This is a genomic window from Pseudomonas sp. A, assembly GCF_056270345.1.
This window is the reverse complement of record NZ_CM149873.1, coordinates 4,317,292-4,370,264: the sequence shown is the minus strand read 5'-3', so window position 1 is coordinate 4,370,264 and position 52,973 is coordinate 4,317,292. Positions and strand designations below refer to the sequence as shown.

56 protein-coding genes, 2 tRNA genes, 1 pseudogene and 1 riboswitch (2 of these 60 only partly in view) are annotated in these 52,973 nt (G+C 64.9%); of the genes and pseudogenes, 23 read left to right on the top strand and 36 right to left on the bottom strand.

What is annotated here, in order from left to right; translation table 11 throughout:
• The 4 genes from AC0MAZ_RS19410 to AC0MAZ_RS19395 form a co-directional block, all read right to left on the bottom strand.
• A protein-coding gene (locus tag AC0MAZ_RS19410) for a GGDEF domain-containing protein (RefSeq protein WP_232855617.1) crosses the window boundary here: on the bottom strand, positions 1-973 show its 5' portion. 446 nt of this gene lie to the left of the window's left edge; only the first 973 of its 1,419 coding nucleotides appear in the window; it begins with the start codon at positions 971-973; its stop codon lies off the left edge, out of view.
• Positions 974-1,088: 115 nt separating this feature from the next.
• A complete protein-coding gene (locus AC0MAZ_RS19405) occupies positions 1,089-2,918 on the bottom strand; it encodes an SLC13 family permease (protein ID WP_475858873.1) in 1,830 nt (609 codons plus the stop codon).
• Positions 2,919-3,161: 243 nt separating this feature from the next.
• The gene (locus AC0MAZ_RS19400; protein ID WP_203652278.1) at positions 3,162-3,542 is read right to left on the bottom strand and encodes a glycine zipper domain-containing protein; all 381 of its coding nucleotides are present in this window, start codon (positions 3,540-3,542) and stop codon (positions 3,162-3,164) included.
• Positions 3,543-3,616: 74 nt separating this feature from the next.
• Complete coding sequence (locus tag AC0MAZ_RS19395; protein ID WP_046855050.1) at positions 3,617-3,796, bottom strand: hypothetical protein; 180 nt, start codon at positions 3,794-3,796, stop codon at positions 3,617-3,619.
• 176 nt (positions 3,797-3,972) lie between these two features.
• On the opposite strand from AC0MAZ_RS19395, the gene AC0MAZ_RS19390 reads away from it, so the two are divergent.
• Positions 3,973-4,323: a hypothetical protein gene (locus tag AC0MAZ_RS19390; RefSeq protein WP_186733684.1), complete on the top strand. Its 351-nt coding sequence runs from the start codon at positions 3,973-3,975 to the stop codon at positions 4,321-4,323.
• Between the two features lie 195 nt (positions 4,324-4,518).
• Here AC0MAZ_RS19390 and AC0MAZ_RS19385 read toward each other — a convergent pair whose 3' ends face one another.
• Entirely contained in the window at positions 4,519-5,547 is a 1,029-nt protein-coding gene (locus AC0MAZ_RS19385) for a PAS domain-containing protein (protein WP_232855614.1), read from the bottom strand.
• Positions 5,548-5,683: 136 nt separating this feature from the next.
• On the opposite strand from AC0MAZ_RS19385, the gene AC0MAZ_RS19380 reads away from it, so the two are divergent.
• The gene (locus AC0MAZ_RS19380) at positions 5,684-6,505 is read left to right on the top strand and encodes a class I SAM-dependent methyltransferase (protein ID WP_475858872.1); all 822 of its coding nucleotides are present in this window, start codon (positions 5,684-5,686) and stop codon (positions 6,503-6,505) included.
• A 158-nt stretch (positions 6,506-6,663) separates the two neighbouring features.
• Here AC0MAZ_RS19380 and AC0MAZ_RS19375 read toward each other — a convergent pair whose 3' ends face one another.
• The 4 genes from AC0MAZ_RS19375 to AC0MAZ_RS19360 all read right to left on the bottom strand — a co-directional run bounded on the left by AC0MAZ_RS19375 (position 6,664) and on the right by AC0MAZ_RS19360 (position 9,809).
• Positions 6,664-7,431 (bottom strand): SDR family oxidoreductase, encoded by a 768-nt coding sequence (locus AC0MAZ_RS19375; RefSeq protein WP_046856224.1) that lies wholly within the window; start codon positions 7,429-7,431, stop codon positions 6,664-6,666.
• Between the two features lie 27 nt (positions 7,432-7,458).
• Positions 7,459-8,526, bottom strand: coding sequence for a phosphotransferase family protein (locus AC0MAZ_RS19370; protein WP_475858871.1), 1,068 nt, complete (start codon positions 8,524-8,526; stop codon positions 7,459-7,461).
• A 197-nt stretch (positions 8,527-8,723) separates the two neighbouring features.
• Entirely contained in the window at positions 8,724-9,041 is a 318-nt protein-coding gene (locus tag AC0MAZ_RS19365) for an SCP2 sterol-binding domain-containing protein (protein ID WP_203652286.1), read from the bottom strand.
• Positions 9,042-9,095: 54 nt separating this feature from the next.
• Positions 9,096-9,809: a histidine phosphatase family protein gene (locus tag AC0MAZ_RS19360; RefSeq protein ID WP_475858870.1), complete on the bottom strand. Its 714-nt coding sequence runs from the start codon at positions 9,807-9,809 to the stop codon at positions 9,096-9,098.
• Positions 9,810-10,008: 199 nt separating this feature from the next.
• Between AC0MAZ_RS19360 and sohB the strand changes: the two genes are divergently transcribed.
• The 5 genes and pseudogenes from sohB to AC0MAZ_RS19335 all read left to right on the top strand — a co-directional run bounded on the left by sohB (position 10,009) and on the right by AC0MAZ_RS19335 (position 13,495).
• Complete coding sequence (gene sohB / locus AC0MAZ_RS19355; RefSeq protein WP_475858869.1) at positions 10,009-11,025, top strand: protease SohB; 1,017 nt, start codon at positions 10,009-10,011, stop codon at positions 11,023-11,025.
• A 144-nt stretch (positions 11,026-11,169) separates the two neighbouring features.
• Positions 11,170-11,243, top strand: a tRNA-Cys gene (locus AC0MAZ_RS19350).
• A gap of 428 nt (positions 11,244-11,671) precedes the next feature.
• Positions 11,672-12,634, top strand: a complete 963-nt coding sequence (locus AC0MAZ_RS19345) for a DUF6242 domain-containing protein (protein WP_475858868.1) — start codon at positions 11,672-11,674, stop codon at positions 12,632-12,634.
• Between the two features lie 227 nt (positions 12,635-12,861).
• A pseudogene (locus AC0MAZ_RS19340) lies at positions 12,862-13,148 on the top strand (hypothetical protein); the annotation flags it as partial.
• Positions 13,145-13,495 (top strand): hypothetical protein, encoded by a 351-nt coding sequence (locus AC0MAZ_RS19335; protein ID WP_475858867.1) that lies wholly within the window; start codon positions 13,145-13,147, stop codon positions 13,493-13,495. The pseudogene AC0MAZ_RS19340 and the gene AC0MAZ_RS19335, both read left to right, overlap by 4 nt.
• A gap of 217 nt (positions 13,496-13,712) precedes the next feature.
• On the opposite strand, the gene AC0MAZ_RS19330 is transcribed toward AC0MAZ_RS19335, so the two are convergent.
• Positions 13,713-13,919 (bottom strand): DUF6434 domain-containing protein, encoded by a 207-nt coding sequence (locus AC0MAZ_RS19330; protein WP_475858866.1) that lies wholly within the window; start codon positions 13,917-13,919, stop codon positions 13,713-13,715.
• 91 nt (positions 13,920-14,010) lie between these two features.
• The gene (locus tag AC0MAZ_RS19325) at positions 14,011-14,904 is read right to left on the bottom strand and encodes a LysR family transcriptional regulator (protein WP_475858865.1); all 894 of its coding nucleotides are present in this window, start codon (positions 14,902-14,904) and stop codon (positions 14,011-14,013) included.
• Between the two features lie 112 nt (positions 14,905-15,016).
• Here AC0MAZ_RS19325 and AC0MAZ_RS19320 point away from each other — a divergent pair, with 112 nt between their 5' ends.
• On the top strand, positions 15,017-15,667 hold the full coding sequence (locus AC0MAZ_RS19320) for a DsbA family protein (protein WP_203652292.1): 651 nt from the start codon (positions 15,017-15,019) through the stop codon (positions 15,665-15,667).
• Positions 15,664-16,056 carry a nuclear transport factor 2 family protein gene (locus AC0MAZ_RS19315; protein ID WP_203652293.1) on the top strand — a complete coding sequence of 131 codons (393 nt, stop codon included), beginning with the start codon at positions 15,664-15,666 and terminating at the stop codon, positions 16,054-16,056. Before AC0MAZ_RS19320 ends, AC0MAZ_RS19315 begins: the two co-directional genes overlap by 4 nt.
• Before the next feature lie 56 nt (positions 16,057-16,112).
• Here the strand turns inward: AC0MAZ_RS19315 and AC0MAZ_RS19310 are convergent, their stop codons facing one another.
• Positions 16,113-16,832, bottom strand: a complete 720-nt coding sequence (locus tag AC0MAZ_RS19310; protein ID WP_244670986.1) for an META and DUF4377 domain-containing protein — start codon at positions 16,830-16,832, stop codon at positions 16,113-16,115.
• Between the two features lie 335 nt (positions 16,833-17,167).
• A complete protein-coding gene (locus AC0MAZ_RS19305; protein ID WP_475858864.1) occupies positions 17,168-17,524 on the bottom strand; it encodes a hypothetical protein in 357 nt (118 codons plus the stop codon).
• Positions 17,525-17,696: 172 nt separating this feature from the next.
• On the opposite strand from AC0MAZ_RS19305, the gene AC0MAZ_RS19300 reads away from it, so the two are divergent.
• Positions 17,697-18,134 carry an anti-virulence regulator CigR family protein gene (locus AC0MAZ_RS19300; protein ID WP_046856214.1) on the top strand — a complete coding sequence of 146 codons (438 nt, stop codon included), beginning with the start codon at positions 17,697-17,699 and terminating at the stop codon, positions 18,132-18,134.
• Between the two features lie 298 nt (positions 18,135-18,432).
• Here the strand turns inward: AC0MAZ_RS19300 and AC0MAZ_RS19295 are convergent, their stop codons facing one another.
• Complete coding sequence (locus tag AC0MAZ_RS19295) at positions 18,433-19,107, bottom strand: polysaccharide lyase family 7 protein (protein WP_254464165.1); 675 nt, start codon at positions 19,105-19,107, stop codon at positions 18,433-18,435.
• Between the two features lie 240 nt (positions 19,108-19,347).
• Here AC0MAZ_RS19295 and AC0MAZ_RS19290 point away from each other — a divergent pair, with 240 nt between their 5' ends.
• Positions 19,348-19,536, top strand: coding sequence for a hypothetical protein (locus AC0MAZ_RS19290; protein ID WP_050706261.1), 189 nt, complete (start codon positions 19,348-19,350; stop codon positions 19,534-19,536).
• Positions 19,537-19,553: 17 nt separating this feature from the next.
• On the opposite strand, the gene AC0MAZ_RS19285 is transcribed toward AC0MAZ_RS19290, so the two are convergent.
• From AC0MAZ_RS19285 to AC0MAZ_RS19275, 3 genes are all read right to left on the bottom strand, one after another.
• Positions 19,554-19,967 carry a DoxX family protein gene (locus AC0MAZ_RS19285; protein WP_028692439.1) on the bottom strand — a complete coding sequence of 138 codons (414 nt, stop codon included), beginning with the start codon at positions 19,965-19,967 and terminating at the stop codon, positions 19,554-19,556.
• Positions 19,968-20,072: 105 nt separating this feature from the next.
• Positions 20,073-20,157, bottom strand: a tRNA-Leu gene (locus AC0MAZ_RS19280).
• Between the two features lie 93 nt (positions 20,158-20,250).
• Complete coding sequence (locus AC0MAZ_RS19275; RefSeq protein WP_203652297.1) at positions 20,251-20,463, bottom strand: hypothetical protein; 213 nt, start codon at positions 20,461-20,463, stop codon at positions 20,251-20,253.
• Positions 20,464-20,565: 102 nt separating this feature from the next.
• On the opposite strand from AC0MAZ_RS19275, the gene AC0MAZ_RS19270 reads away from it, so the two are divergent.
• From AC0MAZ_RS19270 to AC0MAZ_RS19255, 4 genes are all read left to right on the top strand, one after another.
• Entirely contained in the window at positions 20,566-20,850 is a 285-nt protein-coding gene (locus AC0MAZ_RS19270) for a hypothetical protein (protein WP_203652298.1), read from the top strand.
• 80 nt (positions 20,851-20,930) lie between these two features.
• Positions 20,931-22,091, top strand: coding sequence for a two-component system sensor histidine kinase NtrB (locus AC0MAZ_RS19265; RefSeq protein WP_475858863.1), 1,161 nt, complete (start codon positions 20,931-20,933; stop codon positions 22,089-22,091).
• A 6-nt stretch (positions 22,092-22,097) separates the two neighbouring features.
• On the top strand, positions 22,098-23,543 hold the full coding sequence (locus AC0MAZ_RS19260) for an ATPase domain-containing protein (protein WP_475858862.1): 1,446 nt from the start codon (positions 22,098-22,100) through the stop codon (positions 23,541-23,543).
• Between the two features lie 4 nt (positions 23,544-23,547).
• Positions 23,548-23,907 carry a response regulator gene (locus AC0MAZ_RS19255; RefSeq protein ID WP_475858861.1) on the top strand — a complete coding sequence of 120 codons (360 nt, stop codon included), beginning with the start codon at positions 23,548-23,550 and terminating at the stop codon, positions 23,905-23,907.
• A 75-nt stretch (positions 23,908-23,982) separates the two neighbouring features.
• Here AC0MAZ_RS19255 and csrA read toward each other — a convergent pair whose 3' ends face one another.
• The 8 genes from csrA to AC0MAZ_RS19215 form a co-directional block, all read right to left on the bottom strand.
• Positions 23,983-24,177 (bottom strand): carbon storage regulator CsrA, encoded by a 195-nt coding sequence (gene csrA / locus AC0MAZ_RS19250; RefSeq protein WP_023628788.1) that lies wholly within the window; start codon positions 24,175-24,177, stop codon positions 23,983-23,985.
• Positions 24,178-24,429: 252 nt separating this feature from the next.
• A complete protein-coding gene (locus AC0MAZ_RS19245) occupies positions 24,430-25,452 on the bottom strand; it encodes a DNA topoisomerase IB (protein WP_475858860.1) in 1,023 nt (340 codons plus the stop codon).
• A gap of 58 nt (positions 25,453-25,510) precedes the next feature.
• Positions 25,511-26,602, bottom strand: coding sequence for a molybdenum ABC transporter ATP-binding protein (modC, locus tag AC0MAZ_RS19240; protein WP_475858859.1), 1,092 nt, complete (start codon positions 26,600-26,602; stop codon positions 25,511-25,513).
• Between the two features lies 1 nt (position 26,603).
• Entirely contained in the window at positions 26,604-27,284 is a 681-nt protein-coding gene (gene modB / locus AC0MAZ_RS19235; RefSeq protein WP_475858858.1) for a molybdate ABC transporter permease subunit, read from the bottom strand.
• Entirely contained in the window at positions 27,284-28,042 is a 759-nt protein-coding gene (gene modA, locus AC0MAZ_RS19230; RefSeq protein ID WP_234560710.1) for a molybdate ABC transporter substrate-binding protein, read from the bottom strand. Before modA ends, modB begins: the two co-directional genes overlap by 1 nt.
• A 103-nt stretch (positions 28,043-28,145) precedes the next feature.
• Positions 28,146-29,210 carry an NAD(P)H-dependent flavin oxidoreductase gene (locus AC0MAZ_RS19225; RefSeq protein WP_475858857.1) on the bottom strand — a complete coding sequence of 355 codons (1,065 nt, stop codon included), beginning with the start codon at positions 29,208-29,210 and terminating at the stop codon, positions 28,146-28,148.
• A gap of 34 nt (positions 29,211-29,244) precedes the next feature.
• Positions 29,245-29,415 carry a hypothetical protein gene (locus tag AC0MAZ_RS19220; protein WP_203652307.1) on the bottom strand — a complete coding sequence of 57 codons (171 nt, stop codon included), beginning with the start codon at positions 29,413-29,415 and terminating at the stop codon, positions 29,245-29,247.
• Positions 29,416-29,430: 15 nt separating this feature from the next.
• A complete protein-coding gene (locus tag AC0MAZ_RS19215; protein WP_050706249.1) occupies positions 29,431-29,733 on the bottom strand; it encodes a DUF1883 domain-containing protein in 303 nt (100 codons plus the stop codon).
• A 164-nt stretch (positions 29,734-29,897) separates the two neighbouring features.
• On the opposite strand from AC0MAZ_RS19215, the gene AC0MAZ_RS19210 reads away from it, so the two are divergent.
• The 7 genes from AC0MAZ_RS19210 to ahpF all read left to right on the top strand — a co-directional run bounded on the left by AC0MAZ_RS19210 (position 29,898) and on the right by ahpF (position 37,145).
• Positions 29,898-30,257, top strand: coding sequence for a hypothetical protein (locus AC0MAZ_RS19210; protein ID WP_050706248.1), 360 nt, complete (start codon positions 29,898-29,900; stop codon positions 30,255-30,257).
• A 145-nt stretch (positions 30,258-30,402) separates the two neighbouring features.
• Positions 30,403-31,053, top strand: a complete 651-nt coding sequence (locus tag AC0MAZ_RS19205; protein ID WP_203652308.1) for a c-type cytochrome — start codon at positions 30,403-30,405, stop codon at positions 31,051-31,053.
• Entirely contained in the window at positions 31,050-31,964 is a 915-nt protein-coding gene (locus tag AC0MAZ_RS19200; RefSeq protein WP_203652309.1) for a c-type cytochrome, read from the top strand. The genes AC0MAZ_RS19205 and AC0MAZ_RS19200 overlap by 4 nt, the downstream gene beginning before the upstream one ends.
• A gap of 232 nt (positions 31,965-32,196) precedes the next feature.
• Entirely contained in the window at positions 32,197-33,036 is an 840-nt protein-coding gene (galU, locus tag AC0MAZ_RS19195; RefSeq protein WP_010223914.1) for a UTP--glucose-1-phosphate uridylyltransferase GalU, read from the top strand.
• 94 nt (positions 33,037-33,130) lie between these two features.
• Positions 33,131-34,486, top strand: coding sequence for a glutathione-disulfide reductase (gorA, locus tag AC0MAZ_RS19190; RefSeq protein WP_203652310.1), 1,356 nt, complete (start codon positions 33,131-33,133; stop codon positions 34,484-34,486).
• A gap of 250 nt (positions 34,487-34,736) precedes the next feature.
• The gene (gene ahpC, locus AC0MAZ_RS19185) at positions 34,737-35,300 is read left to right on the top strand and encodes an alkyl hydroperoxide reductase subunit C (RefSeq protein ID WP_008090543.1); all 564 of its coding nucleotides are present in this window, start codon (positions 34,737-34,739) and stop codon (positions 35,298-35,300) included.
• A 282-nt stretch (positions 35,301-35,582) separates the two neighbouring features.
• Positions 35,583-37,145 (top strand): alkyl hydroperoxide reductase subunit F, encoded by a 1,563-nt coding sequence (ahpF, locus tag AC0MAZ_RS19180; RefSeq protein ID WP_475858856.1) that lies wholly within the window; start codon positions 35,583-35,585, stop codon positions 37,143-37,145.
• 105 nt (positions 37,146-37,250) lie between these two features.
• On the opposite strand, the gene AC0MAZ_RS19175 is transcribed toward ahpF, so the two are convergent.
• The 11 genes from AC0MAZ_RS19175 to AC0MAZ_RS19125 form a co-directional block, all read right to left on the bottom strand.
• Positions 37,251-38,432, bottom strand: coding sequence for an MFS transporter (locus AC0MAZ_RS19175; protein ID WP_234560706.1), 1,182 nt, complete (start codon positions 38,430-38,432; stop codon positions 37,251-37,253).
• A gap of 58 nt (positions 38,433-38,490) precedes the next feature.
• Positions 38,491-39,294, bottom strand: a complete 804-nt coding sequence (dkgB, locus tag AC0MAZ_RS19170; protein ID WP_254464158.1) for a 2,5-didehydrogluconate reductase DkgB — start codon at positions 39,292-39,294, stop codon at positions 38,491-38,493.
• Positions 39,295-39,564: 270 nt separating this feature from the next.
• The gene (locus tag AC0MAZ_RS19165) at positions 39,565-40,770 is read right to left on the bottom strand and encodes an NAD(P)/FAD-dependent oxidoreductase (RefSeq protein WP_232855595.1); all 1,206 of its coding nucleotides are present in this window, start codon (positions 40,768-40,770) and stop codon (positions 39,565-39,567) included.
• Positions 40,771-40,901: 131 nt separating this feature from the next.
• Positions 40,902-41,957 carry a GlxA family transcriptional regulator gene (locus AC0MAZ_RS19160; protein WP_475858855.1) on the bottom strand — a complete coding sequence of 352 codons (1,056 nt, stop codon included), beginning with the start codon at positions 41,955-41,957 and terminating at the stop codon, positions 40,902-40,904.
• Between the two features lie 234 nt (positions 41,958-42,191).
• Positions 42,192-44,318: a TonB-dependent receptor gene (locus AC0MAZ_RS19155; protein WP_475858854.1), complete on the bottom strand. Its 2,127-nt coding sequence runs from the start codon at positions 44,316-44,318 to the stop codon at positions 42,192-42,194.
• Between the two features lie 107 nt (positions 44,319-44,425).
• A riboswitch (cobalamin riboswitch) is annotated at positions 44,426-44,630 on the bottom strand.
• A gap of 173 nt (positions 44,631-44,803) precedes the next feature.
• Positions 44,804-45,373, bottom strand: coding sequence for a GNAT family N-acetyltransferase (locus AC0MAZ_RS19150; protein ID WP_203652316.1), 570 nt, complete (start codon positions 45,371-45,373; stop codon positions 44,804-44,806).
• Between the two features lie 78 nt (positions 45,374-45,451).
• Entirely contained in the window at positions 45,452-45,796 is a 345-nt protein-coding gene (locus AC0MAZ_RS19145) for a carboxymuconolactone decarboxylase family protein (RefSeq protein WP_198742706.1), read from the bottom strand.
• Positions 45,797-45,908: 112 nt separating this feature from the next.
• Positions 45,909-46,682, bottom strand: coding sequence for a hypothetical protein (locus AC0MAZ_RS19140; protein ID WP_234560703.1), 774 nt, complete (start codon positions 46,680-46,682; stop codon positions 45,909-45,911).
• 64 nt (positions 46,683-46,746) lie between these two features.
• Positions 46,747-48,024 (bottom strand): bifunctional O-acetylhomoserine aminocarboxypropyltransferase/cysteine synthase, encoded by a 1,278-nt coding sequence (locus tag AC0MAZ_RS19135; RefSeq protein WP_254464156.1) that lies wholly within the window; start codon positions 48,022-48,024, stop codon positions 46,747-46,749.
• A gap of 75 nt (positions 48,025-48,099) precedes the next feature.
• Positions 48,100-49,065 carry an SCO family protein gene (locus AC0MAZ_RS19130; RefSeq protein ID WP_232855590.1) on the bottom strand — a complete coding sequence of 322 codons (966 nt, stop codon included), beginning with the start codon at positions 49,063-49,065 and terminating at the stop codon, positions 48,100-48,102.
• Between the two features lie 144 nt (positions 49,066-49,209).
• On the bottom strand, positions 49,210-52,605 hold the full coding sequence (locus tag AC0MAZ_RS19125; protein WP_475858853.1) for an Ig-like domain-containing protein: 3,396 nt from the start codon (positions 52,603-52,605) through the stop codon (positions 49,210-49,212).
• A gap of 244 nt (positions 52,606-52,849) precedes the next feature.
• Between AC0MAZ_RS19125 and AC0MAZ_RS19120 the strand changes: the two genes are divergently transcribed.
• Positions 52,850-52,973 carry the beginning of a sulfite exporter TauE/SafE family protein gene (locus AC0MAZ_RS19120; RefSeq protein ID WP_186734299.1) on the top strand. It continues 623 nt past the right edge of the window, so only the first 124 of its 747 coding nucleotides appear in the window; the start codon lies at positions 52,850-52,852; the stop codon falls past the right edge of the window.

Sequence of the window (52,973 nt, the reverse complement as noted above, 5' to 3'; positions counted from 1 at the left end):
GGGCGTGGGCGCGGCGGATGAAGGCGCTACGGGACAGCGTGCCAGTGAGGTGGTCGATGGTCGCCTGATGCGCCAGGCGCGCCATCAGGCTGCGGTTGGCGCTGCTGACACAGGCCAGCACCAGCGGGCCGAGCACCAGCATGGCGATGCCCAGGCGCGCCGACATCAGGGTGGTGACCCCCGATTCGCTCTGCGGGATGCTGAAGTGCATGAGGTTCTGCGCCACGGCGACGATCAGCGTGCTGCCGGCGGTGAGCGCCAGCAGCGCCACCAGGAATGGCGAGTAGCTGAGCGCGCACCACAGCAGCGCGGCGATCGGGAAGGCGATGGCCCCGGGGCCGCCGAAGACGATGCTGACCGCCAGCGAGGCGAGCAGCACCAGCAGCGGCGCCAGGCGGATCGGCTGGCTGGCGCTGCCGTGGCCGCTCAGGGCGCGTGGCGAGGGGGCGGTGAGCAGCACGGGCAGGACCAGCACGCTGGTGGAGAACTGCTCGCTGAACCAGGCAAGCCAGGTGGCGCGCAGCGATTGTTCGAACCAGGGCGTGGCCATCACGCAGGCCAGGCTGGCGGCGACCACGGCGCCGACCGCGCAGGCGCCGAACAGGTACAGGGTGCCGTGGGGCGTGCGCAGGCGTCGGTGCACGCGTGGCAGGCGGGCCATCAGGTACCAGATGCTGACGATGGCGCCGAGGTTGCACAGGTTGAACCACAAGGCTGGCTTCCAGGCGCTGCCGCAGGCCAGGTCGGCGCCCACCATGGCCAGGTAGATCAGGGCGAAGCCGGAGGGGGTGGCCTGGCGCGGATTGCGCAGCAGCACCCCGGCGAGCACCGCGTTCACCGGCCAGAACAGCGACAGCGATTCGATGGGGCGGGCGAGGATGCCGGCCAGGGTCAAGGCCAGGGTCAGGCCGAACAGGCTCAGCAGGGGCAGCAGGCGCGACGGGGCTGGTGACACCATGGGTTCGACCGGCAAGCGAAGACGAAATCCAGGAAAACGGCCGTAGGCACCTGGGACGATAGTCTGAGAGTGTCTTTCAAGTCGCCAATTGATGTCAATTCGCCGCAAATCGCCTGGATCGTGCCGCCGACTACAAGCCGAACACCCACGGCACCATCAGCACGGTGACCAGCATCACCAGCAGGGTGAAGGGCACCCCGATTTTGACGAAGTCAGCGAAGCGATACTGGCCGGGGCCCAGCACCAGGGTGTTGACCGGCGACGACACCGGCGTCATGAACGCCGCCGACGCCGCCAGGGCCACGGTCATGGCGAATGGGTAGGGCGACATGCCGAGTTGCTGAGCGGTGCTGACCGCCACCGGGGCCATCAGCACCGCCGTCGCGGTGTTGGAGATGAACAGGCCGATCAGCGCGGTAAGGGCGAACAGACAGGCGAGGATCACACTCGGCCCGGCGCCGCCGAGGGTGTTGACCAAGGCGCCGACGGCCAGGTCGATGCCGCCGGTCTTCTGCAGGGCCAGGGCGAAGGGCAGCATGCCGACGATCAGCACCAGGCTTTGCCAGTGGATGGCGCGGTAGGCGCTGTTCATGTCGATGCAACGGCCGGCGCCCATCAGCAGGCAGCCGATCAAGGCGGCGATGACGTTGGGTACCAGGCCGCTGACCATCAACCCGACCATCACCGCCAGGCTGATCAGCGCGTAGGGCGCGCGGGCGCGGGCCGGGGCGACCTGGTCGATCTCCGCCGGCAGGCTCAACACCAGGAAGTCGCGGGGCTTGCCCTGCAACTGACGCACCGCTTTCCAGGGGCCGACCACCAGCAAGGTGTCGCCCAGGCGCAGCTTTTCTTCCACCAACTGCCCTTCGATCGCCTGCTGGTCGCGGCGCAGGCCGACCACGTTGAGGTCGTAGCGGGTGCGGAAGGTCAGCTCGAGGAGGGTCTTGCCGATCAGTTGCGAGCCAGGAGGCAGCGAGATTTCGGCCATGCCCACTTCCTGGGACTGGTCGATGAAATAGGCCGCCTTGAAGTGCAGGGGTTCGAGCAGCATCGACTGGCACAGGCTGCGCAGGTCGTCGCGATTGGCGAACAGGTCCAGCAGCAGCACGTCGTCCTGTTGCAGCAGGGTGCCGGAGTCGGCGGGGATCACCCGGGTGGTGAACTTGTGCTGGCGTTCGATGCCGATCACGTTGGCGCCGTGGCGGGTGCGCAGCTCCAGCTCGCCCAGGGTGTGGCCGATCAGCGGCGAATGGGGGCGGATGCGCAGGCGCCGCTCGCGGCCGCTGAGCTTGTAGTCCAGCACCAGATCGAGCAGGGTGCGGCGGCTCTCGACGCGACCGTCCTTGCGCACCTCGCCGTTGAGCCAGTGGCGGGTCAGCAGCATGTAGCCGATGCCCAGCACCAGTACCACCAGGCCGAAGGGGGTGAAGCTGAAAAAGCCGAAGCCGCTTTCACCGTGGCGCACCAGCTCGCTGTGCACCACCACGTTCGGCGGGGTCGCCACCAGGCTGAGCATGCCGCTGATCAGGCCGGCAAAGCTCAGCGGCATCATCAGCCGGCTGGGCGAGAGCTGCAGGCGCGCGGCGATGCTCAGCACCACCGGGATGAAGATCGCCACCACGCCGGTGGAGCTCATCACCGAGCCCAGGCCCGCCACCGCCACCATCAGCAGCACCAGCAGGCGCGCCTCGCTGTTGCCGGCGCGTTCGCTCATCCATTCGCCGATGCGATAGGCGATACCGGTGCGCACCAGCCCTTCACCGATCACGAACAGCGCGGCGATCAGCACCACGTTGGGGTCGCTGAAACCGGCCAGGGCCTGCTCGACGGTGAGAATGCCGGACAGCGGCAGCGCGAGGATCACCAGCAGGGCGACCACGTCCATGCGCGGGCGGTTGATGATGAACAGGACGACGACGACGGCCAGCAGGCCTAGGACCCAGAGCAGCTCATGGTTCATGGGGAGGGGATGTTCCTTCACACAGGGGCACGAAAGGCGATGGCCCTAGTGTGGCAGCTTGACGCGAATGCGTCGTTGACGTGCTGCAGTGTTTTGCCGGGGATTACCCAACCCTGTGGGAGCGGGTTTACCCGCGAACACCAGCAAAGCTGGTGCCAGGCACCGCGGTGCTTGTTTCGCGGGTAAACCCGCTCCCACAGGGGGCGTGAAGCCGCTCGTAGGGCTGGGCGATCGCCTGCAGGATCAGTGGCGATGCTTGTGCTTGCGGTTGTTGTCGCCCATGTGGTTGCCGATCGCGCCGCCCGCCGCGCCGCCCAGGCCCGCGCCGACGGTCGAGCCGGTGGAGCCGCCGAGCTTGCCGCCGATCAGCGAGCCGCCGGCCGAACCCAGGCCACCGCCGATGGCGGCTTCGGCACGGTTGCCCTTGCGTGCGCCCACCGCGCTGCCGGCCGCGCCGCCCAGGCCCGCGCCGATGGCCGCGCCGGTGCTGCCGCCGATCTGTTTGCCGACGACGTTGCCCAGGGCACCGCCCAGGCCGCCGCCGATGGCAGCGGTGCCGTCACCGGCGAAGGCGCCCTGGCAGAGCAGCAGGCCGAGGGCGAGGGAAGGCAGAGTCAGACGCATGTTGTGAACCTCAGGGGAATCATCAGGGGGAGGGTGCCGCGTGGTTGGCGGCGAGTCTGGGTTTGAAAGACGCTTCAGCGGTAGTAGCGGTCACGGTACTGGCGGTCGTCATCGTCACGGTCGTGGCGATGGTGATGACGGTGGCCGCGGTCACGGTCGCGCCAGCCGTCGTCATCGTCGTGGTAGTGGTTGCTGTAGCAGCCACCGAGCAGCAGCAGGGTGGCGACCATCGAAAGGCTTGCAAGGCGTTTCATCACGTTATAGGTCCTTGATCCGCAACGGTTTACGCGGTACCTCCTGTGACCTGTGGCGATCGATTTGGTTCTTTGCCGCGCAAACTTTTATCGCGGCGGCGATGAGCGGTAGCGGCGATTCCCCGGCCGGCCCGGCAGTGCTAGAGTCTGCTTCTTTTTTGTCCCGAGGATGGAACATGCGAGCAATTCTGCCGATCACCGTGGCGCTGCTGCTGGCGGGCTGTGCATCGTCGACCATGGAAGCGGCGCGCAACGGCTCGCCCACCGCACGCCTGGATTCGCACAAGACGCCCGATCTGGTCGCCCAGTGCATCCAGTTCAGCTGGCAGGAAGAGAACACCTTCGGGGTCGATGCCAGCGGCTACCTGGAGGCGCGCAAGCAGGGTGGGTTCACGGTGTATACCCGGGAGGCGGAGTCGTTCGTCGATGTCTACGCCCAGGCGGGAGGCACGCGGGTGGACTATTACGCGCAGAAGAATGACGGCGTGGCGTTGCAGCGCCGGGCGGCGGCGGCCACCTGTCTATAACTTGAAGCCAGGCCAGTGCAGGACTAGAACAGGCAAATCGACACCCTGTGGGAGCAACTGTCTTGCTCAATTTTTGGAGTCTGGCGCGATACCTGTGGGAGCTGGCTTGCCCGCGAACACCGGCGTAGCCGGTGCCAAGCACCGCGTCGGATTCTTCGCGGGTAAACCCGCTCCCACAGGGGGGCGCTGTGATGCTTACCCTGCCGCGCGCTCGGCAGTGATGTCCTCGAACACGCTGATCAGATGCTCCGGCTGCCCGTCGGCGCGACGTTCGAGTGAGGTGCGCGCCCGTACCCAGATATAGCGCCCGTCCTTGTGGCGCACGCGCTTCTGCACCTCGTAACGCTCGATCTCGCCGGCCAGCATGCGCTGCAGCAACGCCAGGTTGCCCGGCAGGTCGTCGGGGTGGGTGATCTGCTGGAAGGTCGTGCCGTACAGTTCGTCCTCGCGGTAGCCCAGCAGCTCGCAGAAGCTGCCGTTGACCCGCTGCCAACTGCCATCCGGGTCGATATAGGCCAGCGCGCCCCAGGCCAGTTCGAAGATGGTGCGAAAACGCGCCTCGCTCTGGCGCAGCTCTTCTTCGGCGACCTTGCGCTCGGTGTTGTCCATGCTGATGCCGACCATCTTCACCGGGCGCCCGACGCTGTCACGCAGCACCGTGGCGCGCGAGGCGATCCAGCGCTGGCCGCCATCGGGGCGAGTGATGCGAAAATCGCATTCGCAGCCGGTGCCGTCGGCCACCGCCTGGGCATACATGCCCTGCATGTGGCGGGCGTCATCGGCGTGGATGTGTTCCCAGAAGTCCTCGTTGCGGCGCAGCGGCCAGCCATACACCGCCTCGACGTTGGGCGAGTAGGTCACCTCGTCGGTGACCAGGTTCCATTCCCAGGTGACGATGCGCGCGCCTTCCTGGGCCAGCTTCATGCGCGTCTCGCTTTCCATGATCTCGGCGGTGTAGCGGCGGCGCACGTCGGTCATTGGCAGCTCGACCACCTCGGCCTGCTGCACGTTGTGCAGGGCCTCCTCGCCGTAGCGCAGCCAGATCCAGTTGACCTTGAGCAGGTCGGCCAGGCGGCGCAGGTTGTCGTAGTCGATCTCGCCGCCGCGGGTCCACTTGTGCACCGCCGTGCGCGAGATCCCCAGCGCCGTGCCCACGGCCTGCAGGGTCAGCTTGTGGTGTTCGAGCAGTTCCTTGAGGCGAAAGGCGAAGCTGTTTTCGGTCATGGGCGCTGGATCCTTGGGCGGGCACGAAGCGGGCAGTATACCCGAGCCGTCAACTTCTGGTTGACGGGGTGGTTGCCGGGTTGGCGAGGGCCGGTTAACGTGGCGCCTGACTCACTCAGGACAGGGAAGCACCGCTATGAGCCGATCACTGGAACTCAATCGCGCCAGCTGGGACGAGCGCGCACCCTTGCACGCTGCCTCCGGGGACTACGAGGTCGAGCGCTTCGTCGCCGAGCCCGGGCACCTGTCCGAGGTGGTGCGCTTCGACCTGCCACGCCTGGGCGATATCCACGGCCTGCGCGCGGTGCACCTGCAATGCCATATCGGCACCGACACCCTGTCGCTGGCGCGCCTGGGCGCCGAGGTCTGCGGCCTGGATTTCTCCGCGGCGTCCCTGGTCCAGGCACGCCAGCTGGCCGAGCGCTGTGGGGCGGGCATCGCCTATGTCGAATCGGACGTCTATCAGGCTGCGCAGGTATTGCCGGCGGCGGCTTTCGATCTGGTCTACACCGGCATCGGCGCGCTGTGCTGGCTGCCGAGCATCGAGCGCTGGGCGCAGACCGTGGCGGCGTTGCTCAAGCCGGGCGGGCGGCTGTTCCTGCGCGATGGCCACCCGATGCTGATGGCCGTGAACGAGGACCATGAGGATCGTCTGCAACTGGAGTACCCGTACTTCGAGCGCGAGGCGCCGACGGTGTGGCACAGCGACGAGACGTATGTTGAAACCGACCAGGCACTGACCCAGACTGAAACCCATGAGTGGAACCATGGCTTGGGCGAGGTGATTACCGCGCTGCTGAACAACGGCCTGCGCATCACCGGCCTGGAGGAGCACCAGAGCATCCCCTGGGAAGCGCTTCCGGGCCAGATGACGCTGGGCGATGACGGCGAGTGGCGCCTGAACGAGGCGCCGTGGCGGTTGCCGCTGAGCTATACGTTGCAGGCGGTGAAGGGATAGATGCGCGGGTTACGCCATCCCTGTAGGAGCGGCCTTGTGTCGCGAAAGGGCTGCAAAGCAGCCCCGCGATCTTTGCATCAGCGCTGAAATCCTGGGGCTGCTTTGCAGCCCTTTCGCGACACAAGGCCGCTCCTACAGGGGGCGTGCATGAATCCGGATCAGGACAGGAACCCACCATCGACATTGAGCGCGGTGCCGGTGGTATAGCTGGAGGCATCGCTGGCCAGGTACAGCACCGCGCCGGCCATCTCGCTCGGGTCGGCCACGCGCTTGAGCGGGATCTGTTGCAGCGCGGCGTTGCGGATGCTGTCGTTCTTCACCAGCGCCGAGGCGAACTTGGTGTCGGTCAGCCCCGGCAGCAGGGCGTTGCAGCGGATGCCGAACTGCGCGCACTCCTTGGCGAAGACCTTGGTCATGTTGATCACCGCCGCCTTGGTCACCGAGTAGATGCCCTGGAACAGCCCGGGCGAGACACCATTGATCGAGGCCACGTTGATGATGCTGCCGCCGCCGTGCTCGCGCATCAGCTTGCCGGCCTCCACCGACATGAAGAAGTAGCCGCGGATGTTGACGTCGACGGTCTTCTGGAACGCCCCCAGGTCGGTGTCCAGGACATTGCAGAACTGCGGGTTGGTGGCGGCGTTGTTGACCAGGATATCGAGACGGCCGAACTGCTCGCGGATGCCGGCGAACACCTGCTGGATCTGCTCCATCTCGCCGATGTGGCAGGCCACCGCGGTGGCCTTGCCGCCGGCGGCGACGATCGCTTCGGCCACCTGCTGGCAGCCGTCGAGCTTGCGGCTGGAGACGATCACATGGGCGCCCTGCTGGGCCAGCAGGTGGGCGATGGCTTCGCCGATGCCGCGGCTGGCGCCGGAAACGAAGGCGATCTTGCCGTCGAGGTCGAACAGGTGGGTCTTGGACATGCGCGTATTCCTTGTTGTCTGCCGAAGTTACAGGCTGGATTTGCCGATCAGTTGCAGGCTCATCTGCTCCAGCAGCCGGTTCATGTGGATGAACTGGGCGAAGCGCTTGTCCTGGGTCTGGCCGTGGAAGAAGCGGTAGTAGATCTGCTGGACGATGCCGGCCAGGCGGAACAGGCCGTAGCAATAATAGAAGTCGAAGTTGTCGATACGGATGCCGGCGCGCTCGGCGTAGTAGTCGACGAACTGCTGGCGGCTGAGCATGCCGGGGGCGTTGCTTGGCTGGCGGCGCATCAGTTGCACCGGTGCCGGGTCGCCGGCCTCGATCCAGTAGGCCAGGCTGTTGCCCAGGTCCATCAGCGGGTCGCCGATGGTGGCCATCTCCCAGTCCAGCACGCCGATGATGCGCATCGGGTTGGCGCTGTCGAGGATGACGTTGTCGAAGCGGTAATCGTTGTGCACGATGCCCGGGCGCGGATGGTCGGCGGGCATCTTCTCGCGCAGCCAGGCGATCACCTGCTCCCAGCGCGGCGCGTCGGGGGTCAGGGCTTTTTCGTAGCGGCTGGCCCAGCCTTCGACCTGGCGCTGCACATAGCCTTCCGGCTTGCCCAGGTCGGCCAGGCCGCAGGCCTGGTAGTCCACCTGGTGCAGCTCGACCAGGCGGTCGATGAAACTCTTGCACAGGGCTTCGGTGCGGCCGGCGTCCAGGTCCAGTTCGGCGGGAATGTCCGAACGCAGGATGATGCCGTTGACCCGTTCCATTACATAGAATTCGCCGCCGATCAGCGACTCGTCAGTGCAGTGCACGTAGGCCTTGGGGCAATAGGGGAAGCCAGCGTTGAGCTGGTTGAGGATGCGAAACTCACGGCCCATGTCGTGGGCCGACTTGGCCTTGTGGCCGAATGGCGGGCGGCGCAGCACGAACTCCCGGTCCGGATAGCTGACCAGGTAGGTCAGGTTGGAGGCGCCGCCGGGGAACTGGCTGATGCTCGGTGTGCCCGCGAGGCCGGGAATGTGATCCTTGAGGTACGGATCGATGACGGCCGCGTCGAGTTCTTCGCCGGGGCGTACCTGGGTGGACTGGTCGGTGAGCGTCATGCGATTTCCTTATGATCAGTAGCAAGGACCATTGGCTAATCTAATTTCCTGTCAAAGCTGGTACAAGCGTGCCAGACGTTTATTGGCCTGGGTGTTGCCGGGCGATCAATGGCCCTGATGGGCGGGCCTTGCAGCGGGCGAAAAAAAACCGAAGCCCGTCAGGCTTCGGTTTTTTCATTGGCGATTCGCCGCGCCGATCAGGACGGGAACAGCTCGCTGAGCTTCATCGACAGCATCATGTCGCCTTCGACGCGCAGCTTGCCGCCCATGAAGGCCTGCATGCCGTCGGTGTCACCGCTGACGATGCCCTTGAGGGTTTCGCTGTCCATCACCAGGGTGCAGTTGGCATCGGCGTTCTCGCCTTCCTGGATCTCGCAGGTGCCGTCCTTGACCAGCAGGGCGTAGTGCTTGTCTTCGTCGGTGATGTTGAAGCCGAACACCAGGTCCAGGCCGGCGGCAGCGGATGGGTTGAATTTTGCCTTCATCGCCTCGACGGCTTTAGCTACATCGCTCATGGTGTATTCCTTGTTAAGTGATATTCGCGTCCGCAAGGACACAACAGACCGGGCTCATCGGTAGGTGACGAGCTCCGGCAACCGCAACAGCCGCACATGGGCTTGGCTGTTGAAGGAAGCCAGGGTGACGTCGCGGCCACGGAACTTCAGGTGGCTGAGCGACGTGTTGATGATCTGCCAATTCAGGCTGAACGCCTGAGCCGGCGTAATTGCGCTTACCAGGTGGAGCAGGGCGGCGATGGTGCCGCCGGAGGTGAACAGGGCGATGTTGTCGCCGTTGGCGGCGCTGTCGAGCAGGCGCCGCAGGCCATCGCCGACCCGGCCGGTGAAGGCCTGCCAGGTTTCCAGGTGTTCGTCGTGGGCGTGGTCGCCGTCGTGCCAGCGCTGCACCATCAGGGCGAACAGGCGCTGGAACTCGCTGCGGTGCTGGGCGCCGTTGCGCAGCACATGCAGGGCCTCGGGTTCTTCGGGCAGCAGGGCAGGGAGCAGGGCGCGGATCACGCCGTCGGCGTCGAACTCATTGAAGGCGGCGTCGGTCTCTATGGCCGGGGCTGCTTCGCCATGGGCCTGCAGCGCGTCGAGGGCCAGGCGGGCGGTGTCCTGCTGGCGACGCAGGGTGCCGGCCACGCAACGGTCCAGGCGCAGGCCCAATTGGGCGAAGTGTTCGCCCAGTGCCTGGCTCTGACGCTCGCCGACCGGCGAGAGCACGTCGTAGTCGGCGGCACCAAAGGAGGCTTGGCCATGTCGGATCAGGTAGAGATTGCCCACGTTGAAGTCCGGCCCGGTTGGAGGTTGCTGCGAGGTTAGGTTGCCCCAGGCGGGCTGTCAACGAAAAAACATACAAGCGTTTGAAAAGGTCGTTTGAACTGTGTTGCCAGCATTTTCACCGGCTGGCAGCGGCCCTGGCGCCCCGGTATGCTTGCATCCAGTTCGCGCCGTTGCGGCGCTGGTTTATCAAGGAGTCAATGTGGAGTTTCTTGCCGAATACGCAAGCTTTCTCGCCAAAACCGCCACCCTGGTGATCGCCATCCTGGTGGTGCTGTCGGCCATCGCCGGCCTGCGTGGCAAAGGGCGGCGCAAGCCGGGCGGGCAATTGCAGGTTACCCGTCTCAACGAGTTCTACAAGGAGCTGCGCGAGCGCCTTGAGTCGGGCCTGCTCGACAAGGCCCAGCTCAAGGCCCTGCGCAAGCAGCAGGCCAAGGCGGAAAAACAGCAGAAGAAAAAGCCCGAGGACAAGCGCCGGGTGTTCGTCCTCGACTTCGACGGCGACATCAAGGCCTCGGCTACCGAGAGCCTGCGCAACGAGATCACCGCATTGCTGACCCTGGCCACCCCGCGTGACGAGGTGGTGCTGCGTCTGGAGAGCGGCGGCGGTATGGTGCACAGCTACGGCCTGGCGGCTTCGCAACTGGCGCGCATCCGCGAGGCCGGTATCCCGCTGACCATCTGCATCGACAAGGTCGCCGCCAGCGGCGGCTACATGATGGCCTGCATCGGCGAGAAGATCGTCAGTGCGCCGTTCGCGGTGCTGGGCTCGATCGGCGTGGTGGCGCAGATGCCCAACGTCAACCGCCTGCTGAAAAAGCACGACATCGATTTCGAGGTTCTGACCGCCGGCGAATACAAGCGCACCCTGACCGTGTTCGGCGAGAACACCGACAAGGGCCGGGAGAAGTTCCAGGAAGACCTGGACATCACCCACCAGTTGTTCAAGGACTTCGTCGCCCGCTACCGCCCGCAGCTTCATATAGACGAGGTGGCCACTGGCGAAGTCTGGCTGGGCATCGCCGCGCTCAATCGCCAGTTGGTCGACGAACTGGGCACCAGCGACGAGTACCTGAGCCGCAGTGCCCGTGAGGCCAATGTGTTCCACCTGCGCTTCGCCGAGCGCAAGAGCCTGCAGGAGCGTATCGGCGTGGCCGCCAGCGGGGCGGTGGAGAACACCCTGGTCGGCTTGTGGAGCAAACTCAGCCGTCTGCGCTAACACCTTGAACCCCTTGAAGATTTTTTTCTCCAAGGGGGTTGCAAGGTGCGTCGAATGCCGACATAATGGCGTCCATCGAAACGCAGCTGACTTGAAAAAGACCAGCGGTTTCAAGGAGATAGCGAAAGCTGACTCCGACTTTGAGGCCGAGTAGCAAAGTGGTTATGCTCCGGATTGCAAATCCGTCTACGCCGGTTCGATTCCGACCTCGGCCTCCACCATTCGAAACCCCGCAGATCTAGGTCTGCGGGGTTTTTCTTTGCGCGCAGAAAATGCCAAGAGTTCCGAAACAAAAGGCATGGAGTTCCGAAACTTCAGCCCTTCGAGGGCTTGGCGATCGCACCGACTCGACGGTAAACGCGCTCGGTGATTCCCTCTTTCCGGTACACCGGAGCATGTCGATCAGCGAATCCACTCAAGCGCGGTGGATGCGTCGAAGTTCACTGAATAAAAACCTCAAAATACTGGTTGAATATACAGTATTCGTGTGGCATAATTTCCTACATCAGCGACAGCTCTGAGGTTGGTGAAACCTCATCACCCCTGATCTTCGCCAGAGGACCTCGAGTCTCGAACCATCGCCCATGAGCGCCATACGCCCAATACAGAGGCCTGAACTTAAATCAGCTCAGTAACGGAGTTTAAAATGGATAACGCAAACTCGGCGTCTCAAACCCTGCAAGATCTTTGGACTCAAGTACAACCGGTGGAGAACACCGGCATGCTTAGGCGCGTGGTTTTTGCGCAAGGCAAGTTTTATGCGGCTGGTGGCAACGGTCTTCCCACAACCACTCAGGTTGTCACTGGAGACGCAACTGGTAAAGCGTGGACCAAGCTCAAGGGCGCCGTCACCTCTGATAGCGGAAAGGTCCTCAACGAGCTGTACTGGAACGGTCTTGGGACAACGCTTCAAGGCCTTTCTCAATCCGGCAATGTGGTCCACGGCAGCATTGCACGCCCTTTAAATGATTGGACAGACCTTACGGCAGCTGCTCGCGCGTATGTAGACTTGCATGGCATTGTGTATTATCAGCCAATTTACGGCGACATCGCGACCTGGATACTGGTTGGGTCTAACGGTAAAGTCTTTTCCCGTTATGAGGATTGGTCAGGCACGGTGGAGCGCACTACGACCTTCACTTCTAGCGAGACTGTGCACTGCGTCAACGTCATTGGCGTTTTTGTGTTGATTGCGGGATCGAATGGGAAGCTGCTTAGCGCTGTGAAGATGCCAACGGGTAATCCGCAATCATTCGCGACCAGAACCAGCACCTTCGGCACTAGCACCATCCTTTCCATGAAGCTTTGCAACGGGAAAATGTTTATCGTTGGTGCGGATGGCAAGATGGCATATTCATCCGATGGGCTTAGCTGGACTGCTGTTGAAGATACCAGTTTCGGTGGAACCATCATCCGCGACATTGCTTACGGTAATGGCAAGTATGTAGCTGTCGGCGACGGCGGCAAGACAGCCGTTTCCGAGGATGGGATCGGCTGGGTTCAGCAAGCCAACACTTTCGCAGGAACCGATATCCGGAGCGTCGCCTACGGCAACGGCAATTTTGTAGCTGTTGGTGCAGCCGGCAAGATTGCTTACTGGACTCCATGATCTTCTATCTCCTTGCGTAATAGAGCCCAGCCGTCGCGCTGGGCTTTTTCATTTGTGATTCAGGCTCGCCACACAGCCAGGGTGGCCCTTCGGGGGATGCGCTGGACGCGCAGCGAGACTGGTTCAGTTGGGTGCCAGCGCTGCAAGCCCATTGGCGGACAGGCGGGGAGAGACCCGCATCGAATTCAGTGGCTCCATGAGGGCCTATTCAGACCCTCGGAGTACTTATGGACCCTGCCGGCATCGGCACCGTGCGCCGTCTGAATGAGATGCTCGACTCCGAGCGCGAGGCCGCAAGCATGCCGAGACCCGCGCCGAACAATTCGCCAAGGAGCGCGAGTTGGCCGCAACTGTCGGCAGGCTGGAGGGCAAGATCGAGGCCCTGACAAGCCAAGTCGGATTGCTCACTGATCAACGCAGTATGGACGAGTGCAGATGCATTTCGTACAGAGCCTGGTGTGCCTGCTCCTGGTTGGTGTATAGATTGCTGACACCCACAAGGAGGAACGCATGAGGATTTTTATTGGGCTGGTTTTTGCGCTGGCCTTGGCTGGCTGTGCAACGATGGACGAAAAGCGTGCAGATGGGCCCTCGCGTCACCTTGTAAGCCAAAAGGATCCTGCCACGGTTGCCGAATGTACGCTTTATGCCTGGCAGAGCCAGAAGTGGGGGGGAGCCATTCATGAGGTCTATCTTCAGCCGCTGCGTGGCGGTGGTAAGACCGTGGTTAGTGCAGGCGAAGCAGAGTTTGCCGACTTCCTGCCTAGCGCAGTGGGTACGGATATCAAGGTCTACTTCATGACGACGATCTTCGAATCACGTCGTGACAGAAGGGCCGATGCCATCAGAGGGTGTCTCTGATTGCCACCTCTGTAGAGGGGGCATAGAAGCACTGATCGATATTGCAGCACCGTAAGTTTTTGCCGCCCGTTCTTCAGTGATGCTGTAACGGGCCCCGGCAGAACGAACTACCGGGCTGCATGGATCCCAACTACGTGCTCTTGCCCGAAGTATCCTGCTCGACCATCAGGTCCAGCACATATTCGAAGAGCAACGTAGGACAGGGAGCTGCTTAGAATCAGTCATGTGTACGCAGCCACTCATCCGCAACTTCCCCCATGGTGGCAGGCGCTCCGCTCTTGATCCAGGCCATGAAGGCGCGGTCGAACTTGAAGGCCTCGCCACATTCACCGACCAGGAACCGCCGGACCTTCTGTGTGTTCCGGTAGTGCCGGTCCAGTGGGGTGGCGCGGGTGATCGGTCCAGCATGCCAGTCGAAGCTCATCTTCATTCCCTTGGATGGCTGTGATCCCAGGAGCGTAGCATTGTCGGCGGCTGCGCGGGCGTGCCCTGACCTGATGGTCTGTGCCGTCTCATTAAGCCAGGCGGCTTGCCAGCAGCTCGATGAATGCACGCACCTTGACCGGTCGAAAGCGAGCCGTCGGGAAGACCGCATGGATCTCGCCTCGGGGCAGCGACCATTGCGGCAGGACCTCGATCAGCCGGCCTGCTTGCAGGTCTGGTTCCGCCACATAGTCCGGAAGGACCGATAGCCCGGCCCCGAGCAGCGTGGCTTCGCGCACTGCCAAGGTGGCGTTGAGCGACAGGCTGGCTCTCATCTCCACCGTTTCGCGCTGCATCGCGTCCTTGGCAAATACCCACCGGGTCGGCTCTCGCAGCGCCAGGTTCGCCACGATCGGCAACTTGGCCAGCTCCGCCGGGGCCTGCAGTTTGTCCACTCGCGCTTGCCATTGAGGGCCGGCCACCAACCGTTGTGCAAACTCGCCGATTCGCCGGGCCTGCAGATGTTGCTCGGTAATCCAGCCAACGCGAATGGAAAGGTCCAGATCGTTGGCGCCCAGATCCAGGGTCTGGTCGCTGAAGTGTGCCTCGACCTTGCACTGCGGATATCGCTGCGAGAATGCGGTGATGGCCGGCACCACGACACCGATGCCGTAATCGAAAGGGGCGGTCAGGCGTAGGGTGCCCGTCGGCTCGCTGGCCGCTTCGGACAATTCCTCGAAAGCCTCTTCAGCTTCTTTGAGGATCAATGCACAGCGGTGATAGAACTGTTGGCCCGCCTCGGTGGTGCGGACTTTGCGCGTGCTGCGAACCAGCAGTGTGGTACGACAGTCGCTTTCCAGCCGCGCTACCTGTTGGCTGACCACGGCCTTGGTGATGCCGAGGCGCTCTGCTGCTGCGGTGAAGGAGCCGGTTTCGACCACTGCGGTGAAGTACGCAAGCCTGTTCAGGCTGGAAGCGCCGGTCATTGATATATCCTTTAATGTATGTTTGTAGCATACAGTGTGTTTATTTCGTATGCGTTTAAATGTCAATTCGCTCGCTATAAGATTCGAGGCATTCCATTCAAGGCGTTTCACCATGAACAAGACCCTGGTTTACCTCTTCGACCCACTGTGCGGCTGGTGCTACGGTGCAGGAGGACCGCTGCCTCGGGTTCTCGAATCCACGGGCCTCGCGTTGCGCCTGATACCGACGGGGCTGTTTTCCGGCAGCGGTGCTCGCGCCATGGATGATGACTTTGCGGCCTACGCCTGGAGCAACGACCAACGCATCGAGCGGCTGACCGGGCAGGTCTTCAGTGAGCGCTATCGTGACCAGGTACTCGCCGACCGCCTTCAGGCGTTCGACAGTGGTCCGTCTACCCTGGCGCTCAGCGCAGTGAACCTGACTGCGCCTGAGCGCGAGTTCGAAGCGCTCAAGGCGATTCAGGCGGCGCGCTATGTCGATGGCCTGGATGTGACTCGACTGGAGACGTTGACAGCTGTGCTGGCGAACCTGGGCTTGAATGCCGCCGCCGAGCGGCTGGCGCGCCCGGATTCGGCCTTGCTGCAGGCCAACGACGATCGTGTGGGGCAGGGGCGTGCCTTGCTGGGTCGCGTGGGCGGCCGAGGCGTCCCGACATTTGTCCTGCAAGAGGCGGAAGATGCCCTGCAGTTGTTACCTGCCAGCGCTATCTTTTCAGATCTTCAGGCCTTCATTCGCGAGCTGAACGTGGGGGTAAAGCCATGAGCAAGAGCAACCTGGACATCATCCGAGCCTCGTACGAAGGCTCAGCCGAACAGAATGGCCAGAATCTGCTGGCGGCGCTGGCAGCGGACGTGACCTGGACCGAGGCGGCCGGCTTCCCTTATGCCGGTACCTATGTCGGCCCGCAGGCGATCATGGAGGGTGTGTTCCATCGCCTGGCCACCGAATGGGATGGCTACCAGGCCAAGGTGCATACCTATGTGGCCGAGGACGACCGAGTTGCCGCCTTTGGCGTTTACTCGGGGACCTATCGCAAGACCGGGAAGGCGATGACGGCTACCTTTGCCCACCTGTACCGGCTGAACAACGGCAAGATCGTCAGCATGGAGCAATACGTCGACAGTGCGCAGGTCAACGCGGCGCTCACCTGAGGTCGCCGTCGGTTCCAGGCGCAGGCCGCTGCAGGGCGGCCTGCGCCGACTGGCAATTACTTGCCCGAAGCGTCCTGCTCGACCACCAGGTCCAGTACATAGACCTGCGACGGGGCGTCGGCCGGCGGGTTCTTCCATTCGTATTGCTTCACGCGCAGCACGGTGCGCACGCCGTCACGGTGCTCGAAGCCCTCGATGGACTGGTACAGCGGGTGCCAGTTGTCCTGGGTCGCCAACTGCAGGCCGGCGTCGTCATAGCGACGCTCGCGCACTTGCAGGCACTGGTAGTTGGGGATCAGTGGATGGCTGCACTTGACGGTCTTGGCGGCCACTTCCAGGAACTTGATCTCGCCCTTGCTGCCGTAGCGGGTCTCCGGGGTGGCTTCACCCTGGAACTTCAGCACAGAGCCGTCCTGGGTGGTCAGTTGCAGCATCGGCTCCCCGGCATCGTCGGATAGGGTGGTACGCAGGTCGCCCTTGAACAGGCGCCCGACCTGGGCGTCCAGTTCCATCAGGGGCTTGTCGCAGGCCTTCAGGGTCGAGGCCAGTGATTGCACCTTCAGTACGCCGTCCTGGTAGGAATAGCCGCCGAACTGGTTGTTGCAGCCGCCGCTGATGTTCAGCTTGCGTTCGGCGAAGTTCAACCGCAGTTTGCCCTCGATGCCTGGGGCCATGGCGGTGATGGGCTTGCCCGACGCATCGTTGGCCGCTACCAGGTTCCAGTAGTAGGCCGAGAGGTTGGGCTGGGTGGCGCTGGATGCGGCAGTGGCGGGCATGGAAGGCGTCCCTTCATGGGAGGTGGAAGCCGGGGCACATGCCTGGAGCAGGGCGGCGCAGACGGCAACGAGGAGAATGTTCTGTTTCATGGTTCGCTCTTTCAGCCTTGAAAAATGAGGGCGGCATCCTCGACAGGTGGGATGCGCGCGCCGGTAAACCGGGATATCGAGGCCGTTTCAGGATCGCTTCGCGATGTGGACCTTGCCACGTCTGTGAGCGCTATCGGACGGCCTCGGCAGTAACCGATGGCAATGGGACAGCATCGATCCCATTGAGTTTCATCGACGGGGTGGCCTGTAAGTGTTGCCAGATTTTGCAGCACAGCCAGCGCCCTCTAGACCTGCGGACCTTTGCAGGGGTATCCACTCATTTTCGCGACCTGCAGCGCCCGCTCGCTGGTCAAGGGCTTGAGTGCTCCCGCGGCGTAGCCGTTCTTGATGTAAAGAAAATAGTTGCCCTTCAGATCGTGGAAGATCCGGTACACATCGGCAGCTCTATGGGGGGTTGGCAGCGTGACGTTGTCGACCACCAGTTCATAGCCGTCGATACCCAGGTTACCCAGCCTGGTCGTGAAGTCTGCTTCGAAGGCTGCGCGCCAGCGATTGCGCTCGAAGGTGCATGCCCAGAAGAGGGCGATCAGTAGCAATAGCCCCGCGCACAGGAAGGCTATGTCGGTGAGCAGTTTCAGCATGTCGTTCCTTTGACCTGTGGTCCTTCAATACCGGCTGGATGCCACTTTACCAAGTCGCAACGGTAATACGCGCGCCCGCCGTGGTACCGATATGCGCAGGGTCATGGCAAAGCTCCATGTCGTTGCCATGGGCTAGGATTGCACAGACCCCAATCTTCAGAGGCAAGCAGCGATGAGCAAACGCCGCACAGTCATTGCCACACTGACATCGATCGCACTGGTACTGGCGCCCTGCATATCCTTCGCCGACCCGGGTAATGGCAAGGGGCACGGCAAGGGGCAATCCCAGCAGAACCATGGCAACCAAGGGGCGGGCAAGCACGATGGCGGTCATGGCGGTCCCGTGATCGACCGGGGCGATGTGCTCGGTATCCTGGGTGGGCACCGCGACTACTGGAGCCCGGGGCCTGCATTGCCTCCCGGCATCCAGAAGAACCTGGCGCGTGGCAAGCCGTTGCCCCCAGGCATCGCCAAGAAGCTCGATGGCCGGTTGCTGGGCCAGCTGCCGCGTTATGACGGTTATGAATGGATGCAGGCGGGTGTCGACCTGATTCTGGTGGCAGTCGCCACGGGGGTGATCTACGAAGTACTCAACGGCGCTTTCGACTAGCGCGCAGGCAAAGAAAAGGCCCGCTGGGGAGGGCGGGCCAAGTGTTTCACGGATGAGTCATCACCTTGGCACGGCAGACGTGAAAATGTTGTCAATTGGCGCAGCTTTCGTGCAAGCGGGGAAGCACAAAAAAGAAAACCCGCCAATCAGGCGGGTTGAACAGAACGTATCGAAGCCAGGTCAGTCTGCCTGGGCGTTTGTCAGAATTTCGTGAAGGCCATCCGGGTAATCGTGCAGTAAACGTTACTGAGTTTTTCATAAGTCCGGCGAACGTTCCCCGGCAACGGCTCCCGAGCCTCTAACGGTGCAGCAGCTCCAGCTGGCTGATCACGCAGACAGACGCATCCGTGGACGGGGTGTCATCGCTGAAGTCCACCTGGTTGTAGACACCGCCATGGAAGTTGAAGGTGTGGTCCCGCCAGCCCGAGGTCATCTGCAGCAGGCCGGAGTCGCCGCTGCGGCCGTTGCAGGCAGCGGTCACCGTCGCGACCCTGGCCGCAGTGACTTCGAGGGTGATGTCGAAGGGCGTGCCCAGGGGTACATCGACGAGGAGGGTGCTGTTGGTCGGCGTCGCCTGGTTGAAGTCCCGGCGAAAGCCGAGGGTGATCTTGCCCTTGTTCCAGAACACCTTGATCGCCGGGCTGTCGTCGTCTTTCACATGCAGCTGCGCGATCACCACCTTCTGTGCCGAGTTGACCTGCTCCAGCACCATGCGCTGGTGGCTGAAATGTCGGCTGGCGCTGCTCATGGCCCAATAGGTGGCCTCCTTCCACTCGCAGCGGGTTCGATGGGTACTCTTGCTCGATGCGCCCTTGGTCGGGGCGGTCATGCGCACTGCGCCACTGCTCAGCCGGCTCACAACCTGGGGCAGGCTGGCGAGGGCCTGGGCGCCGGTGACCTCCAGGGCCACAGGGTTGGTAGCGGATTTGGGCACCGGGGTGGTAATGATCAGTTGGTCGATGTTCACGGCCATGGGGAAAGCTCCTTGGTGAAAAAGATCCTGCACCCATGCGAGCGCTGAAATGACGGGCGGTTCAGTGGTGCGGGGGAGGGCCGGGCAAAAAAAGCCCGCCAGGGCGGCGGGCAAAGAACGTTTTTGAAGGGAGAGCCTGCACCATGCGCCTTGTCGGTTAAGCCGGGGTTAAGCGCCGCGAGGATTGACCGCCCGCGTCGATGCGCCTATACAGGCGTGCCGTTGTTACCGGAGCCTGCGATGCACGACGAAGACGATCTGCCCGAACCCGAGCACGACCATCTGCTCGACCCTGAATTCCACGAAGACTTCGACCCCGAGGCGGACGCCTACGGGGCGCTGGACGAAGTCGAGGAGGACGAAGAGTCACTCGACGACTTCGATGATGAAGATGACCATCCGGCCTGGCACGACGACTGCGATGATTGAAATCACCGCAGTCGCGTTCAGCGACGGTCGAGGGAGAAGCGCCCGGCGCCGGTGAGGGCCAGCAGCAGCAACCCGCCGACAATGGCGAGGTTCTTCAGGAACTGGGTCATGTTGGCGCTGCGCTCGGGCTCGACCATGTTCCAGAACGGGTGCCCGAGCAGCGCGGTGCCCAGCACGAACAGGGCGAACAGCAGGGCCAGCGGGCGAGTGTAGAAGCCCAGGATCAGCAGGATGCCGACCAGCAGCTCCATGATCACGGCAACGGCCGCCGCCAGCATGGGCGCGGGCGCGCCGAGAGAGGTCATGTAGCCGACCGTGCCTTCGAAACCGCTCAGTTTGCTCCAGCCAGAGAGCACGAACAGGATCATCAGCAGGATGCGGGCGAGCAGCAGGATGACGTCGCGTTGACCGTCGAGCAAGCTATAGCGCATGGCGGCGCTCCAGTGGACAGTGACAGGTTCCACTCTAGCAGCTGCGCGGCGGTTTTCCGGCGGGCATGAAAAAGGCGCCGCAAGGGCGCCTCGATCGACAGAAGATGGTGCGAGTGGCGGGACTCGAACCCGCAAGGCTCACGCCGACAGATTTTAAGTCTGCTGTGTATACCAATTCCACCACACTCGCACGATTGACCGGCATGCTTCATAGCAGCAGGGCCAAGGCAATCAGGCGCGCTTTATAACCCATTGTTATAGGAGCGTCAACCGGCCACAGGGTTCAGGGCCTGATGCTACGGGCGATTTCACGCATCTCGCAGGCCGAGTGGTGCAGGTCATCGACATGCCCGTCCATGGCCTGGGCATCGGCCTGGTGGATCGAATGGCGCAGGAACCGCGCATGGCCGTCCAGGGCCTGGCACAGTTGGTCGAGTTCGCCGGCGCTGCGCACCAGGTCGTCCTGCAGCCCTTGCATGCGAAGGTTCGAAGTCATGTCGCTTCCTTGTGAAATCGGGGCGCGGCCACTATAGGTCAATTGACAGGATGCCGCCATTACGCCACTGTCCAGGCATTGGATCCAACGGGTTGTATCGCCATGTCATCGCGTTCCCCCGACCCAGAGGCAATCCGGCGTGTGCGCCCGAAGCTGTTCTGGCGTCTGCTGTTCCTGCTTGTCTGCCTGCTGGCGGCATTCTTGTACGCCGGTTTCATGAGCCTGGGCGGCTACCTGCTGATGCTCGGGCTCGATCAGGAGCACCCAGAACCACAGCGCGTGCTGGCATTGGGCGGCGGGGCGTCGATCCTGCTGCTGGGGTTGTGGCTGTTGAAGGTGGCGATGCCGCGCCGGCTGGTGCCGACGGTGGTGGAGCGCGAGCACTGACGATCGTCGCCTGAAGGGCTGTGTCGGCGGGACTTTTGACTACGCTCAATATGTCCTTTCGCGGTGCTTGTGGAGCTTGCATGGTGTCGACAGACCGCCCCACCCATTCGGTGATGCACGAAGCGCGCTACGAGCAGTTGGTCCAGGCAGTGGTGGACTACGCCATCTACATGCTCGATCCGACCGGCCATGTGGTGTCGTGGAACGCGGGTGCGCAGCGGATCAAGGGTTATCGCGCCGACGAGGTGATCGGCCGGCATTTCTCGTTGTTCTTTACTGACCAGGACCGTGCCGAAGGCCGTCCGCAACAGCTGCTGCACCAGGCCTTGGAAGAGGGCAAGGTGCAGGACGAGGGCTGGCGCGTGCGCAAGGACGGTACGCAGTTCTGGGCGCTGGCGGCGCTGGATGTGATCCGTGACGAAACTGGCGAGGTCATCGGCCTGGCCAAGGTCACCCGCGACATCACCGACCGCCGCGAGTCCGCCCTGCAACTGGACGCCATGCGTGCGCAGCTGTTCCAGGCGCAGAAGCTCGAGGCCCTGGGGCAGTTGACCGGCGGCCTGGCCCATGACTTCAACAATCTGCTGACCATCATCCTCAGCTCTGCCCGGCTGGCCTCTGGCAGCCAGGACCCGGCACGGGTACGACGCCTGCTCGAGCATATTCTTGATGCCGGCGAGCGCGGTACCCAACTGACCCAGCAACTGCTCAGTTTTGCCCGGCATCGGCAACTGAGCATCACCCGCATCGCCCCGGCCCAGATGGTCGACACCACCTGCGGGCTGGCGGAGCACGCGCTGCCCAGGGACATCGAACTGCTGCCGCAGGTGCAGCCGGACCTGCCGCTGATCGAGGTGGACGCCGGGCAGTTGCAGATGGTCCTGCTCAACCTGGTGTTCAACGCCCGCGACGCCATCGCGGCGACCGGGCAAATCCACCTGGCAGTCGAAAGGGTTCGCCTGGCCGGCGAGGTGGAGGGGCTGCATGGGCACTTCGTGCGCTTCGATGTGCGCGATGACGGGCAGGGCATCGACCCTCAGGTGTTGCCGCGCATCTTCGAGCCGTTCTTCACCACCAAGGCCTTCGGCAAGGGCACCGGCCTTGGGCTGAGCCAGGCCTATGGTTTCGCCCGCCAGAGTGAGGGCGCGATCAGCGTGTCCAGCCGCCCTGGCGAAGGCACCTGCATGAGCCTGTACCTGCCCGCCCGAACGGGCGACGATACGCCTGCGAGCGAGGGATAGACGACCATGGTCGAGCAACTCAAGCGACTGGCCACCGGCATCGAAGGGCTCGATGCGCTGCTCAAGGGCGGGCTGGTGGTCGGTGCCTCCTACATCGTCCAGGGGCACCCGGGCTCGGGCAAGACCATCCTCGCCAACCAGCTGGCCTGCAACCATGTGCGCGACGGTGGCCGGGTGCTGGTGGCGACCCTGCTCAGCGAGTCCCATGAGCGCCTGTTCCAGTACCTGTCGACGCTGAGTTTCTTCGACCCGGCGCTGGTCGGTGACAGCATCCAGTTCGTCAGCGCCTTCGACACCCTGGAGCAGGATGGCCTGGATGCGGTGGTCAGGCTGTTGCGCCAGGAGATTGCCCGGCAGCAGGCCACCTTGCTGGTCGTCGATGGCCTGCTCAACGCCCGCTCGCGGGCGGAAACCAGCCTGGACACCAAGAAGTTCGTCTCCGAGCTGCAGGGGCATGCGGCGTTCGCCGGTTGCACGGTGCTGTTGCTGACCAGTGCCCGGCTGGAGGAGGGCAGCCCCGAGCACACCATGGTCGATGGCGTGATCGAGCTGGGCGAGCACTTGGTCGGCAGTACCGCGGTGCGGCATGTCCAGCTGCGCAAGACCCGCGGCAGCAGCGCGCTATCCGGGCGCCACGAATGCCAGATCGATGAGTCGGGGTTGCAGGTCTATCCGCGCCTCGAAGCGCTCTACAGCCGGCCCAGCCAGCAGGATGCGCAAACCCTGGCGCGGGTCGCCACCGGGGTCGCCGACCTGGACGGCATGCTCGGTGGCGGGCTGGCCGAGGCCTCGGTGAGCCTGCTGATGGGACCATCCGGTGTGGGCAAGACGGCCTTGGGCATCGCGTTTCTCGCCGCTTCGACGAAGGCCGCGCCGGGCCTGCATTTCAGTTTCTACGAGACGCCGGCGCGGCTGCGCTTGAAGGCGTCCGCACTGGGCTTTGAGCTGCCGGCGCTGGAGCGCGAGGGGGCGGTGCAACTGAGCTGGCAGCCGACCACCGAAGGCCTGCTGGACCAGCTCGGCGCCCGTCTGCTGGCGCAGGTCGAGGCATTGGGTGCGCGGCGCGTGGTGATCGACAGCCTGGGCGCCTTTGGCCGCCTGGCGCTGGAGCCCGCCCGCCTGAACGCGTTCTTCCGCGCGCTGACCGGCGAGCTGCGCGCCCGCGGCGTCACGGTGCTGCTGACCTGGGAGATGCGCGACATCTTCGGTTCGGAAATCACCGCGCCGGCCCCGGACCTGTCGAGCATCGTCGACAACCTGATTCTCATGCGCTTCGCCGAGCTTGATGCACAACTGCACCGTGCCCTGTCGATCATCAAGGTGCGCGACAGCGACCACGATCCGGCCCTGCAGGCGTTGAGCCTGGGACCGAAGGGCATCAGCCTGGCGCGGGCGTTCGATGGCGCCAGCGGCGTGCTCAGTGGCTCGGCGACAACGCCAGGAGACCGCTGATGGGATGAACAGCATCCTGATCGTCGACGACGAGTACGTGATCGCCGATATCCTGGGGTTCGCCCTGGAGGACGAGGGCTATCTGGTGGAAAAGGCCAGCAATGGGCGCAAGGCCCTGGAGGCCCTGACAGAAAAGCGCGTGGACCTGGTGATCACCGACTACATGATGCCGGTGCTCAATGGCGAGGAATTGCTCAACGCAATTCGTGAAGAACTGCAGCTGGCGGACTTGCCGGTGATTCTCATGAGCGGCGCCCAGGCCAGCCAGGGTCTGGTCTGCCCCGGAAGGTTCGCGGCGGTGTTCGACAAGCCATTCGACATGGACCGAATGATCGCCACGGTGCGCGAGCTGCTCGGCACCTGAGGTTCGGGAGAGGCTCCCCGCATGGGCGGGCAATCGATCAGGCGCATCCGTGCGGCATGATGCGTTGGCTTGGGATTACTCGTCGTTGCTCTTTTCCGGCGCCGGGCTGCCGGCCTGGATCCGCTTGTAGATCTCTTCACGGTGCACCTGGACATCCTTCGGCGCATCGATACCGATCCTCACCTGCATCCCCTTGACGCCCAGAATGGTGACTTTGATGTCGTCGTCGATGACGATGCTTTCGCCAACCTTGCGTGTGAGTATCAGCATGTAGTTCTCCTTGGTGATGTAGAAAACCGCCGAGCCTGATGGTCTGCGGTGGGAGCCTGTCCCTCTTCCTTCTCATTAAAGACGCTTTCGGCGGATAGTAATTCCCCGACAGACAAATTCTGTTATCGATCTTTAGTTGCAGGTGCCAGTGGGGGTGCTACGCATTCCACTGGCCAAGGTGCTCGGTGGCAAGGATAGGGTGCTTGGCGCCATATGGGAAATTTCTCTGCTCGATGAACTAAATAGTGGGGCTCAATGATCGTTCTGGCCCTGCAGGGCCTGGAGGAAGCGCAGCAGCGACACTTCCTCGAGTTCCAGGCCCTTGCGCGCCCGTGCGCGGGGCAGCTCCGCCAGGCGTCCGAGCTGGAAGTGTTCGAGAACCGCGGGATGGATGTAGCAGCGCCGGCACACCGCAGGCGTGTTGCCCAGGCGCGCCGCCACCTGGCGGACGGTGTCGGCGACCTGGCGCCGCGCTTCGCTATCCGGCTCCCAGGCCAGTGGCCGCAGCAGGCTCAGGGCCAGGCTGCTGCCGGCCCAGGTGCGGTAGTCCTTGGCGGTGAAGTCGGCGCCGGTCAGTTGCTGGAGGAACTGGTTGATCTCGGTCGAGCCGATGCCATGGCGCTGGCCCTGGTCGTCCAGGTACTGGAACAAGGCCTGGCCGGGCAGCTCCATGCAGCGCTTGACCAGCCCGGCCAGACGCCGGTCGGTCAGGGTGACGTTGTGCTCGACCCCGCGCTTGCCGCGGAACTGGAAGCGGATTCGGCTGCCCTCGACCTGCACATGGCGGGTATTGAGCGTGGTCAGCCCGTAGGAGCGGTTCTCACGCAGGTACTGGCGGTTGCCGATGCGGATCAGCGTGCTGTCGAGCAGGCTGATCACCAGCGCCATGACCTTCTCCCGGCCCAGCCCCGGGCAGGCAAGGTACCTGTCCAGTTGCTTGCGCAGCCTTGGCAGCGTTTCGGCGAAGGCCAGCATGCGTCCGTACTTGTGCTGGTCGCGCAGCTCGCGCCATTGCGCGTGGTAGCGGTACTGCTTGCGCCCCCGGGCATCCCGTCCGGTGGCCTGCAGGTGCCCCTGCGGGTCGGCGCAGATCCATACATCGGTGTAGGCCGGCGGGATCACCAGGGCGGCGATGCGCGCCAGGGTGTCGGTATCGCGTACCCGCTGGTTGCCGGCGTCGAAATACTGAAAACCATCGCGCCAGCGCCGCCGGGTCAGGCCGGGCTGGCTGTCATCGACGTAGTGCAGGGCGGCAGGCAGCGGGCAGTCGGACATGGGCGCGGTCCATCAAGGGCACTGTTGCTGCAATGGACAGCGTCCGTTGCTGCATTGCTCAACCCAGCAGCGCCACCGACTTGATCTGCGCCCACAGCATCTGGCCCGGCTGCACCGCGAGCTGGTCCGCCGAATAGCGGGTGATGCGCGCCAGCAGGGCGTTGCCGGCGGCATCCAGGCTGACCAGCACATGGGCCGGGTTGTCCGCCGGGCGGCACTCGCGGACCCGCACCGGCAGGCGGTTGAGGATGCTCGAGGCGCTGTCTGCGGTCAGTGCCAGGCTGACATCCCGGGCTTGTACCTTGAGGCGCAGGGTGCTGCCCATGTGCAGCCCGGGGTGGGCGATGCGCAAGCACTGGCCGTCACCGCCGGGCAGGCGCAGTTCGAACAGCTGGTAATGCGGGTCGTGGCCCACCACCACGCCTTCGAGCACCACGCCGGCATCTTCGCCCTGGGCCAGGGGCAGGTCGAGGCGCGCCAGGGTCTGGCCGATCGGCCCGCTGGCCACGGCCTTGCCCTGTTCGAGCAGGACCAGGTGGTCGGCCAGGCGCGCCACTTCGTCCTGGGCATGGCTGACGTAGATCAGCGGGATATCCAGTTCGTCGTGCAGGCGCTCCAGGTACGGCAGGATCTCGCGCTTGCGCGCGCTGTCGAGCGCGGCCAGCGGTTCGTCCATCAGCAACAGCCGTGGGCTGCTGAGCAGGGCCCGGGCGATGCCGACCCGCTGCGCCTCGCCACCGGACAGGGTCGCCGGCTTGCGCGCCAGCAGGTGGCCGATGCCCAGCAGCTGGCAGGCCTGTTCCTGGCTGATCTTGCGCGCCTCGGGGGCGATGCGGCGCCAGCCGAACTCGAGGTTGCCGCGCACCGACAGGTGCGGGAACAGGCTGGCTTCCTGGAACACGTAGCCGACCGGGCGCTGGTGCGGCGCGATGAAATGCCCGCGCGCGCTGTCTTCCCAGACCTCGCCATTGACCTCGATGTAGGCGCTGGCGGCACGCTCCAGGCCTGCCAGGCAGCGCAGGCACGAGGTCTTGCCCGAGCCGGAATGGCCGAATAGGGCGCTGATGCCGCGTCCGGGCAGGTTCAGGTCGACGTCCAGGGTGAAGTCGTCGCGCGCCAGTTTCAGGCGCGCCTGTATCGATGCACTCATGTCAGCTCCAGCCAGCCTTGCCACGGCGGCCGGCATAGAGCATCAGCAGCACCAGGAACGAGAATACCAGCATGGCCCCGGCCAGCCAGTGCGCCTGGCTGTATTCCATGGCCTCGACGTGATCGAAGATCTGCACCGAGACCACGCGGGTCTTGTCGGGAATATTGCCGCCGATCATCAGCACCACGCCGAACTCGCCCACGGTGTGGGCGAAGCCGAGGATGCTCGCGGTGACGAAGCCGGGGCGCGCCAGTGGCAGCACCACGTGGATGAAGGTGTCCCAGGGGCTGGCGCGCAGGGTGGCGGCCACCTCCAGCGGGCGCTGGCCGATGGCGCCGAAGGCATTCTGCAACGGCTGCACCACGAAGGGCATGGAGTACACCACCGAGCCGATCACCAGCCCGGTGAAGCTGAACACCACGCTGCCCAGGCCCATGGCCTGGGTGGCCTGGCCGATCCAGCCATGAGGGCCAAGGGCCAACAGCAGGTAGAAGCCGATCACCGTCGGTGGCAGCACCAGGGGCAGGGCCACCACCGCGCCGATCGGCCCGCGCAGCCAGGAGCGGGTGCGCGCCAGCCACCAGGCGATGGGCGTGCCCAGCACCAGGAGGATGGCGGTGGTCAGGCTGGCCAGCTTGACGGTCAGCCAGATCGCGCCCAGGTCACTGGCGTCGAGTGGCATCAGAGCTCATAGCCGTACGACTTGATCACCGCGGCGGCCTTCGGGCCCTTGAGGTAGTCGACCAGGGCCTTGGCGGCCGGGTTGTCCTTGCCTTTGTTGAGGATCACCGCGTCCTGGCGGATCGGGTCATGCAAGTCGGCGGGCACGATCCATGCGGAGCCTTCGCTGACCTTGCCGTCCTTGTAGATCTGCGACAGGGCGACGAAGCCCAGCTCGGCATTGCCGGTGGACACGAACTGGAAGGCCTGGGTGATGTTCTGGCCTTCGACGATCTTCGCCTTGGTGGCCTCGGTCAGCTTCAGCTTGTCCAGCACCTGGGTGGCGGCCAGGCCGTAGGGCGCGGCCTTGGGGTTGGCGATGGACAGGTGCTTGTATTCGTTCTTCTTCAGCACTTCGCCCTTGGCGTCTACGTAGCCCGGCTTGGCCGACCACAGCGCCAGGGTGCCGATGGCGTAGGTGAAGCGCGAGCCCGCGACGATCTCTTTTTCCTGTTCGAGCTTGGCAGGGGTGCTGTCGTCGGCGGCGAGGAACACTTCGAACGGTGCGCCGTTCTTGATCTGTGCGTAGAACTGGCCGGTGGCGCCGTAGGCGGCGACCAGCTTGTGGCCGGTGTCCTTTTCGAAGTCCTTGGCGATGGCCTGGATGGGCGCTGTGAAGTTGGCCGCTACAGCGACCTGGACTTCATCGGCCTGGGCGGCATTGACGGTGATCAGGGTGGCCAGGGCACTGAAGGCCAGGTGGGACAGGCGAATACGCATGCAAACGGCTCCTAGGGACGGCGGGTTATCGTTATGGCTTGAACTATATAGCGATACGCCATCCGTCGGGAAGAGGGTGTCCGAATATTTCCTGATCTATGGGTCAGCTTTTTGCTGTCTGCCCGGCAATGGCCCGAGTCAGGTCGCCCGCCGGCATATGCCGCCCGAGGCGCAGCGCCTGTCCCGACCACAGGTTGCTGAAGTCGGCGTTGCCCTGTGGATCGGTGATCGCCCGCAGTGGCATCAGCGCGCCGCCGGCCAGCGGGAAGCGTGGGGCGAGGGGACTCATCGGCCCCAGTTCGCGCATCAGGCGGTTGTTGATGCCGCGGGCCGGACGACCGGTGAACAGGTTGGTCAGGGCGGTATCGCTGGCGGACGCGCTGTCCAGGGCGTGGCGGTGCGCCGGGGACACCTTGGCCTCGGGGCAGAACAGGTAGGCGGTGCCCACCTGTACCGCCGAAGCGCCCAGGGCCAGGGCGGCGACCAGACCGCGATGATCGCCGACACCGCCCGCCGCGATCACCGGCAGCTTCACGGCATCGACCACCTGGGGCACCAGGGCGAAGGTGCCGATCTGGCTGGTGATGTCGCTGCCGAGGAACATGCCGCGATGGCCGCCGGCCTCGTAGCCCATGGCGATGATCGCGTCGCAGCCATGCTGCTCCAGCCACAGTGCTTCCTCCACCGTGGTGGCGCTGGACAGCACCTTGGCCCCGGTCGCCTTGACTCGCCGCAGCAGCTCCGGCGTCGGCAGGCCGAAGTGGAAGCTGATCACCTCTGGGCGCAGTTCCTCCACCAGCCGGCAGCTCTGTTCGTCGAAGGGCGCACGATTGGACACCGGCGTTGGCGCCTCGAAGTCCGCGCCGACTTCCTCGTAATAGGGCTTGAGCGCCTGCTTCCAGCGGGCGTCGCGCTCGGGGTCGGGCGCCGGCGGCTGGTGACAGAAGAAGTTCAGGTTGAGCGGGCCCTGGCAGGCGGCACGAAAGGCCTCGATCTCGCTGCGCACCTGTTCGGCGCTGAGCATGGCGCAGGGCAAGGCGCCCAGGCCACCGGCGTTGCCCACGGCAATGGCCATGGCCGAACCGCTGGCGCCGGCCATGGGCGCCTGGAGAATGGGCAACTCGATACCCAGCAGGTCGAGGATGCGGCGGTCTTGCCAGGGGCTCATGGGCGACTCCTTGAGTGCGGGGCGTGCGGCGTGGTTACAGGGCCTTGCTGACCTGAATGTCGCTGATCTTGTCGGCGTCGTCGCCGTGGATCTTGCGCAGGGCTTGCTGCGCCTGCTCGAGGGAGGCATCGGGCATCAGGGCGAAGTCCCAGCGGCGTTCACCGTCGAGCTTGTACTTGATCACGTACTTGATGGTCTGGGTCATGCGGCTATCCGAGTGTTATCCGAGTTTCGACGACGAGCGACGGATGATCTTGATCTTGTGGCTGAGGGCCGGCTTGCGCGTCACCGAGATCGGGCGAGTGGTCACGGTATCGATGGTGATGTTCCAGAAACCGGTGCTGGGCACGGTGATCTTCGCCGGGAAGCGCTCGAAGTGGCCGCCGTGGTAGGTGTGGCGCCCGCCATTCTTGAAGCTGCGGAAGTTGGCGTCGTTCATCAGGCGGATGTTGCAGCGCTGGGAGCACTCGATGACGACGATGTCGTCCTCGTTCAGGTGCTCGCGCTGGTGTACGAATTTCATGGGGTGCTCCGCAAGGATTGGTTCAGCAAACGCGAAAGATACCACGATGTGAGGTTACACTTGCGCCCGGGCTGGCCAAGCCAAGGAGATTTCTGCCAGACGTGGGAGCAAAACCGCCTGGATGTGGTCAGAGGATGACTTTGAAGAAGCTGGAGACGATGTAGATGAAATGGGTAGCAGCAGCGGTGGCGCTGACGTTGGGTGGCTGTGTCAGCGTGACGGAGCTCGAGCAGTCCCACGCGACGCTGGATGTGATCTCCGGCAAGACGCCGCGCGAGTATGCCGACTGCGTCAAGCGCAAGCTGGCCGATACGCGTGATCCCTTGCAGGAAGAGGTGCGTGGCGATGGCTTGCGCCTGACCGTGCCGCAGAAGGTGTCGGCCGGCGTCGGTCCTGCGGCGCTGCTCGATATCGACAAGCGCGGCAGTGGCAGCGCGATCAAGGTGTACGAGCGGTTGAACAACTTCCCGCTGCGCCTGGGTGATGTGCGCACCTCGGCGACCCAGTGCATCTCCGGTTCTTGATCCAGCTCAGTTAATCGGCAATTAGCTGGCGGTTTGCCACTTTCCTTCCCGGTGACGCGTTGTCGCACGTCGGGGAATAGGCCTAGTATTTCTGGGCTTATATCGTTTAAGCCTAAGCTTATAACAAGGAAATGGAGCCTCCGTGATGAAACCCCTGAGCCATGTCGTGATCGGCAGCCTGCTGATCTTGGCCTGGCCCTCGGCGCACGCTGCCGATGGCCAGAAAATCTTCAACCAGGGCGGGCAGAACCCCGCCGCCATGGCCTGTCTGGGCTGCCATGGTCCGGACGGCAAGGGTATCGCCGCCGCCGGTTTTCCCCGTCTTGCCGGCCTGCCTGCCGGCTATCTCAGCAAGCAATTGCATGACTTTCGCAACGGCAGCCGCAAGCAGGCGGTGATGGAACCGTTGGCCAAGGCCCTGGACGATGCCGAGATCGAAGCGGTCAGCGCCTACCTGGCCAAGCTGCCGGCCGATGCCGCGGCGGACACGCGCCGCCAGCAGATCGCCAACGATCCGGTGACCCGCCTGGCCATCTATGGCGACTGGAGCCGGTTGATCCCCGGTTGCGTGCAGTGCCACGGCCCGGGCGGCAGTGGCGTCGGTGAGCACTTCCCGCCACTGGCCGGACAACCCGCCGCTTACCTGGTGGCGCAACTCAACGCCTGGCGCGATGGCAGCCGCAGCAACGATCCCAACCAGTTGATGGTCAACGTGGCCAAGGCAATGACCGACGCCGAGGTCAAGGCGGTTGCCGACTATTTCGCCCAACCGGCCAGCCAGGAGGTCAAGCCATGAAAGTCCTGATGCCAACCCTGCTGCTGGTGGCGATGGGCACTGCCCAGGCCGCGCCCATCGCCATGGAAGACCAGTCCCAGCTCAAGGTCCCGGGTGTGCAGGCTGCCCCGCAGTTCGTGCCGCCTGCGGAAAGCGCGATCCCGGACAACGCCTTCGGCAAGATGATTCGTGAAGGCCACGCCCTGTTTGTCGATACCCGCCGGCTGATGCCCGAAGCGGTCGGCAACGGCTTGAACTGCAGCAACTGCCACCTCGACCAGGGGCGCCTGGCGCATTCCGCGCCGCTGTGGGGGGCGTACCCGATGTATCCGGCGTATCGCAAGAAGAACGACAAGGTCAACACCTTCGCCGAGCGTATCCAGGGCTGCTTTACCTTCAGCATGAACGGCAAGCCGCCGGCGGCCGACAGCCCGCAGATGACCGCCTTGAGCGTTTACGCCTACTGGCTGTCGACCCAGGCGCCGACCGGTGTGGAGATCGCCGGTCGTGGCTACCCGGAAGTGCCCAAGCCCGAAGGCGGTTACGACTTCAAGCGCGGCAAGCAGGTGTACGACGAGCAATGCGCGATCTGCCACGGCGGCAATGGCGAAGGGCAGAAGGTGGCCGGGGAGTACGTGATGCCGCCGCTGTGGGGCAAGGATTCCTATAACTGGGGCGCCGGCATGCACCGGATCAATACCGCGGCGTCGTTCATCAAATACAACATGCCACTGGGCAAGCCCGGCAGCCTGAGCGACCAGCAGGCGTGGGACGTGGCGGCGTGGATCAACCGCCATGAGCGGCCGCAGGATCCGCGGCTGGTCGAAGGCTCGATCGAGAAGACCCGGCTGAAGTTCCATGCCAACGACGGGGTCAACCTGTACGGGCAGAAAGTTGATGGCGTGTTGATCGGGCAGGGGATCGGCGGTTGAGCTGAAACCCTCGCGGGGCAAGCCCGCTCCCACGCCCAGCAAGGGACGATCGTGGGGGCGGGCCCGCCAAGCGATGATGTCGCCGGTCGCCTGAAATTCACGGCCTGGCGGAACTATCTACACTGGAATGTCTCTATGATGGCATCGGCCAGCGCGGGGGGCATTGTAAGGTGACCGCCGCCTGATTAGACTGCGCCGAATTTCGTACGCAAAGCCCTTGTTAAGGACGTATATGATCAAGAAATGCTTGTTCCCGGCAGCCGGTTACGGCACCCGCTTCCTGCCCGCTACCAAAGCCATGCCCAAGGAAATGCTGCCGGTGGTCAACAAGCCACTGATCCAGTATGGCGTTGAAGAAGCGCTGGACGCCGGCCTCAACGAGATCTCCATCGTCACCGGCCGTGGCAAGCGTGCCCTGGAAGACCACTTCGACATCAGCTACGAGCTGGAAAACCAGATCAAGGGTACCGACAAGGAGAAATACCTGGTCGGCATCCGTCGTCTGCTCGACGAGTGCTCGTTCTCCTACACCCGCCAGACCGAGATGAAAGGCCTGGGTCACGCGATCCTCACCGGTCGTCCGCTGATCGGCGACGAGCCGTTCGCCGTGGTGCTGGCCGACGACCTGTGCGTCAACCTCGAAGGTGACGGCGTACTCAAGCAGATGGTCAAGCTGTACAAGCAGTACCGCTGCACCATCGTGGCGATCATGGAAGTCGACCCTCAGGAAACCAGCAAGTACGGCGTGATCGCCGGTGACCTGATTGGTGACGACCTGTACCGCGTACGCAACATGGTCGAGAAGCCAAAGCCTGAAGATGCACCGTCGAACCTGGCGATCATCGGTCGCTACATCATGACCCCGGACATCTTCAAGCTGATCGAAGAAACCGAGCCGGGCAAGGGCGGTGAAATCCAGATCACCGACGCCCTGATGAAGCAGGCCCAGGACGGCTGCGTCATCGCCTACAAGTTCAAGGGCAAGCGTTTCGACTGCGGTGGCGCCGAAGGCTACATCGAGGCGACCAACTTCTGCTTCGAGAACTTCTACAAGACCGGCAAGGCTTACTGAGTCCCCGGCGTTGTAAAAAGCCACCTTCGGGTGGCTTTTTTGTTTGCGGCGGCCAACGGCGCTATGCTGGGCGCCTGCCCAGGAGACTGAATACATGGCTTACGATTTTGATCTGTTCGTGATTGGCGCCGGTTCCGGCGGTGTGCGCGCGGCGCGTTTTGCTGCGGGTTTCGGCGCAAAAGTGGCGGTGGCCGAGAGCCGCTACCTCGGCGGCACCTGCGTCAATGTCGGCTGCGTACCGAAGAAACTGCTGGTGTACGGCGCCCATGTCGCCGACGAACTGGAACAGGCTGCAGGTTTCGGCTGGACCCTGGAAGAGGGCCACTTCGACTGGGGCACGCTGATCGCCAACAAGAACCGCGAGATCGAGCGCCTCAACGGCATCTACCGCAACTTGCTGGTCAACAGCGGCGTCACCCTGTTGCAGGGCCACGCCCGCATCACCGGCGCCAATGAGGTGGAGGTCGAGGGCCAGCGCTACAGTGCCGCCAACATCCTCATCGCTACCGGCGGCTGGCCGCAGGTGCCGGACATTCCGGGCAAGGAACTGGCCATCACGTCCAACGAGGCGTTCTACCTCAAGCAACTGCCGCGACGCGTGCTGGTGGTGGGCGGTGGTTACATCGCCGTGGAGTTCGCCGGGATCTTCCAGGGCCTGGGCGCCGACACCACGCTGCTGTATCGGGGCGATCTGTTCCTGCGCGGTTTCGACGGCTCGGTGCGCACGCACCTGAAGGAAGAACTGGAAAAACGCGGCATGGACCTGCAATTCAACGCCGACATCCAGCGTATCGACAAGCTTGCGGACGGCAGCCTCAAGGCCACCCTCAAGGATGGTCGCGAGCTGGTCGCCGATTGCGTGTTCTACGCCACCGGCCGTCGGCCGATGCTGGACAACCTGGGCCTGGAGAACACCGGCGTGGAGCTGGACGAGCGCGGTTACATTCGCGTGGACCAGCAGTACCAGACCACCGCCCCGTCGATCCTGGCCATCGGCGACGTGATCGGCCGCGTGCAACTGACCCCGGTGGCGCTGGCCGAAGGCATGGCCGTGGCCCGCCGCCTGTTCAAGCCCGAGCAGTACCGCACGGTCGACTACCAGAACATTCCGACCGCAGTGTTCAGCCAGCCGCCAATCGGCACCGTGGGCCTGACCGAGGAGCAGGCGCTGGCCGCCGGGCACAAGGTGCAGATCTTCGAGAGCCGCTTCCGGGCGATGAAGCTGACCCTGACCGATATCCAGGAAAAGACCCTGATGAAGCTGGTGGTCGATGCCGACACCGACAAGGTGCTGGGCTGCCACATGGTCGGGCCGGATGCTGGCGAGATCATCCAGGGCCTGGGGATCGCCCTGAAGGCAGGTGCGACCAAGCAGCAGTTCGACGAGACCATCGGCGTGCACCCGACCGCCGCCGAAGAGTTCGTGACCATGCGCACCGTCACCCGCTAATTGTCGGGGCCTCTTCGCGGGTAAACCCGCTCCCACAAAGGTATGCATGAAACCTGTGGGAGCGGGTTTACCCGCGAAGAGGTCAGCACGGCCGGCGCAATCCTTTGCTCAGCCCAATCCCTTCTATTAATAATCCCGCCTTATAGCCAAAACCAATCACCAGCATGAGCTTTGCCAATGAGCCTTCGAGGGGACCAGCGGTTAGGATTCTCTCCGTCAACCGAATTCAACCCATGAAGGAGCGTCTCTCATGCCAATCATCAACAGCCAGGTCAAACCGTTCAACGCCACTGCTTTCCACAATGGCGAATTCGTCCAGGTCAGCGAAGCCGACCTGAAAGGCAAGTGGTCCGTCGTGTTCTTCTACCCGGCCGACTTCACCTTCGTCTGCCCGACCGAACTGGGTGACCTTGCTGACAACTACGCCGAGTTCCAGAAGCTGGGCGTGGAAATCTACGGTGTGTCCACCGACACCCACTTCACCCACAAAGCCTGGCACGACACCTCGGACACCATCGGCAAGATCAAGTACCCGCTGATCGGTGACCCGACCCACGTCATCTCGCGCAACTTCGACGTGCTGATCGAAGAAGCCGGCCTGGCCGATCGCGGTACCTTCGTGATCAACCCGGAAGGTCAGATCAAGATCGTCGAAATCAACGACGGCGGTGTAGGCCGTGACGCCAGCGAACTGCTGCGCAAGGTCAAGGCTGCCCAGTACGTTGCCGCCCACCCAGGTGAAGTCTGCCCGGCCAAGTGGAAAGAAGGCGAAGCCACTCTCGCTCCGTCCCTGGACCTGGTCGGCAAGATCTAATTTTCGTCCGATAAGCGCCTGCGCGACGACCATGCTGCGTTGAAAACAGGCTCGGAATGCTCATTTGCACCCAGCAAAGTCGAGCGCGACTCCGACCGTTCCTCGCCTGTTTTCGCCTTGCCTGATCGCCGCGCAGTCACTTCTCGAACGAAAATCCGGTTATGCGCCAATCGCGGGCGGTAGACAGCCGCCAAAGCTGAAGTAGTTACCGCCCCGTAAAAACGCCCGGGCGATCTCGCCTGGGCGTTTTTGTATCCGAGTTTTGAAAAAGGAATCGCCCGTATGTTGGACGCCACGCTTAAATCGCAACTGAAAACCTACCTGGAGCGGGTCACCCAGCCGATCGAGATCGTTGCCTCCCTCGACGACGGCGCGAAGTCCCGCGAACTGCACGACCTGCTGGTGGAAATCGCCGGCCTGTCGAACCTCATTACCTTCAGCGCGGATGGCAACGACGCCCGTCGTCCTTCGTTCTCGCTGAACCGCCCTGGCGCGGATATCAGCCTGCGTTTCGCCGGCATCCCCATGGGCCACGAATTCACCTCCCTGGTGCTGGCGCTGCTGCAGGTCGGCGGCCACCCCTCCAAGGCCAGTGCCGAAGTGATCGAGCAGATCCAGGCGCTGGAGGGCGAATTCACCTTCGAAACCTACTTCTCGCTGTCGTGCCAGAACTGCCCGGACGTGGTCCAGGCGTTGAACCTGATGGCGGTGCTCAACCCCAATGTGCGCCACGTCGCCATCGATGGCGCGCTGTTCCAGGATGAAGTCGAAGCCCGCAAGGTCATGGCGGTGCCGAGCATCTACCTGAACGGCGAAGTGTTCGGCCAGGGCCGCATGAGCCTGGAAGAGATCCTCGGCAAGATCGACACCAATGCCGGCGCTCGCCAGGCCGAGAAGATCAACGCCAAGGACGCCTTCGACGTGCTGGTGGTCGGGGGTGGCCCGGCTGGCGCGGCCGCGGCGATCTACGCCGCCCGTAAAGGCATTCGCACCGGTGTCGCCGCCGAGCGCTTTGGCGGCCAGGTGCTCGACACCCTGGCGATCGAGAACTTCATCTCGGTGCAGGAGACCGAAGGGCCTAAGCTGGCCACGGCCCTGGAAGAGCATGTCAAGCAGTACGACGTCGACATCATGAACCTGCAGCGCGGCGAAGCGCTGATCCCGGCCACCGATGGTGGCCTGCATGAAGTACGCCTGGCCGGCGGCGCCTCGCTCAAGGCCAAGACGGTGATCCTCGCCACCGGCGCCCGCTGGCGTGAAATGAACGTGCCGGGCGAGCAGCAATACCGCGCCCGTGGCGTGGCCTACTGCCCGCACTGCGACGGCCCGCTGTTCAAGGGCAAGCGCGTGGCGGTGATCGGCGGTGGCAACTCCGGCGTGGAAGCGGCCATCGACCTGGCCGGCGTGGTCGCCCAGGTGACCCTGATCGAGTTCGACAGCCAGCTGCGCGCCGATGCCGTGCTGCAGCGCAAGCTGCACAGCCTGCCGAACGTCAAGGTGATCACCAGTGCACTGACCACCGAAGTGGTCGGCGATGGCGAGAAGGTCACCGGCCTGTGCTACAAGGACCGCACCAACGACACGCTGCATGACCTGGCGCTGGAAGGCATCTTCGTGCAGATCGGCCTGTTGCCGAACACCGATTGGCTCAAGGGCACGGTGGAGCTTTCGCCGCGTGGCGAGATCATCGTCGATGCCAAGGGCCAGACCAGCATCCCCGGCGTGTTCGCCGCCGGTGACGTGACCACGGTGCCGTACAAGCAGATCGTCATCGCCGTGGGCGAGGGCGCCAAGGCGTCGCTGGCGGCCTTTGATCACCTGATCCGCACTTCGGCGCCGGCCTGACGGCAGCGGGGTGTAAACGTGAAACCGCCGCCATTCCTTCGGGGATGGCGGCGTTCTTGTGTTGGGGCTATCGCGGGCAAGCTCGCCCCATGTGGGTGATCCCGGTCAGGCTGGATTACCCAGCGCTTCGTCGGCGGCCTTGCCGCGCCCGCCCAGCCACACCAGCAGCAACCCGGTCGCCGCCAGCAGGCCACCGGCCATCGGCACCGCCGCATAGCCCAGGTCCAGGCTGATCACCGCGCCACCCAGGGCGGCGCCGACGGCATTGCCCAGGTTGAATGCACCCACGTTGATCGATGACGCCAGCCCCGGAGCCTCGGCTGCGGCGATCATCACTCGCATCTGCAGCGGCGGCACCACGGCGAAGGTGAACATCCCCCACACCAGCAAGGCCAGCGCGGCGCCGACATGGCTGCCCAACACCAGCGGCATCAGCAGCATGATCGCCGCCAACGCGCCGAGGAAGATCCGTGCGGCGCCGTCCAGCGACCAGTCGGCCAGCTTGCCGCCCAGGCTGTTGCCGAGGGTGAAGCCGACGCCGATCAGCACCAGGCCGAGGGTGACGAAACTGTCGGAGGCGCCGGTCAGTTCGGCGAGCACCGGGGCGACATAGGTGTACAGGGTGAACATCGCGCCGGCGCCCAGTACCGTGGTGGCCATGGCCAGCAGCACGTTGGGGCGGGCGATCACCGCCAGTTCCTTGCGCACATGGGGCACGCTGCCGCGCTCGCCCTTGGGCAGGGCGTACCACAGCGCCGCGATGGCCAGCACGCCGAGCACCGCGGTGCCGGCGAAGGCCATGCGCCAGCCGACCTGCTGGCCGAGCCAGGTGGCGGCTGGCACGCCGCCGATGTTGGCGATGGTCAGGCCCATGAACATGGTGGCCACGGCGCTGGCCTGCTTGTCCCGGGGCACCACGCTGGCGGCCACCACCGCGCCCAGGCCGAAGAAGGCGCCGTGGTTGAGGCTGGTGATCAGGCGCGAGAGCAGCAGGGTGTAGTAGTCCGGCGACAGGGCCGAGAGCAAGTTGCCGACGGTGAAGATGCCCATCAGCATCATCAGCGCGGCACGCTTGCCGAAGCGGCTGAACAGCAAGGTCATGATCGGCGCGCCGACCATCACGCCGATGGCATAGGCGGTGATCAGCATGCCCGCGCTGGGGATGCTGGCACCGACGCCATCGGCGATCACCGGCAACAGGCCCATGGGGGTGAACTCGGTGGTGCCGATGCCGAAGGCGCCGATGGCCAGGGCGAACAGCACCCGTTTGGGGGAAAGCGTGCTCATTGGGAGCTCCGAAAAAGCGGTTGAGAGCGGGGCGGTGGGCCTCCATGCCCGAAGGATATCAGTCCCAGGCTGGCGCCAGGCCGTCCGGGCTGACTTCGCGGCCGTTGCGCTCCAGGGTGGCGATGCGCGCCATGTCGTCGGCGTCAAGGCGCAGGCTGCGGGCAAGCAGGTTGCTGGCCAGGTTCTCGCGTTTGGTGGACGACGGGATAACCGCATAGCCCAGTTGCAATGCCCAGGCCAGGGCCACCTGGGCCACGGTGGCCTTGTGCTTGGCGGCGATCTCGGTCAGCAGCGGATCCTTCAGCACCTTGCCGTAGGCCAGGGTCATGTAGGAGGTGGTAGTGATGCCCTGCTCCTGGAGGAAGGCAGTCAGCTTGCTGTTTTGCAGGTACGGGCTGAGTTCGATCTGGTTGGTGGCGATCTCGCCCTGGCCGACCACGGCGATGGCCTGGCGGGTCAGCTCGATATTGAAGTTGGAGATGCCGATCTGGCGGGTCAGGCCCTGGCGCTTGGCGTCGGCCAGCGCCTGCATGTATTCGGGCAGCTCGACGCCGTTGCCCGGCGCCGGCCAGTGGATCAGCAGCAGGTCGACATGGTCGGTGCGCAGTTTGGCCAGGCTCTCGCGCAGGCTGGGGATCAGTTTGTCGGCGGCGTAGTGGTCGACCCAGATCTTGGTGGTGATGAACAGCTCGTCGCGCGGCACGCCGCTTTCGGCGATGGCCTGGCCGACCTCGGCCTCGTTCTTGTAGATCTGCGCGGTGTCGATGACGCGGTAGCCCAGCGCCAGCGCCGACTTGACCGAATCGATGACGGCCTGGCCGGTGAGGCGGAAGGTACCCAGGCCAAAGGATGGAATGCTCATGCAACTGCTCCTGTCGAGTGAGGGGATCGAGGCCCGGGCAGTGGGGCACGGGATCGAACGGGTAGGCGCAGTGTGCGGTGTTCGGCGGGATTGATTAAGCCGTTGACGCGCCAAGGTCCTTTGACCTGGAGTCATGAATACCTGGTTGGATTGTGAGCGGGGCGAGGCAATGGCGGCTATCGCGGGGCAAGCCCGCAGGGGCTGCGCTGACTGCTCTCAGTAACAGCGCAGCCCCGGGGGTGGGCGATCTGCGGCAGGTTGGCAGTGCTGTCAGGCGACCGGTATCAGCGGGTCGGCCGCTGCCAGTGCCGTGGCCCGGTCCGCTGCTGGCGGGTAGATCCACACCGAGTTGATCTGCTGCTTGAGCTGCTTGGCCTCGGCCTTGTCGGTCGGTGGCGAAACGGTACGTTCCCAGCCTTCGGTGTACACCGCGCCCCAGGCGCCGAGGTCCAGGCAGGTGACGTACTTGGGCTGGCTGTAGGTCATCGGCGCCACGCCGATCAGCTCGGCGGCGGCGTTGTTGCCGGCGTAGCGGCCCAGGGGGATGGCGTGCTGGCAGGACATCACGGCAAAGTTGCCGACCTCGTCGCAGGCCGCGTAGGCCACATCGCCCGCGGCATACACATCCGGGTTGCCGATGACCTTGAGCTGGCCGTCCACATGCAGGCGGCCCTGGCGATCGCGCTCGCCGGTGATCTGCTCGGTCAGCGGGTTGGCCTTGAAGCCGACGGTCCAGACCACCGTATTGGCGGCGATGCGTTCGCCGTTGTCGAGCAGCACGCCACCGGCATCCACCGAGGCCACCGTGGCGCCGCAGACCCATTCGATGCCCAGCGCCGCCGAGGCCTGCTCGATGGCCGGGCGGATACCGTCGCCCAGGGCGGCGCCGATCTTCGCCCCGCGGTCGACCACGACGATGCGCGGCGTGACCTTGTCGCCCAGGATCGCCCGCAGCCGGCTGGGCAGCTCGGTGGCGGTCTCGATGCCGGTGAAGCCGCCCCCGGCCACCACCACGGTGTTGCGCGCCGGGCTGTCGGGGCGGGCGGCCAGGGACTTGAGGTGTTCTTCCAGGCGGGTGGCTGACTCGATCTTGTCGACGTCGAAGGCGTGGCGGTCGAAGCCTTCCAGCGCCGGGCGGTTGAGCAGGCTGCCGCAGGCCATGATCAGGCGGTCGTAGCCAAGCCTGGCGTCGATGCCGCCGGGCTGGCGGTACGCCACTTCACGGCTGGCCTGGTCAATGTGGTAGGCGCTGCCTTTGACGAAGCGCACGTTGACCGCATCGAACAAAGCCTGCAGCGGCGCGCCCATGGTGTGCACATCGGGTTCGTAGAAGCGGGGGCGGATGTGCAGTTCCGCCTGGGGGGCGAGCACGGTGATCTGCACGTCGTCGTGTTTGTGCTGGTCGAGCAGGCGGGCGGCGCCGAGGGCGCTCCACAGCCCGGCGAAGCCTGCGCCAATGATCAGGATCTGTTTCATGGGGTGCTCCTGGATGCCGCGATTATCGATGTTGTCGCTGCGGCAGTGGGAAAAGGGTACGCCTTGTGGGTGGGCCTGGATTGCGGCCCGACAGGCGTGCAGCAGATGCTAAAGGCGTGCCCCGTTTGCCCCTAGGCCAAAGAACCCTGGATTTCGGCCAGCGGCACGCTGCGGGCAAAGCGTGCCCGGTAGTCCCGCGGGGTCACCGCCAGATGGCGCTGGAACGCCAGGCGCATGCGCTCCTCGCTGCCGAACCCGCAGTGGCGGGCAACCTGCTCGATATGCTGGTCGGAGTTCTCCAGCAAGCGCCGCGCCGCCTCCAGGCGGAACACTTCGATGGCCTTGGCCGGGGTGCGGCCGGTCTTGTGCTTGTACACCCGGGTGAAGTTGCGCAGGCTCATGCGCGCCTGCTCGGCCAGCCGCTCGACCGTCAGGCGCGGGTCGCCCAGGTGCTCGTTGAGCCACAGGTGCAGGGCCTCGAAGGCGGCGCCGTCCTCGCCCTGGGCCTTGAGCAGTTCGCTGAACTGCGCCTGGCCACCGGGGCGCTTGAGGAACACCACCAGTTCGCGGGCCACCTGCATCGCCACCTCGCGGCCGCAGTCGGCCTCGACCAGGGCCAGCGCCAGGTCGATGCCGGCGCTGACCCCGGCCGAGGTCCACACCTGGTCCTGCTGCACGAAGATCGACTCGGCATCCACCTCGATGGCCGGGAAGCGCCGGTGCAGCGCATCGCACATCGCCCAGTGGGTGGCGGCCCGGCGGCCGTCGAGCAGGCCGGCGGCGGCCAGCAGGAAGGTGCCGCTGCACACCGAGGCGGTGCGTCGGGCGCGCTGGGCGGCCTGGGCCAGCCAGGCGATCAGCTCGGCGTGATCGGGGAGGGTGTGGACGATCTCCGGTGCGCCGGGCACCACCAGGGTGTCAAACGGCTCGCACAACCAGGGTGCCAACGGTTCGGTGCCTATCGACAGGCCTTCTGCGGTGGGCACCAAGCCGCCTTCGAGGCTGGCAGTGACCAGGCGATAGCCCGACAGGCCACGCGCGGTACGGGCCTTGGTCGCGGCCCAGAACACCGTCTGCGCGCCGGTGAGGTCGAGCAGGCCCATCTGCGGGTAGGCGAGGAACAGCAGGGTGCGCGGCTGATCCAGGGCGTGCACGGGCGGGGTGGGGATCTGCGGGATGTCGGTCATGGCGCGCTGCTTGTGACGGAGGCGTAGCGCTAAGTCGAGCACCTGGCGCGGCGCCGATCAAGCGCCGCGCGACAGGCGCAGGCGCCGAGGCTTTGCAGGAACAGCGTGGGAGCGGGCTTGCCCCGCGATGACGTCGGCCCAGGTTGGCGAAGCATCGCGGGGCAAGCCCGCTCCCACGCTGCCCCAGTCAGATCGGAGATTTACGTTTTGAACCCCGAGTGGGCTGTACCTGCCTCAGAAGCTGTAGTCGACCGTGGCGAAATACGAGCGCGGCGCGCCCAGCAGCCATTGCTCGCCGCTGAAGCTGGACTGGGCGTACTGGCGGTCGAACAGGTTGTTCAACTGCAGGCCCAGGCGCACATCGGGCAGCACCTGCCAGCCCAGGTTGGCGTCGACCACCGTGTAACCCGGCACGCGCTGGTCGTTGGCCGCGCTGGAGTAGCGCTCATCCACATAGCGCAGGCCGATACCGGCATCCACGGCCTGGCCGAATCCCTTGCTCAGCCACAGGTTGGCGGTGCGCCGCGGCACATCCTGCGGGCGGTTGCCGGCGCGGTCGTGCACCGTGCCGTTGTTGCCTTCCTCGAGGAAATCGTCGTACTTGGCCCGCACCAAAGCGGCATTGGCCGAGAGCTGCCACTGGTTGCCCAGCGCCAGTTCCAGGCTGGCCTCCAGGCCGTCGGAGGTCTGCTGGCCGGCCTGCTGGCTGTCGTGGGTGAGCGGGTTGTACACCGGCAGTTTCTTCTTGACGATGTGATAGGCCGCCAGCGTCCACTCGCCACGGGTATCCCAGAAACGTTGCTTGAGGCCGATCTCGGTCTGCTTCGCTTCGGTCAGCTCCAGGCGCTTGTTCGGGCGCTGGGTGAGCAGGTCGCCGACGCCGTCCTCGCTGGTGGAGTACTGCCCGTACAGCGACAGGTCGTCGGTGAGCGCGTACACCAGCCCGGCGCGCCAGTTGCCGCCTTGCAGGCTGCGGTCGCTGCGGGCGTTGTTGACCAAGTCGTCACGGTCGATGTGGTTCTGGTCGCGGCGGATGCCGGTGACCAGTGCGAGACGGTCGCTCAGCTGGGTGCGGTTTTCGGCGAACAGGGCGAAGGTGTCGACCTTGGACAGCGTCTGCGCGCGGGTCGGGCTGAGGCTGTGGAAACCGCCCGGAGCCGGATGCCACGGGTCGAGCGGGTCGCTGCTGCCATCGCTGTAGGGCGAGTTGCTGTCGACGTTGAAGCGGATGCGGTTGTATTCGGCGCCGACCACGGTCTTGTTGGCCAGGCCGAACAGGCCATGGTCGAAGGTGAAGCTCTGGCGATCGCCGAGCTGCTCCTGGTTATGGCGAATCTCGAGGAAGCTGCCGCGCTGGATTACGCCGTTGGCGGCGTCCCAGGCGTAGGACTCGGCGTTGCGCCACTGGCGGCGGCTCTTGATGTAGTACAGCTGGTTGCTGGCGCTGACACTGTCGCTGAGGGTCCAGTCGGTGGTCAGGCGCGTCCACTCGTCGTGGTAGCGCTGTTCGTCGTTGCTGACGTTGTAGTTCTTGCGGCGCACGCTGCTGCGCAGGTGCCCGTCGATCAGCGGGGTGCCGTAGTAGTTGGCTGGTTGCGCATCGCCGCGTTCGTGGGCGAGGGTGAAGCTCAGGTCGTCGCTGGCATCGAAGCGCAGGGCGGCGCTGAGCGCCAGGCTGCGCGAGTCGGTGCGGTCGACCCAGCCGTTGCCGGCCTGCTGGTTGAGGGTCACGCGGTAGCTCAGCCGCTCGCTCAGGCTGCCGCCGCTGTCCAGGCCCAGTTGCTGGCGGTCCCAGGAGCCGTAGCCCAGGCGCAGGTGGTTGCGGATGTCACCGGCGTACGGCTTCTTCGGCACCACGTTGACCACCGCGCCGGTGGCGCCTTCGCCGTACAGCACCGAGGCGGGGCCGCGGACCACGTCGATGCGCTCGACCATCCACGGGTCGACCGGAAAGGTCAGGGTGCCGGCGCCGGCGTACAGGCGCGAGCCGTCGAACAGGGTCATCACCGAACTCTGCCCGGTGAAGCCCCGGGCCGACAGGCCGGTACCGCCGTCGCCCGGTGTGCCGATGAAGGTCAGGCCCGGCGAGCGGGTCACGGCGTCCTGCACGGTGAGGTTGTTGCGCTGCTGGATCTGCGCCTCGGTCAGGCTGCTGGTGCTGGCCGGGGTGTCCAGGGCGCTGAGGTTCAGGCGCGAGCCGGCCGGGGTTGGCGTGGCCAGGTCGATGACCTGTGGCTCGCGGGTGTCGGTGATCGCCGTGGAGGGCAGGGTGAGGGGCGCCACTTCATGGTCGTCGGCCAGTGCTGGCAGGGACACGGCCAGGCAGGCCGCCAGGGTGTGAAGCTTGTTGAATCGGGACATGTCGTTCCACTGCTGCAGGAAGGAATGGATCCCGGTGGAAAACACGCAACGGCGAAGCGCGCACGCAGGCGCGCGCGGATACCGGCCTGCGCCCGCCCACCGCGGGTTGCCAAGTGAAGCCTCAGGCCGGTCTCCGGGCTTGCGAGGAGCATGAAGCCTTCACCTTCCCATGCGTGCGCACAGTGGTCTGTCGAAGGATTCGCTCGCTTACCGTTGCGGGGGCAGCGCCGGACTTGTCGTGACAACGACGCACCGGCTTCCCGTTTCACCCTGCGCGCGGCGGCGCAGGACACCTGAAACTGGCGCGCATCTGACCATCGAACGGGTGGCGAGTCAATCGCCTGGGTGGCAGGAAAATATCTGGTGGGGCAATGGGTTAGCTGCAATTGCGTTGTCGCTGATCGCGGGGCAAGCCCGCTCCCACGGCGATACCCTGGCAGCTCCAGGCAATCGGATCGTGGGAGCGGGCTTGCCCCGCGATGGGTTCAGCGCCCGCGCCGACGCGAAACCCGCGCCTCGATATTCTTGCGTCCGATCAGCAGCGCCGGCTTTTCCACCACCGGCTCGTCTGCCAGCCACTTGTACATCACCAGGCAGTCCACCAGGCCCAGCTCGGCATGGCGGTAAGCCCTGGGCAGGCGGCCGACGGTCTCGAAGCCGAGCTTGTGCCACAGCGCCACCGCCACCTCGTTGCTGGCCACCACCGAATTGAACTGCAGGGCCAGGAAGCCCTCCTGGCGCGCCAGCTTCTGCGAGTGCTCGCACATCAGCCTGGCCACGCCCCGGCCGCGGGCCTGCTCGCAGACCATGTAGCCGCAGTTGCCGACATGCCCGCCGGGGCCGGCGGCATTGGCCTTGAGGAAGTAGGAGCCGAGCAGCACGCCGTCGTCCTCGGCCACCAGGGTGCGCAACGGGGTTTCCAGCCACAACCGACGCGCCTGGTCGACGTCCAGGGCCGGGTCGAAGGCGTAGGTCTGGCGGGCCTGGACAATGGCCTGGAAGGTCGGCCAGAAGCGTTCGAAGTCTTCCGGGGTCATGGGGCGGATCTGGATCATGGTGGTTCCTGCACGGGCTGAACCGCCAAGTCTGGGTGTCGCGGCGCCGTCGCGCAAGGGCGGCGGCGCCATGAAGTTTCAGGCGCCAGTCTTGCCCACGGCGTCCAGCGCCCTGGCCGAGTAGACCAGCGCGGCGCCGGCGTTCATTGCCACCGCCACGCCCAGGGCCTCGGCGATCTCCTCGCGGGTGGCGCCGTGCTTGACCGCCTGCTGCGAATGCACGGCAATGCAGCCGTCGCAGCGGGTGGTGACGGCGACGGCCAATGAGATCAGCTCACGGGTCTTGGCGTCCAGGTGATTGGTCTTGGCCCCGGCGCCGCTGGCGGTCGCGTAGCCGGCCACGGTATCGGGTGAGAGTTGCTTGAGATCGCCGATGCCGGCCATCAACTGCTTACGGTAGGCGTCCCAGTCCATCATGCTCATCGTCTTCACCTTGTCAGGTTGGCAACAGGAGCATTCAGGCTAGTCGATATTTCGCTGGAGGGGCTGGCCCCAGGGAGGATGGATCAAACCCGGGACCTGTTCGAATCACTGGTCAATCGGTCGGTACCCGGCGCAGCGCCGCCGCCAACGCGACGGTCAGTGCCACTGCCAGGCCCATGGCGAGGCCGATGGTCACGGCAACCCCCAATCGTTCCAGCAACCCCGCCATCGCCAGGTAGAATGCAATCACTCCCAGCGCACCAATGGCATTGCCCCGCACCATCGCCGCCATCCCGGCTCGGCCGCCCTGCACATGGGCGAACACCACCAGCGGCCAGGCGATCACCGGTATTGGCGCCAGCATGCCGCTGGTGGCCGGCCCCAGCCAGCTGGCCAGGCTGGTGGTGATCATCAGCAGCGAGGTGGCCGATACCATGCGCAAGGGAATCTCCCAATACCGCTGCCGGGGACGGGCGAGGGTGTCGGGCCTGGGCTCGCGGCCACTGGCGCGGATCAGCACGCCGATCAGCAGCAGCGCCACGGCCACCGACAGGTAAAGCCCACCCCAGTGGGTGAAGGCATAGGCCGCCAGGCCGTAGAACAGGATCGCCAGCAGCACGGCCGGGGCGATATCGACCCTGCGCGTGGCGAACAGGTAGAAGGCGTAGGTGGCCTGCACCGCCGCCAACCCACCCAGCGCGCCGGGCACCGCGCCCAGGGCGAAGCCCGTGCCTTGCTCCAGGCACAGGAAGGTCATCACCAGGGCCGAGGTGATCGGCAGACCGGACAGCAGCCCGCCGAGCAGTCCGCCCCAGCGCCGCGAGGCGAGGGAGATGGCCCACATCAGCAGCGGGGTGACCAGGAGTTTCAGGTAGAAAAGGGTCATTACGCGAGGTTCCGGTTCTGCAGGGTACGCGCCCGCCGTCGGCATTGGGTGGGGCGCGGGTCGATCAGCCGCGGCTGGCCTCAAGGGCCTGGGAGAGGTCGGCGATGATGTCGTCGCTGTGCTCGATGCCGATCGACAGGCGCACCATGTCGCGCGGTACGCCGGCCTTCTCCAGCTCTTCGTCGTTGAGTTGACGATGGGTGGTGGAGGCGGGGTGGCAGGCCAGCGACTTGGCGTCGCCGATGTTGACCAGGCGCACCACCAGTTGCAGCGCATCGATGAAGCGCGCCCCGGCGGCCTGGCCGCCCTTGATGCCGAACGACAGGATCGCCGCCGGCTTGCCGCCGGTGTAGCGCCGGGCCAGTTGGTGCTCGGGGTGGTCCGGCAGGCCGGCATATTTCACCCAGGCCACCTGGTCGTGTTCCTGCAGGTAGCGGGCGACCTTGAGCGCATTCTCGGTATGGCGCTCCATGCGCAGGGCCAGGGTCTCCAGGCCTTGCAGGATCAGGAAGGCATTGAATGGCGACAGCGCGGCGCCGGTGTTGCGCAGCGGCACCACGCGGCAGCGACCGATGAAGGCGGCGGGGCCGAAGGCTTCGGTATAGGTGACGCCGTGGTAGGACGGGTCGGGAGTATTGAGCAGGGCGAAACGCTGCTTGTGGTCGGCCCAGGGGAATGTGCCCGAGTCGATGACGATGCCGCCGATGCTGGTGCCGTGGCCGCCGATGTACTTGGTCAGCGAGTGCACGACGATATCGGCGCCGTGCTCGAACGGGCGGCAGAGAATCGGCGTGGCCACGGTGTTGTCGACGATCAGCGGCACGCCATGGCGGTGGGCTGCCTCGGCCAGCGCGGCGATATCGACGATGTTGCCGGCGGGGTTGCCGATCGACTCGCAGAACACTGCCTTGGTGCGCGCGTCGATCAGGGCCTCGAGGGCGGCGATGTCGTCGTGGGCGGCGAAGCGGGTGGTGATGCCCATGCGCGGCAGGGTGTGGGCCAGCAGGTTGTAGGTGCCGCCGTACAGCTTGGCCACCGAGACGATGTTGTCACCAGCTTCGGCGACGGTCTGGATGGCGTAGGTGATGGCGGCCATGCCCGAGGCCACGGCCAGCGCGCCGACCCCGCCCTCGAGGGCGGCCATGCGTTGCTCGAGCACGTCGTTGGTGGGGTTCATGATGCGCGAGTAGATGTTGCCCGCGACCTTGAGGTCGAACAGGTCGGCGCCGTGCTGGGTGTCGTCGAAGGCGAACGAGGTGGTCTGGTAGATCGGCACGGCCACTGCCTTGGTGGTCGGGTCGGGGCTGAAGCCCGCGTGGATGGCGAGTGTTTCCAGCTTCATGCGGTCGTTCCTTGAGCGTGGGATGGAAGCGGTTGAGCATGGGCTGGGGCGGCGCTGGCGGTCAAGGGTCGAGGTTCAACGTTGCGCCGAGGGCACCTGGCGCCGTTGTGTTTCTTCCTCGAGATAGCTGATCAGCGCGGCCACTTCGGTTTCCCCCAGGCGCATGTTGGGCATCGCCAGCTGGTTGTACTGCGCGTACAACAGCATTGCCAGCGGGTCTTGTTCCGCCAGCATCCGATCCGGCTCCTTCAGCCAGCGCTTGAGCCACTGTTCATCCCGCTGACGGGTCACCCCCAGCAGGTCCGGGCCGATGCCACGGGTGGCACCGGGCTCGGCATCACCCAGGGTATGGCACGACGAGCAGCGGGTACGGAACAGTTGTTCGCCGGCGCTCGGCGGGCGGATATCCGGGGCCTGGGTGTAGTCGCGGCGCTGGGCGCTGGCGGTCTTCCAGTTGTGCAGGCTGTTGGCCAGGCGGTCGGCGAGGATGTACGGGCTTTCGAAGGGCGAGGCCTTCATCCAGCGGCCGGTGGCCTGGTTGCCGATGATCAGGCTGAGGTTGTGGTCCTTGCTGCGGCCGTTCTCCAGTCCTTCGATGTACAGCCCGAGGCTGCGGCGCAGTTGCTCGATGTCGGCGGCTTCGCCAGTGAGCAAGGTCCAGCCGGGGCCGATGGCGAACTTCTCGGCGTAGCGCTTGAGGGTGGCGGGGGTGTCGTTGTAGGGGTCGATGCTGATCGAGTAGATGAAGATGTCCTGGCCGACGCGCTCGCCCAGCAGCTTCTGCACCTGGCGCAGGCGCGCGGTTTCCACCGGGCAGGAGTCGCCGCAGCCGGTGAAGATGAAGTTGATGGCCACCACCTTGTCCTTGATCAGGTCGTCGAAGAAGCGCACCTGTTGGCCGTCCTGGGTGAGCAGGGGGATGTTGGGGAAGTAGTCGGCGCCCCAGGGTGTGGAGGGCGTTGCGCGGGTGCTGGGGGGGAGCGACCAGGCAAGGCTGAGGGGGAGCAGCAGCAGGAGCAGCAGGCGGCAGAGGCGGGGCATGGTTCTACCCTCTGGTCAGGGGACAGGCAAGGACAGCGTGGGAGCGGGCTTGCCCCGCGAACACCGGCAGAGCCGGTGCCACGCGGTGGGTCCATCGCGGGGCAAGCCCGCTCCCACGCCAATCCTCATGGGGGCTTGGCGAAATCAACGGATACTCAGCGGCACCGTCACGCTCTGCCCCAGCGCCGACTTCACCGTCACCGCCGGTGGCGAGGCCGGGCCGCTGCCAGTAGTGGTCACCGACAACTTCCAGCGCGCGCCGCTGCCGCTGGTGGTCAGGGTCGCCAGGCCCAGGTCGAGCGGCCCGCTGGTGGTGTTGGTGGAGACCCGGATACTGTTGCCGGCGGCCACCGAGGTGGTCCCGGCGATTTCCCAGGTCCAGCGGCTGTTGCTGCGCAACTGTACCGTGGCGCTGCTGACCTGGATCTGGTCCATCGGTACCGCCGGCGAGACCGCAATGCTCACCGTGGCCGGCGCCAGCGACTCGAGGCCCTTGGCGTCGCGCGCGGCATAGGTGAAGCTGGCGGTGAATGCCGTGGCGACCGTGGCCGGGGGGGTATAGGTCAGCTGGGTGCCGTTGCTGCTCACCGTGCCCTGGCCGGAGTCGGGCTGAGCCAGGCTGCTGATGCTCAGCGGCAGGTTGCCGTCGGGATCGGTGTCGTTGGCCAGCACGTTGAGCACGATCGGCTTGCCGGCCATGGTCGCGGCGCTGTCGTTCACCGCCACCGGCGGCTTGTTGCTGTCGTTGCCGGGGCCACTGCTGGCAGTGCGGAAGGTCGGCAGGGCGGCGGAGTTGATGTATTCCACGCCATCCCAGCCGGGCAGCGGCGTCGGCATCATCTGGAACTGGCCGGGGTGTTCCAGGTCCCAGCGCAGCAGCATCGAGGTGTCCTCGTGCTGGGTGTTGTGGCAGTGCTCCATGTAGGTGCCGGCGAACTCGCGGAAGCGAATGGCCATTTCCACTTCTTCCGACGAATCAGCATCCGGGCCGATGCGGTACACGTCCTTGCGCGCCCATTTTTCCCATTCCGGCGGCGCCTTGCCGTCGCGGCTGAGGATCACCCCTTCCTCGAAGTGCACGTGCACCGGGTGGCTCCAGCCGTTGCCGCCGTTCTTGATCTTCCACACTTCCAGGGTGCCATCGCCGCTGAAGCCGGCGTCGGTGGCTTCGTTGGCCAGTTGCGGGGCGGCGCTGATACGCCGTGGGTCCATGGTGAAGCCAAAGCCGCCGTCGGTCTTGATGGTCCAGGGCGTGCTGTCGGTGCCGTCGGAGCGGCCGAAGATGAACTCGCGGTGGCGAGCGGCCTTGATCTTGACCTGATCGCTGGCGCTGTTGCGGTCGATGGGCAGGGGGATCATCGCCAGGCCAGCAGCCTTGCCGGGCTTGGCCGGTTCATACAGGCTCGGGTCCATGCTGACGTCCTGGCCGGTGTAGGGCTGCACGATCAGTTGCATGAACTTGCCGACCACCGGGTCGCCGCCATCCCATTCCGGGCCGTTGCTGGTCTGCTTGATCACAGGCTTGTACTTGCCCGACAGCACGTCGGCCAGGGCGATGGGCTGTTTCGGGCCCTTGCCGGTCTCGTGTTCCATGAGGTTGACGAAGTACAGCTTGTCGCCGACCTTGATCCCGTTCCTGGCGAAATTGATGATGATGTCGTAGCGCTCGGCGATGCCCTGCAGCGGCATGATGGCGTTGTTGTCCTGCAGGTTGCCGTCACCGTTGAGGTCCAGGGTGCCGTCGAACGGCACGGCGTGTTCCATGATGTTGCCGTCGTTGGCGATCATGTGGAACGGCACCCGGGCGTAGGAAAGGTTGGAGCCGGTCGGGCCCTTGAACTCGCCGCTGGTGCCGGCGATTTCACGCACCACGGCGAACTTGAAGTAACGCGACACCGAGCCGTTGAGAATGCGGAAGCGGTAGCTGCGCGCGCGCACCTTGAGCTTGGGCTGGTACTGCCAGTTGACCAGGATCTGGTCGCCGAGGAAGCCGTCGGTGTTGAACGGGTTGAACCACAGCTGGCCGTTGGCATCCCAGGCCTTGTCGGCGATCACCAGGTTGACGTCATAGTCGCGGTTGCCCCACGGCATCGCCGCGCCGCTGGGAAAACGCAGGTTGACGCCGTCCTGCAGGGCCTCGTTGCCGCGGTCGATGGCCGAGTAGTAGTTCATCATCACCGCGTTGCCCTTGTAGACGTTCTGCGCGGTGAAGTCGAGCATGTGGTCGTGGAACCAGTGGGTGCTCATGGTCTCGCGCCAGTCGCCGCGTATCTTGATGCTGCCGTTCTCGCAGGTCTTCAGGCCTGGTGAGGCGTCGTTGACGTACAGGGTTTCGCCCGGCGCGCAGGGGAAGGCGGCGCGCGGGTCCTGGGCACGGGTGTTGATGGTGTCGTAGCCGGCCAGCTGGATCGGCCAGCGGTAGTCGTAATACTGGCCGGGGAAGAAGTAGGCGTTGGCGAAGCCGTCGCTCTCGGCCGGCGAGTGGCCGTTATGCTCGTGGGTGGAGATGGTGTGCAGGCCGAAGCCGTTGTTGGCCGATGGGTCGATCGGCAGGGCGTTGTAGTGGCGCATCAGTACCGGCTGGCCGTAGCGCACCATCAGCAGCTTGACCGGGAAGGTGCCGTCGAAGGTCCACAGCGCCTTGTGGCCCTGCAGGGGCATTTTCGGGTGGAAGCGCGTGTCGATGCCCTTGGTGGTGCCCAGGGTGGTGGGGATGTCGGAGGTCTGGTAGTACAGCCCGCCCGGGGCGAATTCACCCTTGGCGTAGTTGTGCAGCTGCTTGCGGTCGCGCAGGCCCTGGTTGATGCGCGCCCCGGCCTGGGCGGTCTTGAACGCGGCCTGGGGGTAGAACTCGTTCCAGCGCTGGTGCGACCAGCCCTTTCCTGGCGGACGGCCTTCGGCGGGCGAGCCGACCCCGCTGCGGTTGAGGAACATCTCGATCTGCGCCTTCCACGGGTTGCGGTCGAGCACGTTGGCGTACTGCGACGGGAACGGCGTCAGCCCCGGCTGGGTCAGGAACGCTTCCAGGGCGTTGCCGTTGGGGCTGCTGCGGGCGGCGTAGTCGGGGTCCTGGGCGGGGGCCGCGCCGATCACGGGCGGCGGGAAGGTCATGGCGTAGGGCGGGGTGGCCGGGTCGAGTTTCTCCGGGCCGAACTCTTCGAACAGCAGCAGTTGCTGAGTGAACGGCTCGGCGCCGAACAAGGGGCTGGGCTTGCCGTTGGTGGGGTACTTGCGCGAAGTCTGCAACGCAGGGGGCAGCACGTTGTTGCTGGTCACCGTGCCGCGGGTGCCGTAGACGCCATTGGTCAGCTCCAGCGAGCCTTCGTTGGCCTCGGGCATCGACTTCAGGGCCTCCAGTGCCGCCGCCTGGGCCGCTGGCGTGGCGGGCGGGTCGCTGTACGCGGAAGGATCGGTAGGAGGTGGCTGGCTCACGTCGTCGAGCGACCCGGCGACCGCGCTGGCCAGCCCCAGGCTGAGCAGCAGTGCCGTGAGGGAGGACAACCTGGACACCTGGGTCGATGTTGCAGCTGGTTTCTTCATTGCCGTATGCCCCGTGTTGTGCAGACTGGCATCTGTTGCCACTCGAGGAGCGGCGATGTGCCTTGAACAGAGGTCAGCAACGGCTGTGCCAAGCGGTAAATGGCCAAACGCCAGTTGTTTCAAGATGTTGCAATGTTGCGAACGAGAAACGCTCAAGATGTTGCCGCAAACCTGGGGCTGGACACCCATTGCTGGGTGGGGAATGCTCCCCAGCCGTTGTCATCGATCGTCGCAGGGAGCCCACATGGATCCGCTCTATCTCATCGCCCTTGGCGCCATCGTCGCCGGTTTCGTCCAGGGCCTGTCGGGCTTTGCCTTCGGCATGGTGGCCATGTCGTTCTGGGCCTGGGGGCTGGAGCCACGGGTGG

Bases quoted from the DNA above. Each gene is read 5' to 3' on its own strand.
- modB (WP_475858858.1), bottom strand. From the start codon at position 27,284: ATGCCACTCGACGCCAGTGACCTGGGCGCGATCTGGCTGACCGTCAAG.
- AC0MAZ_RS19200 (WP_203652309.1), top strand. From the start codon at position 31,050: ATGAAAGTCCTGATGCCAACCCTGCTGCTGGTGGCGATGGGCACTGCC.
- AC0MAZ_RS19260 (WP_475858862.1), top strand. From the start codon at position 22,098: ATGGTCGAGCAACTCAAGCGACTGGCCACCGGCATCGAAGGGCTCGAT.
- AC0MAZ_RS19150 (WP_203652316.1), bottom strand. From the start codon at position 45,373: ATGATCCAGATCCGCCCCATGACCCCGGAAGACTTCGAACGCTTCTGG.
- AC0MAZ_RS19305 (WP_475858864.1), bottom strand. From the start codon at position 17,524: ATGCTGAAACTGCTCACCGACATAGCCTTCCTGTGCGCGGGGCTATTG.
- AC0MAZ_RS19125 (WP_475858853.1), bottom strand. From the start codon at position 52,605: ATGAAGAAACCAGCTGCAACATCGACCCAGGTGTCCAGGTTGTCCTCC.
- AC0MAZ_RS19370 (WP_475858871.1), bottom strand. From the start codon at position 8,526: ATGACGCTCACCGACCAGTCCACCCAGGTACGCCCCGGCGAAGAACTC.
- modC (WP_475858859.1), bottom strand. From the start codon at position 26,602: ATGAGTGCATCGATACAGGCGCGCCTGAAACTGGCGCGCGACGACTTC.
- galU (WP_010223914.1), top strand. From the start codon at position 32,197: ATGATCAAGAAATGCTTGTTCCCGGCAGCCGGTTACGGCACCCGCTTC.
- AC0MAZ_RS19365 (WP_203652286.1), bottom strand. From the start codon at position 9,041: ATGAGCGATGTAGCTAAAGCCGTCGAGGCGATGAAGGCAAAATTCAAC.
- AC0MAZ_RS19345 (WP_475858868.1), top strand. From the start codon at position 11,672: ATGGATAACGCAAACTCGGCGTCTCAAACCCTGCAAGATCTTTGGACT.
- AC0MAZ_RS19255 (WP_475858861.1), top strand. From the start codon at position 23,548: ATGAACAGCATCCTGATCGTCGACGACGAGTACGTGATCGCCGATATC.
- AC0MAZ_RS19335 (WP_475858867.1), top strand. From the start codon at position 13,145: ATGAGGATTTTTATTGGGCTGGTTTTTGCGCTGGCCTTGGCTGGCTGT.
- csrA (WP_023628788.1), bottom strand. From the start codon at position 24,177: ATGCTGATACTCACACGCAAGGTTGGCGAAAGCATCGTCATCGACGAC.
- AC0MAZ_RS19135 (WP_254464156.1), bottom strand. From the start codon at position 48,024: ATGAAGCTGGAAACACTCGCCATCCACGCGGGCTTCAGCCCCGACCCG.
- AC0MAZ_RS19275 (WP_203652297.1), bottom strand. From the start codon at position 20,463: ATGACTTCGAACCTTCGCATGCAAGGGCTGCAGGACGACCTGGTGCGC.
- AC0MAZ_RS19270 (WP_203652298.1), top strand. From the start codon at position 20,566: ATGTCATCGCGTTCCCCCGACCCAGAGGCAATCCGGCGTGTGCGCCCG.
- AC0MAZ_RS19395 (WP_046855050.1), bottom strand. From the start codon at position 3,796: ATGAAACGCCTTGCAAGCCTTTCGATGGTCGCCACCCTGCTGCTGCTC.
- AC0MAZ_RS19220 (WP_203652307.1), bottom strand. From the start codon at position 29,415: ATGACCCAGACCATCAAGTACGTGATCAAGTACAAGCTCGACGGTGAA.
- AC0MAZ_RS19265 (WP_475858863.1), top strand. From the start codon at position 20,931: ATGGTGTCGACAGACCGCCCCACCCATTCGGTGATGCACGAAGCGCGC.
- gorA (WP_203652310.1), top strand. From the start codon at position 33,131: ATGGCTTACGATTTTGATCTGTTCGTGATTGGCGCCGGTTCCGGCGGT.
- AC0MAZ_RS19290 (WP_050706261.1), top strand. From the start codon at position 19,348: ATGCACGACGAAGACGATCTGCCCGAACCCGAGCACGACCATCTGCTC.
- AC0MAZ_RS19285 (WP_028692439.1), bottom strand. From the start codon at position 19,967: ATGCGCTATAGCTTGCTCGACGGTCAACGCGACGTCATCCTGCTGCTC.
- AC0MAZ_RS19325 (WP_475858865.1), bottom strand. From the start codon at position 14,904: ATGACCGGCGCTTCCAGCCTGAACAGGCTTGCGTACTTCACCGCAGTG.
- AC0MAZ_RS19385 (WP_232855614.1), bottom strand. From the start codon at position 5,547: ATGACCGAAAACAGCTTCGCCTTTCGCCTCAAGGAACTGCTCGAACAC.
- AC0MAZ_RS19140 (WP_234560703.1), bottom strand. From the start codon at position 46,682: ATGACCCTTTTCTACCTGAAACTCCTGGTCACCCCGCTGCTGATGTGG.
- dkgB (WP_254464158.1), bottom strand. From the start codon at position 39,294: ATGAGCATTCCATCCTTTGGCCTGGGTACCTTCCGCCTCACCGGCCAG.
- AC0MAZ_RS19405 (WP_475858873.1), bottom strand. From the start codon at position 2,918: ATGAACCATGAGCTGCTCTGGGTCCTAGGCCTGCTGGCCGTCGTCGTC.
- AC0MAZ_RS19130 (WP_232855590.1), bottom strand. From the start codon at position 49,065: ATGCCCCGCCTCTGCCGCCTGCTGCTCCTGCTGCTGCTCCCCCTCAGC.
- AC0MAZ_RS19320 (WP_203652292.1), top strand. From the start codon at position 15,017: ATGAACAAGACCCTGGTTTACCTCTTCGACCCACTGTGCGGCTGGTGC.
- AC0MAZ_RS19225 (WP_475858857.1), bottom strand. From the start codon at position 29,210: ATGAGCCCCTGGCAAGACCGCCGCATCCTCGACCTGCTGGGTATCGAG.
- AC0MAZ_RS19245 (WP_475858860.1), bottom strand. From the start codon at position 25,452: ATGTCCGACTGCCCGCTGCCTGCCGCCCTGCACTACGTCGATGACAGC.
- AC0MAZ_RS19390 (WP_186733684.1), top strand. From the start codon at position 3,973: ATGCGAGCAATTCTGCCGATCACCGTGGCGCTGCTGCTGGCGGGCTGT.
- AC0MAZ_RS19165 (WP_232855595.1), bottom strand. From the start codon at position 40,770: ATGAAACAGATCCTGATCATTGGCGCAGGCTTCGCCGGGCTGTGGAGC.
- AC0MAZ_RS19215 (WP_050706249.1), bottom strand. From the start codon at position 29,733: ATGAAATTCGTACACCAGCGCGAGCACCTGAACGAGGACGACATCGTC.
- AC0MAZ_RS19300 (WP_046856214.1), top strand. From the start codon at position 17,697: ATGAGCAAACGCCGCACAGTCATTGCCACACTGACATCGATCGCACTG.
- ahpC (WP_008090543.1), top strand. From the start codon at position 34,737: ATGCCAATCATCAACAGCCAGGTCAAACCGTTCAACGCCACTGCTTTC.
- AC0MAZ_RS19155 (WP_475858854.1), bottom strand. From the start codon at position 44,318: ATGTCCCGATTCAACAAGCTTCACACCCTGGCGGCCTGCCTGGCCGTG.
- AC0MAZ_RS19315 (WP_203652293.1), top strand. From the start codon at position 15,664: ATGAGCAAGAGCAACCTGGACATCATCCGAGCCTCGTACGAAGGCTCA.
- AC0MAZ_RS19375 (WP_046856224.1), bottom strand. From the start codon at position 7,431: ATGTCCAAGACCCACCTGTTCGACCTCGACGGCAAGATCGCCTTCGTT.
- AC0MAZ_RS19175 (WP_234560706.1), bottom strand. From the start codon at position 38,432: ATGAGCACGCTTTCCCCCAAACGGGTGCTGTTCGCCCTGGCCATCGGC.
- AC0MAZ_RS19205 (WP_203652308.1), top strand. From the start codon at position 30,403: ATGAAACCCCTGAGCCATGTCGTGATCGGCAGCCTGCTGATCTTGGCC.
- AC0MAZ_RS19295 (WP_254464165.1), bottom strand. From the start codon at position 19,107: ATGGCCGTGAACATCGACCAACTGATCATTACCACCCCGGTGCCCAAA.
- AC0MAZ_RS19160 (WP_475858855.1), bottom strand. From the start codon at position 41,957: ATGACCGACATCCCGCAGATCCCCACCCCGCCCGTGCACGCCCTGGAT.
- AC0MAZ_RS19210 (WP_050706248.1), top strand. From the start codon at position 29,898: ATGAAATGGGTAGCAGCAGCGGTGGCGCTGACGTTGGGTGGCTGTGTC.
- AC0MAZ_RS19145 (WP_198742706.1), bottom strand. From the start codon at position 45,796: ATGAGCATGATGGACTGGGACGCCTACCGTAAGCAGTTGATGGCCGGC.
- AC0MAZ_RS19310 (WP_244670986.1), bottom strand. From the start codon at position 16,832: ATGCCCGCCACTGCCGCATCCAGCGCCACCCAGCCCAACCTCTCGGCC.
- AC0MAZ_RS19380 (WP_475858872.1), top strand. From the start codon at position 5,684: ATGAGCCGATCACTGGAACTCAATCGCGCCAGCTGGGACGAGCGCGCA.
- AC0MAZ_RS19330 (WP_475858866.1), bottom strand. From the start codon at position 13,919: ATGAGCTTCGACTGGCATGCTGGACCGATCACCCGCGCCACCCCACTG.
- modA (WP_234560710.1), bottom strand. From the start codon at position 28,042: ATGCGTATTCGCCTGTCCCACCTGGCCTTCAGTGCCCTGGCCACCCTG.
- AC0MAZ_RS19400 (WP_203652278.1), bottom strand. From the start codon at position 3,542: ATGCGTCTGACTCTGCCTTCCCTCGCCCTCGGCCTGCTGCTCTGCCAG.
- ahpF (WP_475858856.1), top strand. From the start codon at position 35,583: ATGTTGGACGCCACGCTTAAATCGCAACTGAAAACCTACCTGGAGCGG.